Raw genomic sequence first — 47,191 nt, forward strand, 5'->3', positions numbered from 1 at the left:
ACCTGAGTCTTTGCGGGTTAACACAACGTTACTGTAGCTCACGTAGGGCTGGCTGAATGCGACGGTCAACGCCCTTGCTGGTGTAATTGAGGCAGAGGCGATAGATATGTCAATCCGGTTGGAGACCAAGGCAGGAATACGGTCAGGTGATGCTGTCTCTACTATCTCGGCATTGACCCCTAGGGCTTTTGCCATGTCTTTGCAATAAGCGACATCGTAACCATCAATCTCACCGTTGGCAGTCCGATAGCCGGCCGGAGGGAAATCCAGCTGCACCCCGCATTTCAGCGTTTTGGTGGACAAAATCCGATCAAGCGTCGCATCAGCGTAGCTTGCCCCGCTGTACACAGCCGATGCTGTCATCGCGATCAGTAGCGTACGTGCCGAAGCTTTTACGGTTATTTTCTTCATTGTGGCTTTCCTCATAACGCTTGTTGGAAGGTATTCCGCGCAAACCGTCACCGTCTCGTCTGGCGCGGTCGCTCTACCCCATCAACTGCATCAATGATGAAGGGTCAAGCGACAACACACAGGCGGAAAGTGTAAACGATTACGGTCTCAGCAGCATTCATGCCAAACTTTCGATGACCCGCTAATAGGGCGTAATCCCTCCCAACCAAGCAGTAATTTACAGTTTTCTACCACCGTTTATGCCCAATTAACGTGCGTATCGTGAGTGTAAACCCTCATTTCGCACCAAATAGGTGCATGCATTTTTATACTCATCAGAACTCTAGCTCGACCACTGAATTGGACCACTTTACTTCTCATATTGTAATCGTTTACAGTTCTGTCTGTCAGCTCTGCGAGGATTCCACATGGACAAGGCAGCGGCCTCTACGCCGTCATTTAATGAGCTCGTGAAAAAGAACCTTCACTATGTAGCTGAAGGCGAAGGTGAGCTATTAATCCTGATCTCCGGGTTAGGGGGGCAAGGCAATTTTTGGAGAAAGGTTTCATCCGAGTTCGCTGAAACGCACCGCGTTGTGACGTTTGATCATCCAGGTGTCGGGAAATCAACGAGCTTCGGTCCGCAATCCATCGGCAAAATCGTTGATACGGTGCTGGTTGTTGCAGACATGTACGGCGCAGATAGATTTACGTGTTTAGGACACTCCACAGGTGGCTTGGTAGCTCAAGCATTGGCACTGGACCATGCTGACCGTGTCAGAGAATTGATCCTCAGCAGTACCTGGGCGCAGCCTAATCACCGTTTCAGGCAGTTATTTGCGCTGCGTAGGCATTTGCTTGAAGTAAGCGGCGCTGATGCTTATAGGCTAATAGGACAGCTTTTCGCATATTCACCAGAATGGTTTGAGCAACATTTGGCTTCATCGCATAAGCCGGCTTGGTGCCAGGGGAACTTAGCGATTAATTTGCTACAGTCTGAGCGTATAGACATGTTGCTAAACTATCAGAGAGCTAGTGAGTTGCCTGGGCTATCACTACCAACTCTAATCATCGATGCTCCAGATGACTTGATAGTACCTCAATGCCACGCAGACGAACTTCAAAGACTAATACCCCAAGCTATCCGCCGTAGTTTATTGGGAGGCCACTTTACGCCTATTACTAACCCATGTGATTACTCCAAGCTCATCAAGGGATTCATAAATCGACATGATTAAGACCACTCCTAAACGCATAGCATTTATTGGGAACGGTGCTATTGGGCATCGAGTTTTCCATACTATAAAATATGAGCTGTCACCACGTTCAGAATTTGCTTTCTTGGTCCGCAACAATGAAAAGAATATAACCACCCAAGACAATTTAAGCATTTTCTCTAAAGCACAAGATCTACTGGACTGGCGTCCAGATTTGGTTATCGAATGTGCAGGCCATGACGCTGTGCAACTACTAGTGCCAACACTGCTTCGCAGTGGGATTGATGTTGTCATCGTTTCGGTCGGTGCGCTGGGGGACGCTAAACTTCGTTCGACCTTAGAGTCAGCGGCTGAAACAGGTGCTGCACGTATGATCGTCGTATCTGGAGCCATCGGAGGACTCGACGCCCTTCAATCAAGTCGTATGGCAGAATTAACCTCCGTCAAATATATAGGCCGTAAACCACCAGTAGCTTGGAGCGGAACTCCTGCTTCGGAAAAAATCAATTTGAATGCAGTAAAAGAACCTTTGATTATCTTTGAGGGTTCGGCATCAGAGGCCGCTATGCTCTATCCCAAGAACGCAAACGTTACCGCTGCTGTAGCGCTAGCTGGGGTTGGCTTCGACGATACCCAAGTCATCTTGATCGCAGACCCATCCGTAATAAAAAACGTGCATGAACTTCAAGTAGTTGGTGAGTTCGGCAGCTTTACTATCCATCTCGAAAATAACCCACTGCCTAGCAATCCCAAAACTTCTTGGCTCGCCGCTCTCAGCATCGAAGCGACCTTGAAAAAATACCTAAATCCACAGTTGATCTAGCCGAGACTTATTTTATGAGACTGAATGATAAAGTCACACTCATCACAGGTGCGGGTGCCGGCATTGGTGAAAGCACTGCCGAACTGTTCATAAAAGAGGGAGCCAAAGTCGTCGTTGCTGACCGCAACTTCGCAGCTGCAAGGGCTGTAGCCGAACGTCTTGGTAAAAATGCGTTCGCCGTTGGAGGCGATGTGAAGGTGGCGGAAGATGTTAAAGCGATGGTCTCAGCAACCTGTGAGCGCTTTGGCGGTCTGGACGTGCTTGTCAATAACGCTGGCTTTGGTTGCTTAGGTACTGTTGAGACGCTGGATGAAAACGCATGGGATGACGTGATCGATGTTAACCTCAAAGGGGTTTTCCTATGCTCGAAATATGCTATTCCTTACCTGCGTAAGAGCAAGCAGCCTGCGATTGTTAATATTGCGTCAACTATTTCGGTGGTGGGCATCAAAGACCGTGCAGCGTATGTTGCCGCTAAAGGGGGAGTCGCGGCGCTGACTCGGGCTATGGCGCTGGATCATGCTGCTGATGGTATTCGTATCAACAGCGTGGCACCTGGTGTAATCGAGTCTAGCTATTACGACAAAATTTTCGAACAGGTTCCAGATCGTGTAGCGTTTCGCGCTGGACTGGAAGCGCGTTCGCCGGTCAATCGTATGGGACAGCCCAGTGAGATCGCCTCAATGATCCTGTTCCTCGCTTCAGATGAGTCGTCGTTCGCCACAGGTGCAATGTTTACTGTGGATGGTGGTTACACCGCTTGGTAATTCGCGCTTTCGGGAGATAAAGCTATGGTTCACGAATTACGTCAATATACTCTTACTCCCCAAGGTTGGCATCAGTACCGAGAACTGTTTTGGACCATAAGCATGCCAATACGGGGAGATGAACACGGTCGCTTGTTGGGCTGCTGGGTCGAAGAAGCCGAGCAAATCTTCACGTTCTTCCATTTATGGGAATACGATTCACTGGACGAACGAACGAGTCTTCGTTCACAGCTTTCAAAGGATCCCCGATGGACAGATAATTTTTTGCCGCTCTCGAGATTGGTCGTTGATCGTCAGGATCTAAAATTCCTAAACCCACAATTTGATATACACACGGTCATAAGCGGCGATTCTGGTCAACCTGTGTATCTGCATGCATACGATTGTGTTCCCGGGTCAGCTATAGTCGTTACTGGTAAACTGGGGGAAAAATACGTTTGGACAACGGAATGTCCAGATCCCAATTTAGTTCTTTGCCTAAGCCATAAAAGCTTTATAGCGGAGATAGAAACACTGAAGTCAGCAGACGGCGTAAAATGCATCAAGTCTGTCAGCACACGAAAGCTATTCTCCGTCAAAGCTTAGCTATGGCTTGATCCTTAGATCTAAATTGGTCCTCCTAGCTGAGCAGTTATTTTATAGCGGATGGACCAACAGCCGGTAATCAATGGATTGCACTGGGTGAGAGGCCAAGGACGCCTTCTCACCTTCGCGGCCGCGTGATCTCGGGACTGTATTTTTTACGCTTGGACATCAACACCCCTTCGGCTCGATGTGAGCTTACTCGAAAGTGTCCGTGTTAGTGGGGTAGAAGCCTAAGTTCGGGCGTCTGTCCAAAGCCATCCAATAACGATGATATGCAGCGCACTGTTCGCGGCACGATCACCACCTCAATTGAGGCGGTGTCGGGTGACCTTTCCTGAAGAGACCTGGACTGAGGAAAACAATTCTCGTGCAAGATCGTCAACCGAGGCTGCAATCATTAAATCTAAGTCCGCTTTTTCGTCATGCAGTGCTAGATAACGCCGCCCCAGCGACTTTAGAGTAATCCGGTAGACGGACGCGAATTGACGATAACTTGACAGATCTGGACGCCATGCTCCCAGTGTTATGGTCAGTTGCATGCGGGTCAACGTGCCTAGTAAAGCGCCTGGCCTGTATGGCAGTCTTGCGACACACCTTGAGCACACGTAACGATGCGACCATGCCGCCTTGTTTTTTGGGGTAACTGTCCGAATACCAGCGAAGGCCGCGTGTGCGGCATTTCCAGCATCCCAGCCCAACTAAATCCTCACCTCGTAATCAATAAGTAAATCTTACAATCCGCGAGACGACTGGAACGCAAATTATTGTAATGTCGAGATTATCGACTAGCCAGAAACTGGAAGATTTATTTAAGATGACTCTTTCGCTATCATCCATTCGCACGTGTTTTTCAACTGCCTGGATACCTGATGCTGACTGCCCTGTTGTTTGACCTAGACGGCACCCTGACCGATACCGATACCCTGCATTTGCAGGCCTTCCGCCAGTTGCTGCGCGACTATGACGGTCGTGAACTGACCCAGGCCGAGTTCGATGCCCAGGTCAGCGGGCGCGCCAATGGCCAACTGTTTGCCGAGTTGTTCCCGAATGCCAGCCACCAGGAACGCGTGGCGCTGGCCGACCGCAAGGAAGCCTTGTTCCGCGAGCTGGCCCCTGCACTTGAACCCATGCCGGGCTTGCTGCGCCTGCTGGAGCACGCCCAAAGCCGCGGGATTGGCATGTGCGTGGTGACCAACGCGCCCCGGCTCAATGCCGAGCACATGCTGGCCGCCATGGGCCTGAACACGCGCTTCGAACAGGTGGTGGTCGCCGATGAACTGGAGCGACCCAAGCCAGACCCCTTACCCTACCTGACCGGGCTTCAGCGCCTGGGCGCCGTTGCCGGTGAGGCGCTGGCATTCGAAGATTCGTTACCCGGCGTAAAAGCTGCGAGCGCTGCCGGTATCGTTACCGTGGGCATCGCCACTACACAGATACCCGAGCGGTTGCAGGCTGCAGGGGCGAAGCTGGTGGTGGATGATTTCGATGATCCGAGGTTGTGGCGGTTGATCGAAGCGATGCAGGGTTGAATCGCCTATTGGCCATGGCTCCATTCGTCGCCATTGGGTTTCTGCTGTCGAATCCCCGCACGCTGGCTCGACCAACTGTTGAATCCCCAAGCGCGGAGTAACCGCCATGAGCAATTCGACAACAGGCCATGCAGTCGTCTCACGCAGTCAATGGCTAGCCGCCCGCCGCCAACTGTGGCTGCACGAAAAAGCGTTCACCCACCAACGCGACGAACTGGCAGCCGCTCGCCGCGCCCTGCCCTGGGTCAAGGTCGAGCAGCCTTACCGTTTCCACGGAGCGAGCGGCGAGCAGTCACTGAGCGACCTTTTCGCCGGGCGCAGCCAGCTGCTGGTCTACCACTTCATGTTTGCCGAGGGCTGGAGTGAGGGCTGCCCCGGCTGTTCCTTTCTCGCCGACCACTTCGACGGCGCCAACCTGCACCTGGCCCATCACGATGTTTCGCTGGTCGCCGTATCGCGCGCGCCTTACCCCGAGTTTCAGGCGTTCCGCCAACGCATGGGCTGGCGCTTCCCCTGGTACTCGTCACACGGCAGCGGCTTCAATGAGGACTTCGGTGTCAGCGTCGGCACCCAAGGTGAACGGCAGTACAACTACGAACCTTACAGCGGCAGCGAAAGCGAGCTGCCAGGGCTGAGCGCTTTCTACCGTGACCCGGACGGCACGGTCTACCACACCTACTCCACCTATGCCCGCGGGCTGGACATTCTGGTCAACACCTACAACTTCCTCGACATTGCGCCACTGGGGCGCAATGAGGCCGGGACCATGGACTGGGTGCGGCATCACGATCGGTACGAGGGGCATACCGGGAAGCCGCACTGCTGCCACGACGCGTGATGGTCAGCCCCTCACCCCGAGCATCCCCCGCTCGACGATGAAGTCGATCACCGCCTGCAGGCCTTCGCCCTTCTTCAGGTTGCTGAACGTCCATGGGCGCTCCGGGCGCATGCGCTGAGTGTCGCGCGCCATGACCTCCAGCGAGGCACCAACATAGGGCGCCAGGTCAGTCTTGTTGATCACCAGGAAATCCGATTTGGTGATGCCAGGGCCGCCCTTGCGCGGGATCTTCTCACCTTCGGCCACGTCGATCACGTAAATGGTCAGATCGGCCAGCTCGGGGCTGAACGTGGCGCTGAGGTTGTCACCGCCGCTCTCCACGAAGATCACTTCCAGGTTGCCGAACTTGCGCGCCAGGGCTTCGACGGCAGCCAGGTTCATCGAGGCATCCTCACGGATGGCCGTGTGCGGGCAACCGCCGGTTTCGACGCCAACGATGCGCTCGGGCTCCAGGGCGCCGGCCTCCGTCAGGATGCGCTGGTCTTCCTTGGTGTAGATGTCATTGGTGACCACGGCAATCTGGTAGTGATCGCGCATGGCCTTGCACAGGCATTCGAGCAGCGCAGTCTTGCCAGAGCCGACCGGGCCGCCGACACCGACGCGCAGGGGTTGCTGATAGCTTTGCATGTAGGCAGTCCTCAGGAACGGAACAAACGGGTGTATTGGGTTTCGTGACGCGATGAAGCAATGGCCAGCAACGGCAGGCCGCCACCGAGCTGCTCATCACCCAGGGCCAGGGCCTGGTCGAGCACATCGGGCAAGGCCGCGCCCAGGTCGCGCAACAGGGTTTGCGCCGCCTGCTGACCAAACGGCACCAGCTTGACCCCGGCCATCACCGCGCCTTCAAGCCAGGCGAAAGCATGCCCAAGGGCAAGCTGGCGCAGCGGGATCGACCAGTGCACGGCAAGCCATGCCAGGCCACCCAACTGGCTGAGCTCCAGGCTGGCACGCCAGGCCGGCGCCTGGCCCAACTGCCAGCCGTCGAGCAGCCGCGCCAGGGCTGCGCCACGCTGTTGCTCTTCAAGGCGCAACTCGGCGGTTTCCCGGTTGGCCAATAGAAAGCGGCTCCACCGACCAAAGGCGTCGGCATCGTCAGCCTCGCAGGCGTGGTACAGGCGCGCCAGGACCGGCCAGTCCAGATAACAGAGGGTGTCGTGCAGCTGTTCATGCTGCCAGGCACTAAAGCTGGCCGTGTCACGCACCCAGCCAGCCTCCACGGCCCATTCCAGGCCTTGTGAGTAGGTAAAGCCACCCACCGGCAGGCCGGGGCTGGCCAACTGCAGCAGGCGCAGCAGTGCCAGGTCGCTGCTCATCAACCGGCCAGCACCAGCGCGGCGCCGGCCAGCATGCCGCCACCGAAGGCTTTCTGCAGGCCGCTGTGGCGGCGCAGCAGGCAACCGAGGGCAAAGCCTGCTACCAGCAGCAGGCCGCTGACGGTGACGAAGCCAGCGCTGAACACCCAGAACGCACTCGGGGTCGCTTCCACGCCGTGAGCCCAGCCATGGAACAGGGCGAACACTGGCATGGCCAGCGCCAGCAGCAACTGCCGGCTGGGCAGCAGCACCGCGACGGCAGCCACCAGCACGGAGGCGGCGATCATCGTTTCCATACCCAGCACATCACCAAACAGGTGGCCACACACAGCACCTGCGAACATCGACGCCAGGGTCGCCAGTGGCAGGGTCAGGTTGCGCCGGGTCAAGGCCGCCAGCACCCCGGTGCCCAGCAGCATCAGGAGGTGGTCCAGGCCCGTCAACGGGTGCAACAAGCCATCGTGCAGCGGGTTGCTGTCATGGCCAGGGTGGGCGAAGGCTGGCAATGCGATCATCAGCAGCACAAGGGCGAAAGTCTTTTTCATGGTTGGCTCCTTTGGGGCAGGTCAGGCTGGCAGGCGCACGAACGGATGGTCGTGGCCGTGGTTGTGGCTGTGCGGCGCGCTCTGATAGGCGCCGGCTTCCGGTTCGAACGGTGCCTGTTCGGCTTCCACCGTCAGGCCCAGGCCGCGCAGCATGTCGTCGAGGACATGGTCGTGCTGATAGCGCAGCAGGCCGGGTTCGATCTGCAGGGGCACGTGGCGATTACCCAGGTGGTAGGCAGCGCGAGCCAGCAGGTGCGGGTCGCTGCAGCGCACCGTCGACACCGCTTCGGGTGCAGCGAGCACACGCACCACCTGGCTGCCACTGGCATCGGCGAGCAGCTCGCCGCCGCGCAGCAGGTGGCCGCGCTCGAGCATCAGGCCGGCCTCGCGGCCGTCGTCGAGGGCCACGCGCAGGCGGCTCTTGATGCGGCTGTCGACGCTCAGGGTGACAGTGCCGGTGACCGTGTCGGCTTCATCGATTCGCCGAGTCAGAACAATCATCTTCGCTCCTTCAGAACAGGAAATAACGCTGGGCCAGCGGCAGTTCGTGGGCCGGCTCGCACACCAGCAGCTCGCCGTCGGCACGCACCTGGTAAGTTTGCGAGTCGACTTCGATCACCGGTTGCAGCGTGTTGTGGACCATGTCGGCCTTACGCACCTGGCGGCAGCCGTGGGCCACGCCGATCAGGCTCTGTAGCCCCAGTTGCTGTGCCAGCCCTTGGTCCATGGCGGCCTGGGGCAGGAAGGTCATGCGCGTGGCATGGCGGGCCGCCCCGAGGGCGCCGAACATCGGCCGGTAGTGCACCGGCTGCGGGGTCGGGATCGAGCCGTTGATATCGCCCATGGGGGCGGTGGCGATCATCCCGCCCTTGATGACCAGGGCAGGCTTGACCGCGAAGAAGGCCGGCGACCACAGCACCATATCCGCCAGTTTGCCCACTTCGATCGAGCCCACTTCATGGGCAATGCCATGGGTGAGCGCCGGGTTGAGGGTGTACTTGGCGATGTAGCGTTTGACCCGGAAGTTGTCGCTGTAGCTGCTATCTGGCGTCAAAGGGCCGCGGCGCAGCTTCATTTGGTGCGCCACCTGCCAGGTCCGCAACACCACTTCGCCGACCCGGCCCATGGCCTGGGAATCGGACGAGGTCATGGCAAAGGCGCCCATATCGTGCAGGATGTCTTCGGCGGCGATGGTTTCACGGCGAATACGCGACTCGGCAAAGGCCACGTCTTCGGCGATGCTTGGGTCCAGGTGGTGGCAGACCATCAACATGTCGAGGTGCTCATCGACGGTGTTGACCGTGTACGGCAGGGTCGGGTTGGTCGAGGACGGCAGCACATTGGCTTGCCCCGCCGCACGGATGATGTCCGGCGCGTGGCCACCGCCGGCGCCTTCGGTATGGAAGGTATGGATGGTGCGATCGCCGATGGCGGCCAAAGTATCTTCAATGCAGCCGGATTCATTGAGGGTGTCGGTGTGGATGGCCACCTGAATGTCCATTTCCTCGGCAACACCCAGGCAGCAGTCGATGGCGGCCGGCGTCGAACCCCAGTCCTCGTGCAGCTTCAGGCCCACCGCACCGGCGGTGATCTGCTCGCGCAGGGCTTCAGGTTGCGAGGCATTGCCTTTGCCCAGCAGGCCGATATTGATGGGCAGGCAATCGGCGGCCTGGAGCATGCGTGCCAGGTACCAGGGCCCCGGGGTGCAGGTGGTGGCATTGGTGCCGGTGGCCGGCCCGGTGCCACCACCAATGAAGGTCGTCACGCCACTGGTCAGCGCCTCTTCCACCTGTTGCGGGCAGATGAAGTGGATGTGCGAGTCAATGCCGCCTGCGGTAACGATCTTGCCTTCGGCCGCGATCACTTCGGTGCCAGGGCCGACCGGCACGGTCACGCCGGGTTGCACGTCCGGGTTGCCAGCCTTGCCGATTGCCGCGATACGCCCGTGCTTGACGCCGATATCAGCCTTGACGATACCCCAGTGGTCGATGATCAGGGCATTGGTCAACACCAGGTCCATGGCCTGCGCGGCGAGCATCTGGCCTTGCCCCATACCGTCGCGGATGACCTTGCCACCGCCGAACTTGACCTCTTCACCGTAGACCGTGAAGTCTTTCTCCACTTCCACCCACAGCGCCGTATCGGCCAGCCGTACACGGTCACCTACGGTGGGCCCGAACATGTCGGCGTAGGCCTGGCGCGAGAGACGGCTCATGCCCTGCCCTCCAATGCGCCCATCACCTTGCCCTGGAAGCCGTAGACCTCTCGCTTGCCGGCATAGGCCACCAGTTGCACAGTGCGTGATTGGCCCGGTTCGAAGCGCACCGCGGTGCCAGCCGGGATGTCGAGGCGAAAGCCGCGGGTAAGCTCGCGGTCGAACATCAGTGCGTCGTTTACCTCGTAGAAGTGGTAATGCGAGCCGACCTGCACCGGGCGGTCGCCATGGTTGGCCACGCTGACGCTGACTGTTTCGCGGCCGACGTTGAGTTCGATGTCGCCGGCGGCAACCTGAATTTCACCTGGGATCATGCTGGGCTCCTGCGCCAGGTCAGACGATGGGGTCATGCACGGTCACCAACTTGGTGCCGTCGGGAAAGGTTGCCTCGACCTGCACGTCATGGAGCATCTCGGCGACACCGTCCATGACCTGCTCGCGGCTGATGACCTCGCGGCCAAGGCTCATCAACTCGGCCACCGTGCGGCCATCGCGGGCCCCTTCAAGCACCGCGGCGCTGATCAGCGCCACCGCCTCCGGGTAGTTGAGCCGTAGGCCACGGGCCAGGCGCCGTTCCGCCAGCAGCGCAGCGGTAAACAGCAGCAGTTTGTCTTTCTCTCTTGGGGTCAGCTCCATGGCGCTCTCTCAGGTGGCCCAGATGCGCGGCGGGCACGCCGGCAGGCCGAGAACGGCCGGCCGCAGCACGTGCCAGAGGCGCTGCAGGGTGTGTTGCAGGTGTTGGTTGTCGTGGTCGAGCAGGCGGATTACCAGCAGCGAGCCGAGCAAGGTCGCGCCAGCAGGGGTGCCATGTTCCTCAAGCAGGTGCCTGGCTTGTTCCAGTACGGTCTGGTCTGCTGGCGTCGCGCAGAACGTAGCCACCAGCGGATAGCCCCCCAGCTTGTCGAGCTGGCCGCCGCAGATACGCAAACGTTCGTGCAGGCCAGGGTCGTCGGGCAGCTCGATGCACAAGCGGCTGTCCACAGCGCCAAGCTCGAAGCGCTCTGCCATCACCGGCCGCCCCAGGCACAGGGTTTCCCAGGCCAGCAGGCGTGCACCGGGCGCGAGGGTGAAACGGCTGTCGAGGCTGGCACGGGCACCGGAGAAGAAGATACTGTCCTGGGGCAACCACTCCAGCGTACTGCCCGCTTGCAGATGAAAGCGTTGGGTCAGCCATGCCGTGGGGCCGATGCTGCGGTAGAACTTGCTCGCACCGGGCATGGTCAGCAACGCATGGCTACCGGGTTCGAGGTGGATGTCCAGATCCAGCCGGTCACCGGCAACGATGCCGCCTGGCGGGTGCAGCACATAGACGTGGCACGGTGCCCCTTCGGGATAGAACGGGCGCTGCACCAAAAGAGGTCCGTAATGGCGGCGCGCACCAAGGCGGGTCACACCCTGGCGTTCGACGAAGCGCAACTGCAGGTGGGCGCTCCAGCCTTGGTCCGGTTGCGGTGAATCGATCTGCTCCGCGAGCGACATCCTGCGGCCCCTGATATCCGTGGCCTGACGGCCGTTATAAGGGTCGGGGCAACACGCCGGTGCGCGGTTGGCCTGACCACTCGATCAAATTCGAATGCTGGGGATATAGCAGGTAGCGGGCCAACTACGCAGGTGAAGGTAAATGAAATCTCTGATCGTCGGCGCTGGCATAGGGCACGCCATGGCCTGATGCCCGGTAATGGGGTTGGGGCTTGGCCCTGTTTCAGTGCTGCGGTACAGTCCTGCATCGATAACGGCCAAGGATCTGCCATGCCCCTCGCCCCCGCCATCCCGGTCCTGCGTATCTTTTCGGTCGACAAGGCCAAGGCGTTCTACCTCGACTTTCTCGGTTTCACCCTGGACTGGGAGCACCGCTTCAGCCCAGACCTTCCGCTGTATGCGCAAATTCACCGCGACGGCCTGATCCTGCACCTGAGCGAACACCACGGCGACGCCTGCCCCGGCTCGACCGTGTTTGCCCGCACCGATGCGTTGCGGGCGCTGGAGCGCGAGCTACAGGACAAACAGTACGGCTACGCCCGCCCGCAGGCCGAGCGCGTCGACTGGGGACTGCAGATGCAAATCCACGACCCGTTCGGCAACCTGCTGCGCTTCTGCCAGCAGACTGATGGCGAGGCCGCACAATGAAAGCCTTGGGCAAGCGCGAGCTGGCACGCCTTGAGCGGGAATTGATCGCCTGCCTGACCGACGCCTGCGAAACGGCCAAGGCGCAAATCGTCGGTTTCACCTGGCTGACGCACCGCCTGGACCCAGACGAGTTCCCCGCCAGCCTGCGTATCACCTGGGTATTCGAGCGCGAGGCGGACAAGGCTGCCGCTGTGGCGGGAGCAGCGAAAGTGCGCATGCTCAAGTTGACCTGCCAAGCGCTTGACGAGGCGGGTGTGAAGCTGGATCACCCCGCCTGGCATGTGCGCTTCGACAGTGAAGAGGCCTGCGCACGCAGCCATGCTGGCGATTGGAACAGGCGGCTGGAGGCCAGCCGCAACAGCGTTCGATCCCCTGGCCGCTGAAAACCCACCTATAGCCACCTACCGTCCGCACCAATTCGTGACTGGCCGTTCCCGATCTGCGACGGATGTATTATCGTGGCGTGGTGCGCATATAACAGCAGCCCGAGCGATCGGGCACTTGCAAGACAATCGAGGGTGTCATGAGTAACGAAAGCATTAACTGGGACAAGCTGGGTTTCGACTACATCAAGACCGACAAGCGCTACCTGTCCGTATGGCGCAATGGTGAGTGGGACAAAGGCACCCTGACCGAAGACAATGTGCTGCACATCAGTGAAGGCTCAACCGCCCTGCACTATGGCCAGCAGTGCTTCGAAGGCCTCAAGGCCTACCGTTGCAAAGACGGCTCGATCAACCTGTTCCGTCCCGACCAGAATGCCGCGCGCATGCAGCGCAGCTGTGCGCGCCTGCTGATGCCCCACGTGCCGACCGACGTGTTCATCGAGGCCTGCAAGCAAGTGGTCAAGGCCAACGAGAAGTTCGTGCCGCCACACGGTAAAGGTGCCCTGTACCTGCGCCCATTCGTAATCGGTACCGGCGACAACATCGGCGTGCGCACCGCCCCTGAGTTCATCTTCTCGGTGTTCGCCATCCCGGTTGGCTCGTACTTCAAAGGCGGCATGAAGCCGCACAACTTCCAGATTTCCAGCTTCGACCGTGCGGCCCCACAAGGCACTGGCGCGGCCAAGGTCGGTGGCAACTATGCCGCCAGCCTGCAGCCAGGCGCTGAAGCCAAGAAGGCCAACTTCGCCGATGCCATCTACCTCGATCCGCTGACCCACACCAAGATCGAGGAAGTCGGTTCGGCCAACTTCTTCGGCATTACCGCCAACAACGAATTCGTCACCCCTAAATCGGCTTCGGTACTGCCAGGCATCACCCGCCTTTCGCTGATGGAACTGGCGTCCTCGCGCCTGGGCCTGACCGTGATCGAAGGCGATGTCGAAATCAACAAGCTCGACCGCTTCATCGAAGCCGGCGCCTGCGGCACCGCTGCAGTGATCACCCCGATCGGTGGCATCGAGTACAACGGCAAGCTGCACGTGTTCCACGACCTGGAAAAGGTCGGCCCGGTCACCCAGAAGCTCTACAACGAGCTGACCGGCATCCAGAGCGGTGACGTCGAAGCGCCAGCCGGCTGGATCGTCAAGGTCGCCTGAGACACTGCGCTACGTTGAACGACGGGGTGTGCCAGCGCTTGGCATGCCCCGTTTTTTTTGGCCGAATGTGCCGGCGATGGCGCCGCTGCAGGCAAGCGCGGCCAGATGAATTTTTCTTAAATCGCCGTTTGGCTATTCTTTGGCACAATCAAGTCTCCTTTAGACGCCCAGGAACCAGCATGCCACGCGTACTGACCATCGAAGACGACGCCGTTACCGGCCAGGAAATCGTCGCCGAACTCACCAGCCACGGGCTGCAAGTGGATTGGGCCGACAATGGCCGTGAAGGCCTGGCCAAAGCCATCGCCGGCGGCTACGACCTGATCACCCTGGACCGTATGTTGCCTGAGGTCGATGGCCTGACGATCGTCACGACCCTGCGCAACCTGAAGATTGCCACACCTATCCTGATGATCAGCGCGCTATCCGACGTCGATGAGCGCGTACGCGGGCTGCGGGCCGGTGGCGACGACTACCTGACCAAGCCTTTCGCCTCCGACGAGATGGCCGCACGGGTTGAAGTGTTGCTGCGACGCAACAGCGTGCCGATGACCCAGACCCGCCTGCAGGTCGCCGACCTGCAACTGGACCTGATCAGCCACGAAGCGCGCCGCGGCGAGCAGACACTCAACCTGCTGCCCACCGAATACAAGCTGCTCGAGTACCTGATGCGCCACAGCGGCCAGGTGATCACACGGATGATGATCTTCGAGGAAGTGTGGGGCTACCACTTCGACCCCGGCACCAACCTGATCGACGTGCACATCGGCCGCCTGCGCAAGAAGATCGATTCCCCCGGGCAGTCGCCGCTGATCCGTACCGTACGGGGCTCCGGCTATGCCATTGCTGAACCCGTCTAAGGGCTGGAGTTCGTCGACCAGTCGCCTGCTGGCACTGTACAGCTTCCTCTTCGTGGCCTGGAGCAGCATCCTCATGGGGGTGCTGTATTTCGAGGTGACCAGCTACCTCAACAAGCTTACTCGCCACTCCATGTTGCAGCGCCAGCACCTGTTCGCGCACATGAGCGGCAAGCAGCTGGACGATGCCCTGATCGCCAGCCAGGCCTTCGAGGAACGCGCCTTCGATGCCTACGGCCTGTTCGACGCCCAGCTCAACCCACTCGGCGGGCGTATCCGGGCCGTTCCGCCGGAACTGGGCCTGGACGGCAAGGTGCATGAGCTCAAACGCTGCCTGGACGCCGACGACCCGCACATGCCACGTGACAGCTGCGATGCCGTGGCGATCAAGGTGCAGGATGGCCGCTGGCTGGTCCTGTTCCGGGACAATGGGTCGCTGTTCGTGGTCACGCGCATCATTCTGCACGCGCTGTTATGGGGCATCTCGCTGACCCTGATACCGGGTTTCGCCGGCTGGTACTTGTTGCGCCGCCGGCCTTTAAAGCGCATTCGCGCCATCCAGGCACAGGCCGAACTGATCGTTGCCGGCGACCTCACCCACCGCCTGCCGCTATCGGCCCGGCGCGACGAACTGGACATGCTGGCGGCTATCGTCAACGCCATGCTCGACCGTATCGAACGGCTGATGCACGAGGTCAAGGGCGTGTGCGACAACATCGCCCATGACCTGCGTACACCACTGACCCGCTTGCGCGCGCAGCTCTACCGCATTCGCCAACAGAGCGAGTTCGACTCACCACAAGCTGAGGCGCTGGACCAGGCGATTGGTGAGACTGATACCTTGATGGCCCGTTTCCGCGGCCTGTTGCGCATCAGTGAGCTGGAGGACCGCCAACGTCGAGCCGGCTTCGTTGAGCTAGACCCGCACGACCTGCTGGTGGAGCTGCACGACTTCTACCTGCCGCTGGCCGAGGATGGCGGTATTCGCCTGTACCTGCAGCAACCAGGGCAGTTGACCGCCCTGCACGGTGACCGCGAATTGCTGTTCGAGGCGCTGGCCAATTTGGTCGGCAATGCCATCAAGTTCACGCCGGAAGGCGGCCGGGTAGCCATTACGGCCACACAGGATGAACTGGGCGTTCATATCGCCATCGAGGACAGCGGGCCAGGCATTCCGGAAGAAGAGCGCACCGCTGTGTTGAAGCGGTTCTATCGCAGTGAGGAGGGCCACCGCCATCCAGGGTTCGGGCTGGGGCTTTCGATCGTTGCGGCGATCGTTGACCTGCATGGCTTCGGGCTTGAGGTAGGGGAAAGCGAATTAGGCGGCGCCAAATTGGTCTTGCATTGCCACTTGGCGGCACTGGCTAAATAACATTTGGGGCTGCGCTGGCAGCCCCAAATGCTCGATCAGTCGGCCAAACGCCAGGTCGTCCCGCCCTTGCCGTCTTCCAGTACCACACCCATGGCGGTCAGCTGGTCACGGATACGGTCGGATTCGGCCCAGTTCTTGTCAGCCCGCGCCTGCAGGCGCGCCTGGATCAAGGCTTCGACTTCAGCCGCGTCGACTTTGCCTTCGGCGCCGGCGCGCAGGAAGTCATCGGCCTCCAGTTGCAGCACACCCAGCACATCCCCCAGCTCGCGCAGGCGGCCAGCCAGACCGGCAGCGGCCTCGACATCGCCGTCGCGCAGGCGGTTGATCTCGCGCACCAGGTCGAACAACACGGCACAGGCTTCCGGGGTGCCGAAATCGTCGTTCATCGCCACGCTGAAGCGCTCGACAAATTCCTCACCGCCCTTGGCCGCCACCCGCGGCAAGCCGCGCAGTGCGTGGTAGAAGCGCTCCAGAGCACCCTTGGCATCACGCAGGCTGTCTTCGGAGTAGTTGATGGCGCTGCGGTAGTGGCTGGCCACCAGCAGGTAGCGCACCACCTCGGGGTGATACTTGTCGAGCACATCACGGATGGTGAAGAAGTTGTTCAACGACTTCGACATCTTCTCGCCATTGATACGGATCATGCCGCAGTGCATCCAGGCGTTGGCGTACTGCTTGCCTGTGGCGGCCTCGCTCTGGGCGATCTCGTTCTCGTGGTGCGGGAACTCCAGATCGCTGCCGCCCCCGTGGATGTCGAAGCTCTCGCCCAGGCAGCAGGTGGACATGACCGAGCACTCGATGTGCCAGCCCGGACGGCCCGGGCCCCACGGCGAATCCCAGTACGGCTCGCCCGGCTTGACGCCTTTCCACAGGACGAAGTCGAGCGGGTCCTGTTTGGCCTCGTCAACTTCGATGCGGGCACCAATGCGCAGGTCTTCAATCTTCTTGCGCGACAGCTTGCCGTAGCCGACGAACTTGCCAACCCGGTAGTACACGTCACCGTTGCCCGGCGCGTAGGCATAGCCTTTGTCGATCAGGGTCTGGATCATCGCGTGCATGCCGGCGATATGGTCGGTGGCTCGCGGTTCCTGGTCAGGCTTGAGGATGTTCAGGCGGCGTTCGTCCTCGTGCATCGCGTCGATCATGCGGGCTGTCAACGCGTCGAACGACTCACCGTTCTCGTTGGCCCGGTTGATGATCTTGTCGTCGATGTCGGTGATGTTGCGCACGTAGGTCAAGTCGTAGCCGCTCTTGCGCAGCCAACGGGTGACCAGGTCGAACGCCACCATGCTGCGGCCGTGGCCCAGGTGGCAGTAGTCGTACACGGTCATGCCGCACACGTACATGCGCACCTTGTTGCCATCGAGCGGCTTGAAGACTTCCTTGGTTTTGCTCAGCGTGTTGTAGATGGTAAGCACGGCGATTCCTTAGCTGCCCCAGGAGTCACGCAGGGTGACGGTGCGGTTGAACACCGGGCGGCCCGGCTGGCTGTCCTTGAGGTCGGCGCAGAAGTAGCCTTCCCGCTCGAACTGGAAGCGGTCTTCTGGCTGCGCCTGGCCCAGCGACGGCTCGGCGCGGCAACCGGTGAGCACCTGCAGCGAATCGGGGTTGATGTTGTCCAGGAAGCTGCCGCCCTCCTCGGTCTTTTCCGGGTTCGGCGAACGGAACAGGCGGTCGTACAGGCGCACTTCGCACTCGACGCTGCCTTCGGCCGGCACCCAGTGAATCACGCCCTTGACCTTGCGGCCCTCAGGGTTTTTGCCCAGGGTGTCCGGGTCGTACGAGCAGCGCAGTTCGACGATGTTGCCGTCGGCGTCCTTGATGGCCTCGTCGGCGCGGATCACGTAGCTGCCGCGCAAGCGCACTTCACCGGCCGGCTCAAGGCGCTTGTAGCCTTTAGGCGGCACTTCCATGAAGTCGTCACGGTCGATGTACAACTCACGGGCAAACGGCAGGACGCGTACACCCATGTCTTCTTTCGGGTGGCGCGGCAGTTCGAGCTGCTCGACCTGGCCTTGCGGATAGTTGGTAATGACCACTTTCAGCGGGCGCAGCACGCACATGGCGCGCGGTGCGCTGCGGTCCAGGTCGTCACGGATGCTGAACTCGAGCATCGACATGTCGACTACGCCATCGGAACGGTTGGTACCGACCATCTCGCAGAAGTTACGGATCGACGCCGGGGTGTAGCCACGGCGGCGGAAGCCCGACAGGGTCGACATGCGCGGGTCGTCCCAGGCACTGACGTGCTTTTCGTCCACCAGCTGCTTGAGCTTGCGCTTGGAGGTGATGGTGTAGTTCAGGTTCAGACGGCTGAACTCGTACTGGCGCGGGTGCGCCGGCACGGGCAGGTTGTCGAGGAACCAGTCGTACAACGGGCGATGGCCTTCGAACTCCAGGGTGCAGATCGAGTGGGTGATGCCTTCGATGGCATCGGACTGACCGTGGGTAAAATCGTAGTTCGGATAGATGCACCACTTGTCACCGGTCTGGTGGTGATGGGCATGGCGAATACGGTACAGGATCGGGTCGCGCAGGTTCATGTTGGGCGAGGCCATGTCGATTTTGGCGCGCAGTACGCGCTCGCCGTCCTTGAACTCACCCGCCTTCATACGCGCGAACAGGTCCAGGTTCTCTTCGACGCTACGGTCGCGGAACGGGCTGTTCTTGCCAGGCTGGGTCAGGCTGCCGCGGTATTCCTTGGCTTGATCAGGGGTCAGGTCGCAGACATAAGCCTTGCCACGCTTGATCAGTTCAACGGCCCAGTCGTGCAGCTGGTCGAAGTAGTCCGAGGCAAAGCGCACCTCGCCGGCCCAGTCGAAGCCCAGCCATTTGACGTCGGCCTGGATGGCGTCGATGAATTCCTGGTCTTCCTTGGCCGGGTTGGTGTCGTCGAAGCGCAGATGACAGACGCCGCCGAACTCCTTGGCCAGGCCAAAGTTGACGCAGATCGACTTGGCATGGCCGATGTGCAGGTAGCCGTTAGGCTCCGGCGGGAAACGGGTGACGATGCTGCTGTGCTTGCCCGAGTCCAGGTCGGCCTGGATGATCGGCCGCAGGAAGTTCGCAGGGACAGCGGGGGCGCCTTTGGCAGCGGCGTTGGGCGCGTTGTCGGCAGTGGGCTTGCTCATAGGATCCTTGAATGCACGTGTCCGGCCTGGGTAGGCCGATTGAATCAAAGGGCCTATCATAGCCGAAGCAGTCAAGCTGCTGACAGCCGGACACCGACAAACTGGCGCGTTTTATCGCGATCCGTGCAAAATGGCCGCTGCGCGCCATGTGCCGCGGTCGCCCGATCCTGCGTCAGGTGATTACACGCGCCCTGCGCAGCCTATTTCCGAATGCCTTGAAAGAGCGAATTTCAGCATGTCCAAAGTCAAACTGAGCACCAATCACGGCGATATCGTCCTGCAATTGAACGCCGAAAAAGCGCCACAAACTGTTAAGAACTTCGTTGAATACGTCAAAGACGGTCATTTCAATAACACCGTGTTCCACCGCGTGATCAAGGGCTTCATGATCCAGGGCGGCGGCTTCGAGCCGGGCATGAGCCAGAAGAAGACCCGCGCCAGCATCCAGAACGAAGCCGACAACGGCCTGAAGAACACCAAGTACAGCATTGCCATGGCCCGCACCATGGAGCCGCACTCGGCGTCCGCACAGTTCTTCATCAACGCCTCCGACAACGACTTCCTCAACCACAGCGGCAAGAACGTCCAGGGTTGGGGCTACGCGGTATTCGGCGAAGTGACCGAAGGCCGTGAAGTGGTCGACGCCATCGAGAAGGTCGCCACCGGTTCCAAGGCTGGCCACCAGGACGTCCCGAAAGACGACGTGATCATCGAGAAAGCCGAGATCATTGAGTGATACTGCTGATCTCCGATCTGCACCTGCAAGAAGAACGCCCGGACATTACCCGGGCGTTTCTTGATCTGCTCGACGGCCGCGCGCGTCATGCCACGGCACTGTACATCCTGGGCGACTTCTTCGAAGCCTGGATCGGCGACGATGCCATGACACCCTTTCAGCAGTCGATCTGCCAGGCCTTGCGCCAGCTGAGCGACAGCGGCACGGCGGTGTATTTGATGCACGGCAACCGTGATTTCCTGATTGGCCAGGACTTCTGCAAGGCCGCCGGCTGCACCCTGCTGGCCGACCCGAGCGTGGTCACCCTGGGCGGCGAACGAGTGTTGCTGATGCACGGTGACACCCTGTGCACCCGCGATGTCGCCTACCTGAAAATGCGCCGTTACCTGCGTAATCCAGTGAGCCTTTGGATTTTGCGGCACCTGCCGCTTTCCACCCGACAGAAACTGGCGCGCAAGCTGCGCAGCGAGAGCCGCGCCCAGGTGCGCATGAAGGCGACGGAAATTGTCGACGTCACGCCGGAGGAGGTGCCAAAGGTGATGGCGGCGCACGGAGTGAAAACGCTGGTGCATGGCCACACCCATCGGCCGGCGATCCACAAGCTGGTGGTCAATGGCGAACCGGCCCGGCGCATCGTGCTGGGGGACTGGGACCGTCGCGGCTGGACCCTGCAGGTGGATCCGCAAGGCTTCCAGCTTGAGCCGTTCGAGTTTTCCTGAAGGGGATCGCTTGGCCATACCGGCCCTCCAGACTCGCCTTCTGAAAGTTGACGCTGTGGGAGCGGGCTTGCCCCGCGAACACGCGAAGCCGGTGCCAACCACCGCGTCGCCTGTGTTCGCGGGGCAAGCCCGCTCCCACCTCAACCCTGTTCAGGCTTGCGCGTTATCGGCGATAGGGCCGAGACAGGCGCTCAACTCAGGGCCGAATTGCCACGGCCCCCTTGTCCTGCTCGCTGATCACATACTGCCGATACTCAGGGTCCGCCTTGATCTGTGCCTCGGTGAACGGAATCGGCGCCAACTGCTTGGCTGAAAACGCCCGGGTCTGGTCACTCGAATGGGCCGAAGCGGCCTCGCTTGACTGCGAGAATGCCAATAGCCCGCGCGCCTGTGGCCCCTGCTCGGTGAAGCTGACCAGTTGCAAGTAGCTGGTACCGCTGACCACCAGACGTTTGCCCGGCCCGTGCGGCACGCTGAAGATGGCGTTGTATACCCCCAGTTCCTGCGGGCCGCCTGGCACCGGCGTGCCATCGAGCGCCTGTTGCACTTGCCCCCATTGACTGCCCTCGTCAACACCGTCCTGCGCCACTTGCTGCAATGAAGCCAGTGCCGCCTCGTGCAGCAGCTTGCGTACCGCCGCCTGCTCTACCGCCAGCCCGCGGGGGGTGTGCTGCGGGTCAGCCGGGTCAAACGCCACACGCCAACTGTCCGGGTGCTCGGCCAGGGCGTCGACCATGTTCTGGAAATGCACCAGGCCGATGCCACTGTTCAGGTCAGCCTTGCCGTTCCAGGCCGACAGGCTCGCGCACAGGGCCTGCACATCGGTTTGGGCACCTTTGCACCACTGGCGAAGGTCCGGCAGCACCAGGCGGGCCAGGTAGACCTCGTCATCCAGCACCATGTTCTGCAAATCATCGACGCCAACCTTGGCCTTGCCTTGCAGCCGCTCCAGCGCGAAGCGGCCCCGCATGCCCAATGGCTGGTCATTGCGGCTGACCAGGGGCGAATAGCCCGTCAAGGGCTGCGCCGGGTTGACCATCCAGGCTGGGTCGTTGGAGTTTTGCACGAAGTCGCTGCGCTCAAGGCTCGGCAGCAGGTGCGCAGGAAAGATGCCAGGCTGCGCCGCCTGCGCATCGACCTTCCAGTGGCAGGCGCTGCGCGAACCATCCAACACCACCAGGGGCTCTGGCGCGGCCGGGTTGCCGCATTGGTTCAACAGCGGCTGGTCCACGTAGGGCACCACCGACTGGTTCAGGTACAGCGCCCGGCCATCGGCATCGACGGCCAGGGTATTGACCCAGGGTATGCCTTGCAGTTGTCCGATCGAACCCTTGAGGGCATCCAGGCTGTCGGCCTGGTTGATGCGGTACCACTGCTGCAGCACACGGGTATTGTCCAGGTTGGCGTCGCGCAGGCTGTAGGCAACGGTATTGTCCCAGTCCAGCCGGCCTGGCCACTGTACGATGGGCCCGAAATTCGAGCTGTAGACCTGACGCGTTAGCTGGCTCAACGTACCGTCGTCAGCCTTGACCGTAACGCTTACGGTCTGCCGGGCCAGCGGTAACGACTGGCCATCGAGCAGATAGCGGGTTGGGTCCTTGGGGTCCAGTTGCAGGCGGTAGAGGGTGAAGTGCTTGGAGGTATCGACTGTGTGGGTCCAGGCCAGGTGCCGGTTGAAACCGATGTTCACCACCGGCAGGCCGGGCAGCGCCGCGCCCATCACATCCATTTGGCCAGGAATGGTCAACTGCATCTGGTAGAAACGCATCCCGCCCATCCACGGGAAATGCGGGTTGGCCAGCAGCAGACCGCGACCATTGGCCGAGCGTTGCGCGCCAATTGCGACCGCGTTGCTGCCCCGCTGCGATGCGAAGCGTTGCTGCTGGGCCAAGGCGGCGCCAAAGCCGGGCAGCGGGTGCTGGCTCGCCAACTGCGGCGGCTGCGCTGCCGCCAGCGCCTCGGCAAACTGGCCAATACCGCCCTCGGCCAGCAGCCGACGGGTCAGCTTTACCAGATCCAGGCTGGTGATCGGCCGCAGCCATTGGCCATCCCCGCACTCTGCCGGCAGCCCTTGGCTGCGGCGCTCGGCCAGGGCACGGTTGAACCCGCTGGCATAGCCCTCGAGCAAGTCGCGCACGGGGGCTGGCTGGGCCTGAAGGAAGCCGCTCACCGCAGTCGGTGTGTTGAGCCAGGTGAAGAACAGGTCGCTGGCCAGGTTGTCGCGCTGCTCAAGGGTCTGAGCCTGGGCACCAAAATACCGGGAGCGTTCACCGTTGACCGTCAGCACCTCATTGGCGAGCAGGCACAGGTTGTCCTGGGCGTAGGCATAACCGATACCGTAACCCAGACCACGCTCATCCTTGGCCACGATGTGCGGCACCCCGAAGCTGGTGCGACGAATCTGCGCGCTGGCATCAGCAGAGCTTTCCCGCGCTTGCGCGGCAATGCTGGCAGCAACCAGCGCAGCCGCTACCCCAGCGCAGGTCAAAGGACGCGAAATTGAGAACACAGGCACTCCTCGGATTCAGGGTTCATTCCCGATCAGACGAATGGCTGAATGAAAATTTTACGCGCGCTGACAAGTAGAACCGTCTTTATGAGAGCGGTGAACAATCTTTTTTACGCAAAGGCTGCAGATTTGCCGTTCTCATTCGTCCTAGTAAGTGAGGCACCCACGTTTCGGGACAGTCCACGAAAAGGAGCATTCACATGTACAACCCGCAACCCTCGTTGCAGACCGGGCGCGCCCCGGCCAAGGCGGCCAATGGGCAGGACGCCTGCGGGGAAGAACGTGTCGGCAACGAGCAGATTCGTGAGCTGCTGCGCAGCTATGGCCTGCGCACCAGCCTGATCCGCCTGAAGGTGATCGACGCCCTGCACAGCGCCGACCGTACCGGTCGCAGCATTGGCGTGCGTGGCGTCCACGCGCAGCTGGAGCAACTGGACATACCACTGTCGTTTCTCAGTGTGCGCGAGGTACTCAAGCGGCTCTGCGCAGAAGGCGTCATCAGCCTGGGCAGCGACAAATGCTACAGCCTCAACCCGCAAGCGCGCGCTGTGCTGGAGCAGCCCTGCCCGCGCTGAACGCATGGCCGGCCAGCTGGCCGGCCAACAAGGTCAGGGTTTGACCTTGCGTCGCAGAATGCCGTTGATCACTACAACCACCACCGCAATGGCAATGGCCAGCATCTGGAAGGTCTGCTCACTGATCGTGCCCTGCTTCTGCAGATGGGACAGGCCCAGCATAAGGCCCAGCACCACCAGGATGATCAGAAGTGAATATTTGAGGCGCTGCACATGTGTCATCGAAGGTTCCTTGCTACATCAGGGGCAAATGGCTGGCAAAAAGCCGCGGCAATGATACAACGCCCATGGGTTTCGGCGCTGCATTTCCTGCTTAGCGTGGCGCATCAGGCCTGAAAGCATTGGGGGTTCCTACCGCCCATGCTGGAGGCACCATGCTCAAACACGCCCTGCTCTTTCTGTTATGCCTGCCCTTGGGTCCCGTCCACGCCCTGGATACCCGGCAGATACCGTCGGAGCAACTCTTGAACCTGGGCAGCGACCTGGCCACTCATGCCGGCGCCAGCCAGTGGCAACAGTTATGGCAACGAACCCGCGCAGCCGGCCACCTGCACCACAACCCCCGGCACGCGCATTTCACGGTCGCGCAACCGCGACTGCCGAAGCTGGCTTACGAAACCTTGGCCCAGGCTGATCAGGTCGAAGCCCGGGGCAAAACACTCGCACTGTATCGCCGCCGTTTCCCGGGCCTGGTCATCGGTATGTCCGATGAGCGCTCCCTAAGCGCACTGTGCCTGATGGTCGACTGGCGCACCCTCCCCCAAAACATGGCCAACTCAGCCCGCGCCTACCTCGGTAGCGCAAGCTTGATGATCAGCTATCCGTGCGACTAAGGGTACAGGCACCCAGATACCTGATGGAAAAGCGACCTTATGAGAAATCAGGGCCTGCAGGGCATGCCTGAAGCGATGTCCTACATCCGGTGAGCTCGCTGCCTGCAAGCCCTGCTCACCGAAACTACAGGCGCCAGCCCACTTGGCGCCTAGCGACGAGATTCCCCGCTCACTGACAATTCCGGCACGCCAACGGCACATCGCCGCTGGCAACGTATCGCGCCTCATTACCGCGAGGGAGTCTCATATGGAATTGCCAGATCTCAGCACCATCGACATCAGCCAACTGCCGCATTCGCTGCAAGCACTGATCGAATGCATCGGTATTGAAAACGCCTACCAGCTGACCTGTGCCTACGGTGGCAGGCCCAAGTACATCCCCAAGCACCGCGAGCGCACCAAGCTCGCCGACGTACTCCCCGCTGAAGCACTGGACGCATTGATCAAGCGCTTTGCCGGCGTAGCCCTGGAAATCCCCAAGGCAGACCACTTCCTGCGGCAGTTGCGCAACCTGCAAATCCAGAAAGAAAGCGCCGATGGCTTGTCCCGCAGCCTGCTGGCCGACAAGTACGGCCTGAGCCTTCGCCAGATCGGCAATATCCGTCGCCAGGAGCCCTGCGCTCGCTGACGACTTGTAACCGTGTCTGCCCCTGGCAGCCACCTCCCTGACACACCCACATAAAGAGAATCCCGCTATGTCTATCGACAACAGCCTGATCGGATCCGTCATCAATGCCTTGCCCATGGACCGGATGATTGCCGGGCCCCTTCAAGCCATGGTCCAGGCACAGGTCACTGCCAGCAAATCCTATGCAGACTTCCTCATGCAGGTCTGCGTACAGGATGGCAAGGCCGTTGCCATCCAGTTCGACTACGACGAAACCATCGTCAACGAACAGGGCGAATACAAAGGCATCGTCAGCAAAACCATGAAGGTGCCGCTGATGGCGGCCATCACCCACCCGAACATCGTCATCGATGAAGGTAACGTCGAGTTCGAACTGACCATCAGCCAGGCCGCCGAGGACTTCACTGAGTCCGCCAAAAGTGGTGAGGTTTCCGCCTCGTTGGGCTGGGGTCCGTTCAAGCTGGACATGAAAGGCAGTATCAGCCACAAGTCGACGCAGACCCGCAAGACCGATACCCGGGCCCGCTATGCCTTCAAGACCACATTGCGCCGCCAGGAGCCGCCCGAGGCCGTGATGAGGGTGATCGATTTCCTCACCGAGGCAGCCACCAAACCGACGGTTGTCGAAGGCGCCGCGCTGCAGAGCCAGGGGCAGATTTCCCAGGCCGATACCTTGAACGGCATCACCGCAAACACCCCTTCGCGAGAGGCCAGAACGGAGCCTTGAGAGCATGCCTGCGTGTTGAGCTGAATGCTCTTGGCAGTACCTCAATTTCGCCATGACCGCCCCGCTGGCAACAGTGGGGTATCTTCCGCACCGAGGAGCCAAGTGATTGGACAAGCACCCTGCCCCCATGACCGCGATAGACCTGCGAGACATCACCCGCGGCTTGCAAGAGGCCGCTGCGGCGACCAACAGCCTGATTGCCCAGCAGTACATCAACCTTTTCGACCAGTTCTTCGACATCGACCCGCAGATGCTTGGCAGCCCCATGAAAGCCAAGATGGTAGAGGTCGCCATGGACGACAATCACGTGATGCGCGTCCCGTTGTTCGCGCTGGTATCGCCCAAGGGCCTGGCCCTTGAGCGTATGCAGGTCGACCTTTCCGTACGGGTCAATGGCACACAAGCGCTACAAGCGCTGCAGGCCGAAAACGAACAGGCCGGTGCCGCCAGCTTCAAGGTGACGATCGGCGCGCAGGGCCGCCAGGGCGATGCGCGCGATCCCGACGAAGTGCAGATTCGCATGCAGTTTCACGCCAGCGAACCGCCCGAGGCACTGAACCGCCTGATCGAGGAGTACACCAAACTGATCACGCCCCTCCACAGGCCCGCCACGCCGCCTGCCGACGATACCAACGAGTTCGTCGAAGCCGCCACCGTGCGGTGACGGCAACTTCAGAAGTCCCGTTTGTAGAAGATATCCAGCGAGCTCGCCAAGCCGCTGGCTGCCTCCAGGTACACCTTTTTGCTCAGTTTGTAGCGCAATGCGATGGTGTTGGCCGGCTCGAACACCCCTACGCCGTAACGCAGGCTGAGCTTTTCGGTCAGGTTACCGCTGGCGACCACGCTGGTGCTATCGCCAGAGCCTTCGGTGTCGAGCTGGAAATCATCGATCCCCAGGCTCGACGCCAGGCTGCCGGTGATCCCGGCGCTGCCTGCCAGGCCCAACCCCAGCGCTGCCTCGGCCAGCATGTTGTTGTCCTCGCCCGAGGTGCCCAACGGGCGCCCCAACACCAGGTAGGACAGCGCCTGCTCCTGGCTCATGGCCGGCTCCGAGAACACCTGGGTGGTGGGTTGCTCGGCGCTGCCGCTCAGGCGGATGCCGGCGATCACGTCATCGACCTTGCGGATGGCCTCGATATCCAGGTAGGGCTGGTCGAGAGGCCCGGCGAACAGCAGGCGCGCCCGGCGAATGGTCAGGCGCTGGCCATAAGCCCGGTAGCGGCCATCGGCCAGGCTCAGTTCGCCACGGGTATCGAGGTTGTCGCCGATGTGCACATGGCCGAGCAGGTTGGCGCTCAGGCCAAAGCCACTGAACGACAGCTTGTCTTGTCCTACCTCCACATCGATGTCCATGGCCATCGCCATGGGTGCCTTGCCCTCCTCGGTTTGATGGCCAACGATAACGGTGTCGTCCGACACCTTTACCGTCGACGGCGGCAGTTCGCGCACCGTGATCTTGCCTTTGGGCACGCGTACCTTGCCTATCACCGCCAGCTTGTCATCGATCAGACGCAGGTTCAGGTCGGGCGCCACCTCGAGCGTTGCGTAGGGTTCGACGGTGACCGGCAACTGCTGGCCCTGCACGCGCACGTCCATGCCCAAGGCCTGACCCCAGGTTACATGCCCCGCCAACGTAGCGCGCCCCGCTTCACCGCTGCGCCAACTGCCGTCAAGCTGCACCTGTTCGCCCGCGATCAAGGCTTGCAGCGACAGGTCCTGCACGCTCACTGGTAGCTCGGCACCACTGACTTCGCCACCCTTGAGGCTCAGGCTGCCGTTGACCTGCGGGGCCAGCAAGGTGCCGGACAACCGGCCGTCGCCATTCAACTGCCCGGCCAGCCGCTCGACCATGGGCACGAATGGCCGAGCAATCGACAAGTCCAGGCCGGCCAGGCTGAAATCGCCGGACAGCGGCTTATCCTTGCCCAACGGGTCGAGCCGGGTATTGACGCTCAGCGTCCCCAGGCGCTCACCCCGGAACGCCAGGCGAGTATCGATCCGGCGTGGCGCCAGGGTGCTGTCCAGGCGCAAGGCCTGGTAGGGGAAGTCGACCCAACGCCCTTTGTCACGTACCCGCAGGGTGCCGCCACTGGCGTCGACCGCAACGGTGCCTTTGGGGCCGCTGGCTGGAATGTCCAGGTTGATATCAGCGTTGAGCAGCCCTTGCCAGGCAAAATCCTTGGGCAGCCACTGCGCCAGGCTATCGAGGGGGAACTGCTTGAGGTGATAACGCAGGCGCGGCTCTGGCGCCAGGCGCTGGTCATCGCCGCACAGGCTGGCTTGGCCAGAACGCCAGCAGTGGGTTCCGAAATCTATCTGACCGCTGGCCAGGCGTTGCAGGCGGGCAGGCGCTTGCAGTTGCCAATCCTGGCCACCGGCCTGGACCCTGCCGCTGGCCAGACGGCCACGCCAGTCACCTTTGTTCAGTTGGCCATCCAGACCAAGGTCGAGCTTCAACTGCGGGCCGTCGAGTGCCAGCGTCAATGCCTGCTGGCGGATATCGCCCTTGCCGTTGGTGCGCAAGGTGCCCAGTACCGTATCGCCCAGGCGGATGCCAGTGGCCTTGAGGTCGATCACGCCACGCTGGGCGCTGTCCAGGCGGGCATCCAGGTCCAGCCGCTGGATACGGTTCTGCTCCTGCGCCAGTTGCTGCCCCTGCAACGTCAGGGTGCCTTGCGGGGCCTTCAGCGTACCGCTTACATCCAGGCGCCCCTTGGCCTGGCCCTGCAGCCCGGGCCACAGCTGCCCCAGGCGCGGCAGGTCGAGGTCGACACGCCCGGCCAACCGCTGCTGCAGGCTACCGCTGCCATTGATACGGTTATCGCCCAACTGCACCGCCAGCGCGCCGAGGGTCCAGTTCTGCCCGGCACCTTGCGCTTGCACCTTGAACACCGCCGGCTGCCCACGCAGACGGCCCTTGAGGTCCAATTGCGCCTCTAGCGTGAGCTGCTCCCCTTTCATTTCACCCTTGCTGCGCAAGGGGCCTGCCAATGTGCCAGGCAGCCCTGCGAGCCAGTAAGCGGGGTCGAGTGCCGACAACTGCAGATCAACGTCCCAGGCCAGCGTATCGGCGAAGCGTACTTCAACGCTGCCGACCGCCTTTCCTTGCCCAGCGGTCAGGGCCAACTGCGGCAGACGCACCTGGCTCAAGTCGCCTTCGAACGGGCTGGCCAGGGTAAATGCCCCCGCCGGGCCGTCGAGGTCACCATTGAAAGCACCTTGGTAATGACCATCACGGTAATGCACTTGGGCATCGAAGCGTTTGAGCGTAACGTCTGGCGGCGTTTCCAGCGGATACAGGCGCAGCCAGGGGAAGTCCTGCCAGTCGACCCGCGCGTCGGCGGTCAACCCTTGCTGCCAGTCGGCGCTGGCCTGCAGCTTGACGCGCTGGCTGTCGCTGGCAGAAAGGTCCAGGGCATCCAGTTGCGCCCCTTTGGCATCGACCTTGCCCGTGAGGGCCAGGGCGATCGGTGCCTGTTCAGCAGGCAAGCTGGCACTGCCAGACAATCGATAGCCGTTGAGCAGGTCGCCTGTGGCATCGAGCTTGAGCTGATTGAGCTGCAATGTATCGGGCAGCGAGGCCGCTGCTTTGAACGCGTCGGCGCGAATGTGGAGCGTTGCCGGCAGGTGCTCGGCCAGGGCCTGTACCTGGCCGGTCAGCCGGGCGTCGAGGTAACCGCTGCTGGTTGCATCCAGCTCGAGGGCCTTGTGCAATTCTCCTGTGGCGGTCAATGCCAGCTGCCAGGCCTGGCCTTGCACTGCCGGCAACTGTACCTGCCCCTGAAGCTGCAGCGGCCAGTCGCCTTCTGGCTGCACATTGCCCTGCACATCGACCCGCAGGTCATCGCGTTGCAATTGCAGGCTGTCGACCCGCAGCCCCGCGGCAGTCCAGTGGGCAGCCAAATGCAAATCACCCAGCACGTCACTGCCGTCCAGACGCAGTTGGCCGACCTTGAGTTCACCCAGTTCGATGGCCACGGGCAAGCGCAGTACCGGCAGTTGCACTGGGCCGCTGTCGGCGGGCTGATCGCTGGGCGCGAAGGCCATGTCGATGCGCTGGGCATGCAGTTGGTCGATGCACAGCGTGGCCCGCAACAAACAGCCAGGCGACCAGCTCAATAGCGGCGCTTGCACTTGCACGCGGCTGGCACCGTCGCTCCAACTCAGCTGGCTGGCCTGCCAGCGGCCTGCCAGGCGGCCCTGAAAGTCGTTGACCTGCAGCCCCGGTACGCGCGCAAGCGCCCAACGGCTGCCGCCCTCGGTGCCCAGCAGCAAGCCTACAGCCAGCATCACCAGCAGCACGCTGCAGAGCACGCCGACCAGCACGAATTTGAACACACGCATCACAGCTCGGGCCCCATGGAGAAGTGCAGGCGAATACCGCCGTCGTCATCGAGGGCCTTGGCCAGGTCCAGGCGCAATGGCCCGACCGGCGAAACCCAGCGCACGCCAAAACCCACCCCGGTCTTGAGGCTAGGCAGTTCCAGGGTGTTGAACGAATTGCCCTGGTCGACGAAGGTCGCCACCCGCCACTTTTCGGTCAACGAATACTGGTACTCGACGCTGCCTGCCACCAGATAACGGCCACCGATGCGGTCGCCATCGCTGTTTTTGGGCGACAGTGTCTGGTAGTCGTAACCACGCACACTCTGGTCACCACCGGCAAAGAAGCGGAGCGAGGGGGGTATGTTGTTCTTGTAGCCGTTGGTGGCGCTGCCACCGAACTGCACCCGGCCCAGGAAACGGTGGTTGTGGCCGAGGGTGGTCAGGCCCTTGAGGAGCACATTGGCGTGCAGCAAGTTGGTGTCCGACACCACCCCCTCCTTGGCCACCTGGGTGTCGAACTGCAGGCGGTAGCCGTTGTGCGGGTCAATGCGGTTGTCGCTGCGCAGGTAGGAGAAGCTTATGCCCGGCATCAACAGGTTGCTCAGGCCCGAATCGTCACCCAGCCGATATTCTTCGCGCTGGTACTTGAGTGAAATCACCCGCTGCCAGCCGCTGGGCAGCTTGCTGTGCCACTCCGGGCCAACGGTGAGCAGCTTGCTGAGGGTATCGGTGCCGGCGATTTCTTCGTTCTGGTAGCCACCGGCGAACCGCAGCTTGTCGGTCAGCGGCGGATCGAGCGGTATGTCGTACCACAGGCCAACGTTCTGCCGCGGCGCCGACAGTTCGGCTTCCCAGCCATAGCTGTGGCCTTGGGGGTTGACCCAATGGCGTGTCCAGTTGGCTTTGCCGCGCGGGCCGACATCGGTGGAGAAACCCAGGCCAAGGCCCATGGTCCGCGGTTTGCGCGTGTCGAGGCGAACGTCCACAGGGATTTCTTCGGCCACGGCGGCGGTGGGTGCGGCATCGACACGCACGCCTTCGAAATAGCCACTCGATTGCAGGTCGTTGTTGAGTTCGGCGATCAGTTCCGAATCGTAAGGGGTGCCAGGCTTGAACGAAACCATGCGCTGCAAGAGGTCTTCGTCCAACGGCGTGTCGCCACTGAACCTGACCGCGCCAAGGCGATAGCGCTGGCCGCTGTTATAGACCAGCTCGATATCAGCCACCCCGGCCTGCGGGTCGACCGCCAGCCGCTGTCGGCTGAAGCGCCCACTGAAGAACCCGTAGCGCGACGCCTGGTTTTGGATCAGCCGCTTGGCGTCCTCGTACAGCCCATGGTTGAGCGGCTCACCCGGGCGCAGGGCTTTGCTGTCCGGCACGCGAAAGGCCTTCATCTCGCTGGCCGGCCCTTCGATGCGCACGGTCACGTTACGCAAGCGGATGGGCTCCCCTGGGTCGATACGGATGATCAGTTGTGGAGGTTGGTCGGCCTTGGCGGGCGGCTTGACCTCAGTGTCGATCTGCGCCTGATAGTAGCCAAGTGCCTGCGCAGCCTTGCGCGCCTGCTCCTGTGCCCCGCGGCTGAAGCGCAATAGCGCCTCTTCGTCGCGGTCTCCAAGGCTCCCGATATAGCCTTCGACATTGGCCTTGAGCGCCTTGTTGGCCGGTTTTACCTGCACCAGCAACTCGCTCTGGCCCCATGCTGCGAAACTGGCGGCCCAGAAAACCAGGCCCCAGGTTAGTCTTCCTGAATACGTCATGCGGCGCATGCTACCAGAGCGAGACGCTCAAGGGAGCCGTCTGGCGGCCCTTCAAGCGATTGTGGGCATGGAGGACTCCGGGTTGGGATGAAAGAACACCCGCTCTCTGATGGGGCCTACCGCCACCTCGCCTATCTCCTGATAGCCCTGGCGCTCGTAAAACGCCAGGTAATGCTCATTGCCCGAGTCCAGCACCACCCCTTGGGTATTGGGGTCTTGCGCGCACCAGTCGTGCACCGCCTGTAACAACTGTTCGCCGTAGTGGGCCCCACGAAACTGCGGGTGCACCCCCAGCAGCGGCAGCATATGGACCTGGTCCGTCGGCAAGCAACTGGCCAGCGCTGCCTGGTAGTCCATGTAGCGCCGGGTGCAGCGTTGGCCGGTGCCCAGCAGCATACGCAGGCGCCATGCCCAACTGTCAGCCACGCCCAGCCGGCGTTGCGGGGGCACGATCAACGCCAGGGCAATCAGGCGATCGTCCAGCAACAGGCCAATGGCCGGCAGTTGCAGATAGAAATGCTGACGGACCCATTCGCGCACCATCACCCGCAAGCGGCGCTCATAGCCCGGGCGCTGAGCTTCGAAGATATAGGCAAAGGTCGGTTCGTTGCGGTAGGCGTGGTACAGCAGCGAACGTGCCTCGCGGCTGTAGCCGTCATCGAGCGAGCAGATGCGGGCTTGGGCGGCAGTGGCTTCGGGCATTGCGAGAGGTCCTCCTGGAATGGGCATACAGTGCCTTGGAGGGTGCTCCGCTGCGCATCGTTCACCCCAGCCTGCACGTTAGCAGCGCCTTGGCAAAGCTGCCACGCTGGTGATGACGGCCGATGTCGGCTAGCATCCGGCCTTTTATCAGGATTGTCTTTCCATGAAGATCGTCTGTTTCAACATCAACGGCCTGCGAGCCCGCCCGCACCAGCTGGCGGCGCTGATCGAAAAGCACCAGCCGGACGTGATCGGCCTGCAGGAAACCAAGGTCAGCGACGATCAGTTTCCCCTGGCCGACGTCGAAGCGCTGGGTTACCACGTGCATTACCACGGCCAGAAGGGCCATTACGGTGTTGCCCTGCTGTCCCGCCAGGCACCGCTGAGCCTGTTCAAAGGCTTTGCCAGTGATGAAGAAGACGCGCAGCGCCGTTTCATCTGGGGCACTTTCGCCGATGCCAACGGCACGCCGATCACGGTCATGAACGGCTACTTCCCCCAAGGCGAAAGCCGCGACCACCCCACCAAGTTCCCCGCCAAGCAGCGCTTCTACAGCGACCTGCAGGCGCTGCTCGAAGGTCAGTTCAGCAATGACCAGCCCGTGCTGGTCATGGGCGACATGAATATCTCGCCCCAGGACTGCGACATCGGTATCGGCCCGGACAATGCCAAACGCTGGCTCAAGACCGGCAAGTGCAGCTTCCTGCCTGAAGAACGGGAGTGGATGGAGCGCCTCAAGGGCTGGGGCCTGGTGGACAGCTTCCGCCACCTGCACCCGGACGTCGCCGACCGCTTCAGCTGGTTCGACTACCGCAGCCGCGGCTTCGAGGACGAACCCAAGCGCGGCCTGCGCATTGACCTGATCATGGCCTCGCAGGGCCTGGTACCGCGTATCAAGGCGGCAGGTGTGGATTACGAGCTGCGGGCGATGGAAAAGCCTTCGGACCATGCACCGATCTGGCTTGAGCTGAGCTGAGAATGCTCACGGTGTGAAAGTGCATGAGGGCAGCCAGAGGCATGCCTTCATGCCGGTGGTGCCCTTGAGGTCGAACCCTGCGCCTTCGGCGCTCGGCCTCCAGGGCATTGAGCACTGTTCGCCAGCCCCGCACAAAACACTACAGCCCCAGCCGCAATGCCTCCCCCACCCCTGCCCCGCGCACATCGTCCGCTGCACTGACCAAGGCAAAGTTGTACGCCCCATGCGTCCAGTAACGTGCCTCCAGCTGCCCGTCTACCCGCTGCCCCTGTGGCATACGCTCATAGTGTTCACCGGGTGAACGCAGGAACAGGCTAATGCGCTGCCCCCTGCGATCCTGGAACACCAGCAACGCCGCCGGCCCCTGCTCGTTGCTCAGCAGGCGCGCGCCTACCGGCTGGAAGCCGTAGACGCCAAGATCAGGCAGTTGACCTACACGGTTAAAATGCCTGCCCAGCCAATCGCGCAACTGCGCCGGGTCACTGGCCTGGATATCCAGCGCTTGGCTGTCGGCGAACAGCCGATGGGCCTGGACGGCATCAGCCATGGGCAGGTCATTGCCCGCCAAGGTGACCTGCCGCGCCTGCCAGCCGCCGAGCGCGCCCACCCCCATGGCCAGGAGCAGCACCGCCACCGAGGCCAGGCGCCGCTGCCGTCGTTGGCGCAAGCGCCGTTGCACATGCCACACCTCGAGCTGGAGCCTGCCCGGCTGTTCACCGAAACCCGCCAACGCCGCCCGCAGGCGCCGGGCATCGTTGCGCCAGGCTTCAAGGCGCAGCGCCTCCTGCGGATTGGCCGCCAGCCAGGCTTGTACTTCGGCACGACGGCTAGGTTCGAGCCGGTCATCGACATAGGCATGCAGCTCGTGCTCGCTGGGTATCAGATGGGTCATTTGAGTCTCCGCAAGGCAGGGGGCTGTGGGCTGTCCTCGGTCAGTTCACGCAAGGCGGCACGGGCGCGCGAAAGGCGCGACATGACCGTGCCAATGGGAATTCCCATGGCTTGAGCGGCTTCCTTGTAGCTCAACCCCTCGACGCTGACCAGCAACAGCAAGGCACGCTGTTCGGTCGACAGCAGGGCAAACGCTTGCAGATCGGCCTGGGCCAGGACGATGGTCTCGACACTGTCCCCGACCGCCTCCTCCTCACGTTCGGCGCGGCCGAACCAGGAAAGCCAACGAGCATGCAGGCGATCACGGCGCTTGCTGTCGAGAAACAGCCGGTAAAGGATGGTGAACAACCAGGCACGCAGCGCCTCGGCGTCGCGTTGCTGGCTGCTGCGGCTCAATGCACGTTCGACAGTGCCCTGAACCAGGTCATCGGCGCTGCCGGGCTCACGTGTCAGCCACAAGGCAAAGCGGCGCAGGCGCTGCAGCAATTCGCGCCATTGCTGTTCATCCAGATCATGCATGGCAAGGTACCGGGCTCTGGGGTGGTCAGTGTAGGGGGCAGACGCCTGGCAAGAAAATCTATTCCCGCCGGTGGAATAAGTTTTTACCTGCCCCGTCGTACCCGCATCTTCACTGAACCGGACGCACACCATGAATGCACCCTTGCACGGGCCAGCCAAGGCCCTGCGCCTGGCCGGCATCGGCGCCGTGATGCTGGCCCTTGGCGCAGGCTTTGCCTATGCCGCTGGCTGGATCGACGGGCCGCAACTGACCCCGCAGCGCATCATCGACACCTTCGAAGCACAGGCCGGCCACTATCCGGGTTATCGCAAGAACCACGCCAAGGGCCTGTGCGTCAGTGGCTACTTCCAACCCAGCGGCCAAGCCGCTGCACTGTCGACGGCGCGCGCATTCAGCCAGCAGCACGTGCCGGTGATCGGCCGCTTTGCCATTGGCGGTGCCAACCCGTTCGCACCCGATACGGCCGTCCCGGTCCGCAGCCTGGCGATCCAGTTGAGCACTGACGACGGCCAGGTCTGGCGCACCGGGATGAACAACCCGCCGGTGCTGGCAGTGAGCACGCCAGAAGGGTTCTACGACCAGGTACTGGCAGGCGCACCGGACCCGGCCACCGGCAAACCGGACCCGGCAAAAATGCAGGCGTTCTTTGCCGCCCATCCTGAAAGTGCGGCATTTCGCCAATGGGCCGCCAGTTACAAACCCAGCGACAGCTTCGCCAGCACTCAATACCACAGCATCAATGCTTTCCGCCTGATCGATGCCGGCGGCAATGCCCACCCGGTGCGGTGGCAGCTTGAGCCACAGACGCCATTCGCTGCCCTGCCCGGCCAGGTCGACGACAAGCAGTTCCTGCAACATGACCTGCAACAGCGCCTGGCCCAGGGCCCACTGCGCTGGACCCTACGCCTGGTCCTCGCTGACCCCGGTGACGCGCAGGATGACCCGGCGCGCCCCTGGCCCGCCGAGCGCCGCAGCGTCGATGCTGGCACCTTGGTCATCGAACAAGTGGATGCCCCCGAGCAAGGCGCCTGCCGTGACCTGAACTTCGACCCGCTGATCCTGCCCCGTGGCATTCAAGCGTCCGATGACCCGATCCTCGCCGCCCGTTCGGCGGCCTATTCGGAATCCTTCAACCGCCGCAGCCGCGAATCCCTCGGCGCAGGAGCCCACCCATGAAACCTGAAGCCTTCCACCCATTGGCGCGCTTGCTGCACTGGCTGATGGCAATACTGATCGTGGCCATGCTGTTCATTGGCGTGAGCATGGTGGGCGACCTGTCGTTGCGTCACCCCACCCTGGTCGAGCTGCACAAGGCCACCGGCCTGGCGCTGCTGGTATTGGTGATCGTGCGCATCGGCATGCGACTGACGTTGCCCCACCCTGCGCTCCCCCACGACCTGCCAGCGTTGCAGCGCATCGCTGCGGGCGCCTCGCACCTGTTGCTCTATGGGCTGATGCTGGCCATGCCGCTGCTGGGCTGGGCAATGCTTTCGGCCGGCGGGTATCCGCGGCCGCTGCAGTTGCCGGCGATCGCACCCCACGATCTGCAGCTCTACGCCGTGCTGCGCCAAGCCCATGGCTGGGCCGGCTACCTGCTGTTCGCAACCGTTGTGGTGCATCTGGGTGCGGCACTGATGCATGCGCTGGTGCGCCGTGATGGCGTGTTGCGTAGCATGTGGCCAGGCCCCCTGCGCGGCAGCGACTGATGGCGATGGCCCAGGGCAGGCTCGACAAACGATAAGAGTTCTCATTAATCTGAATGACTTCCGCTTACCTGCCCTGGACTGCCCCATGAATGTCGCAAAGGACCCTGCCACCCTCACCCCTGCCAGCACCCTGGACCTGCGCCCTTTGCTGCTCGCCAACATGGCTTGCACCATGTCGATGATGGCCTTCGTTGCCTTGATCGGGCCCATCGCACGCCTGCTGGGCATGGCCACCTGGCAAGCCGGCGCGGCGGTGACCGTGGCCGGTGTGGTCTGGGTGCTGCTGGCCCGCCCATGGGGCCGGGCGGCCGATCGCCTGGGGCGTCGGCGCGTCCTGCTGCTGGGCAGTGCCGGCTTCACCCTGGCCTACTGGTTGCTGTGCCTGTTCGTCGAGGGTGCCCTGCGCTGGTTGCCGGGAGCGACCCTTGCCTTTGTCGGGCTGATGCTCGCGCGCGGCTGCATCGGTGCCTTCTACGCCGCAATACCGGTGGGTTGCAATGCCTTGATCGCCGACCATGTCGGGCCACAACACAGGGCCCGGGCCATGGCCTCGCTGGGTGCGGCCAATGCCGTCGGCCTGGTACTGGGGCCGGCGCTGGCGGCGCTGCTGGCACGGCACAGCCTGAGCCTGCCGTTCCATGTGATGTCCCTGTTACCGGCCAGCGCGTTTCTGGTCCTGCTGTTCAAGCTCAAGCCACACCCCCTGGCCATCAGCCACGCGCCCAGCCCGGTGCGCCTGAGCGACCCTCGCTTGCGCCGCCCTCTGCTGGTGGCCTTCAGCGCGATGCTGAGCGTGACCGTGTCGCAGATCATCGTCGGCTTCTTTGCCCTCGATCGCCTGCATCTGCAGCCGGCCGAGGCTGCTCAGGCTGCAGGCATCGCCCTGACCACGGTGGGGGTAGCACTGATTCTGTCCCAGGTGATCCTGCGCCAACTGGAATGGCCGCCGCTGAAAATGATCCGCGTCGGCGCCAGTATTTCCGCCCTGGGCTTCGCCGCTGGCGCGCTGTCCACCAGCGCCCCGGGGCTTTGGAGTTGCTATTTTGTCGCCGCCGCCGGCATGGGCTTCGTGTTCCCAGCGTTCTCGGCACTGGCTGCCAATGCCATGCAGGCGAGTGAACAAGGTGCCACCGCAGGCTCCATCGGTGCCGCACAAGGCATGGGCGCAGTCATCGGGCCGCTGGCCGGCACGCTGGTCTACGCCCTCGACCCGCGCCTGCCGTTCCTGGCGGTGGCACTGCTGTTGCTGCTGGTCGGGCTGTGGCCGATGCCGCGTGAACCACGCGCCTGACAAGCACAGCGCGCAAGCGTGCAGAGTGTGTTTTAATGCGTCGCCCATTATTTTTAACACCTCTAATTACAAGGCGGCTATGGACACCGGGACACGACTCAAACTGGTGCGTGAACGCAACAACCTCTCCCAACGGGAACTGGCCCGCCGCAGCGGGCTGACCAACTCGACGATCTCGCAAATCGAGCAGAACCGCGTCAGCCCTTCGGTCAGTTCCCTTAAAAAATTGCTCGAAGGGATACCCATGACCCTGGCGGAGTTCTTCAGCTTCGACGAGCCAGTGCGGGAAGAGCGTTTCGTGTTTCGCGCCAGCGAACAGCCAGACCTAGGCCGCAACGGCCTGCGCATGCTGCTGGTCGGAGCCAGTGTCGAGGCGCGGCAAATGCGCATGTTGCGCGAGCTGTATGCACCCGGTGCCGACTCTGGTGAGCCTATCGTGCATGCCGAAGGCGAGGAATGCGGCCTGGTTACCCGTGGCACCGTGGAGCTGTGGGTCGATGGCCAGGTGAGCATCCTCAACTCGGGTGACGGTTACTACATACCCACCACCCTGCCCCACAGCTTCAAGAACATTGGCCAGGACGAGGCCGAGATCATCAGCGCCAATACCCCGGCGAATTTCTGAACCGGCGTTGAGCCTGACGGCCTCTTGAACCCGCAAAGAGGCCATTGCTGTTAGTGCCTGAGCGCCTCTTCGACGAAATCCAGGCGGTCCTGGCCGAAGTACATCTGCCCCTCGACGAAACAGGTCGGCGCGCCAAACACGCCGCGCTCCACAGCCTCTTCTGTCACCTGCTTGAGCGCCGCCTTCACGTCAGGATCAGCCGCCAAGGCGTGTAACTGCACCGGGTCAAACCCCGCCTCGCCCAACACTTGCGCCAGCACTGCAGCATCCGCCAGGTTACGGCGTTGCGCCCAAAGCCCGTTGAACAATGCCGCCAACAAAGCTTCGAAACGTTCCGGCGAACGCAACTGCATGCCGATCACACCCCGCATCAAGGCCAGGGTATTGATCGGAAAACCCGGCGGCAGGCCGAATGGCACGCCATAACGTATGGCGAAGCGCCCCAGGTCGGTGAACATGTAACGCCCCTTGGCTGGGATCATCGCCGGCGAAGCATTGCCCGTGGCCTGAAACACCCCACCCAGCAACAGTGGCCGGTAGCGCAACGTGGCACCATGACGGGCGCACAGGGCGGGAAGTTGGGTCCAGGCCAGGTAGCTGGCCGGGCTGCCCAGATCGAAGAAAAATTCGACAGTCTTGCTCATGCATCACACTCCTTTGATGAGTCAGCGCTTACCAACGCTCCATCCACGGGCGCAGGTCCAGTTCGAATGTCCAGGCGTCACGCGGCTGCGCGTGCAGGAACCAGTAACTGTCAGCAATGTGCGCAGGGTCGAGAATGCCGTCCTGGTCCTTGAGGGCATAGCGCTCGGGGAACGTGTCGCGGATGAAAGCCGTGTCGATGGCGCCGTCCACCACGACGTGGGCAACATGCACATTCCTTGCCCCCAGCTCCCGCGCCATGCTCTGGGCCAAGGCGCGCAAGCCATGCTTGGCCCCGGCGAAGGCCGCGAAGCCGGCCGCACCGCGGGTGCCGGCAGTGGCGCCGGTGAACAGAATCGTGCCGCGCTCGCGGGCAACCATGCGCCGCGCTACTGCCTGTGCCGTGAGGAAGCCGGCAAAGCAGGCCATTTCCCAGATCTTGAAGTATTTGCGCGGGGTTTCTTCAAGAATGCTGCAGGGCACATTGGCACCGATATTAAACACAAACGCTTCGATCGGGCCGATCTCACGTTCGATGGTATCGACCAGTTCGGCGACTTCGTTCTCCTTGCGCGCATCCGAGCCAAAGCCATGGGCCTGGCCACCTGCCGCCCGGATCTCATCGACCAGCGGCTGCAGCTTGTCGGCCTGGCGGCGGGTAACACAGGCGATGTACCCCTCACGGGCAAACCGCTTGGCGATCTCGCCGCCGGTAGCGTCCCCTGCACCGATCACCAGCACCACTTTTTGTTGTTCTGCCATGCGCGCCTCCATTGATGAATGATCGTTTAGTAAACGAACGCTATGTTATGATCGTCGCCATCGTCAAGCCAGTGCGTAGAGGTTTTTGCATGCGCTATCCCAGCGAACACAAGCAGCAGACCCGTGACAAGTTGCTGGCCAGCAGCGGCGCGCTGGCCAAACGCGGCGGCTTTGCCAGCACCGGCGTCGCCGGGCTGATGAAGGCCATTGGCCTGACCGGCGGCGCTTTCTACAACCACTTTCCGTCCAAGGACGACCTGTTTACTGAAGTGGTCCGTCAGGAGTTGAGCAACAGCCCTCTGGCCCGCCTGGCTAACCAGGGTGCCAGCCGCGAGCGTCTGGGCCGCTGCTTGCAGCAGTACCTGAGCCTGGCCCACCTGCACAATGCTGAAGGCGGCTGCCCGCTGCCACCTTTGGGCGTGGAAATTGCCCGAGGCGGCCGGCCGGTGCGCGAGGAAGCCGAGCACTGGCTGGTCAGCCTGCACGCCGCCTGGAGCAGGACCCTGGAAGATGACGCACTGGCCTGGGTGTTGATCAGCCAGTGCGTCGGGGCCTTGCTGGTCGGGCGCATGCTGGCCAGCGAGGGTGTGCAATCCCAACTGCTGGAGGCCAACCGCAGGTTTGCCGAGAGGGCGCTGAATGAGGGGTGCTAGCCTGCTGCTGGCACTGGTGTCGAGCGCGGCGGTGTCCGCCGAGCCGGCCTGCCCACCTGGGCAATATCAGGTCTGCCTGATGGCCTGTTTCTGTGCACCGGTCGACCCTGGCCAGGCAGGGCGGGTGCTCGAGGATGTTCAGGTAATGGCCTCCAGTAGCCTGGCCTATGCCCTTCGCCAGGCCCGCGACGAAGCGACAGCCAGCGGCAGCGCGCCGATGCCCCTGCATATTCGTGCGCAGCTCGAGCCCTGGTACGACTTTGCCGTGCTGGATGCCGCACGCTACCGAGTCGGCGACGAACAGCAGCTCAGTGCCGCCAACGCCATGCTGCAAAACCCGGATGTGAACGCAGTGACGCTGATCGACACGATCATTTTCCGCCACGCAAGCGACGCTGAGGACAACGTGGCACTGTGGGCGCACGAGCTCAAGCACGTAGAGCAGTATCAAGCGTTGGGGGTGGATGGGTTCGCCAGCCGTTACACGCGCAACTACGATGAGCTGGAAGGGCCGGCATACCAGGTCGAAGCAGAGGTGCGCAAGGCACTGCGCGAACGCCGCTCCGGGCAGGCCCGCTAGCCTGTACAGGCCTTTTCACGGATAACTTCGCCGCCGCGCAAGGCCTGCACAAGCGATTCAAGGAACTCAGGAGGACGCAGCAGCCTCCTCACCCGCCTCTTCCCTGCTGGCATAGCGCTGCGCCAGCACCGCGCACACCATCAACTGGATCTGGTGGAACAGCATCAGCGGCAGGATCATCGCCCCTATTCCACTACCCACGAACAACACCTGCGCCATCGGCACCCCCGTAGCCAGGCTCTTCTTGGAGCCCGCGAACAGGATGGTGATGCGGTCTTCCAGGCTGAAGCCGAGCACGTTGCCCAGCAGGCGCGTCCCGTACAACACCACGGCCAGCAGAATGCCGCATACCACGAACAACCCCGCCAGATGCTGCGGCGATACTGTGTGCCACAGGCCGGTGACCACCGCTTCGCTGAACGCGGTGTATACCACCAACAAGATCGAGCCCTGGTCCACCAGCTTCAGCCAGCGTGCATTGTTCTTGACCCAGGTACCAATCCAGCGCCGCGCAATCTGCCCGGCGACGAAAGGCACCAGCAGTTGCAGGGTGATCTTCAGTACCGCATCCAGGCCCGAACCAGTATCACCGTTGGCACCGAGCAGCATCAACACCAGCAGCGGGGTCAGGAAGATGCCGATCAGGCTCGAGGCGGCTGCACTGCAGATGGCTGCTGGCACATTGCCCCGTGCCAGCGAAGTAAAGGCGATGGCCGACTGCACGGTGGCTGGCAAGGCACACAGGTACAGCACGCCCAGGTACAGCTCGTTGCCCACCAGCGGCACGAACAGCGGTTTGAAGGCCATGCCCAGCAACGGGAACAGCACAAAGGTGCAGGAAAACACCAGCAAGTGCAGGCGCCAGTGCCCGGCACCTGCGATGATCGCTTCGCGCGACAGCTTCGCGCCATGCAGGAAGAACAACAGGCCAATGGCCAGGTTGGTCAGCCAACCGAAATACACCGCGCCGTCGCCCGAGCAGGGCAGCACGGTCGCAATGAACACCACCCCGAGCAAGGCCAAGGTGAAGTTGTCGAACAACATGCGCACATACTTCATAGCAGATTCCATCTTGTCGTTATGCAAGGCCAGACGATAAGGTCTGTGGCCTTTTCCTGCTAACGCCGGAACCCCCACCGGTGTCGCTCAACGGACACCTCCTGATAAGGACCCCTGCATGCCGCACACCCGCCTTGCCTCGTTCGCCTTCACCACTGCACTGCTTTCATGCGCCACCACCGCGCACGCGGCCGATCCATTGCAGGGCCGGGTAGACGAGATCATCCCCCCGCTGATGCAGGAGCAAGGTATCGCCGGCATGGCCGTGGCCGTGTACGCGAATGGGCAAGCGCACTACTTCACCTATGGCGTGGCCAGCAAGGACGACCACACGGCCGTCACCGCCGATACCCTGTTTGAAATCGGTTCGCTGAGCAAGACCTACACGGCCACACTCGCCGCGCTGGCCAGCGCCGAGGGCAAGCTCGATCTGGAGGCCCCGGCCAGGCGCTATCAACCCGCCCTCGCAGGCACGCCCTTGGGCGAGGCCAGCGTGCTCGAGCTGGGGGTCTACAGCGCCGACTGCCTGCCGTTGCAGTTCCCCGATGCGGTGCAGACCGCCGAGCAGACCTTGAACTTCTTCCGTACCTGGAAGCCCCGTGCCGAGCGCGGCACCCAGCGTTGCTACTCCAACCCCAGCCTGGGGTTGTTCGGTGATCTGGCAGCGCGGGCGCAGCACCGGCCATTCGCGGAACTCATGGCCCAGCGCCTGTTGCCGCAGATGGGCCTGAAGCACACGTACCTGCAAGTACCGGCAAGCGCACAGGGCCTGTACGCGCAAGGCTACGACGCGCAGAACCGCCCGGTGCGGGTGAGCCCTGGGCCCTATGCCGACGAAGCCTATGGCATCAAGACCAGCGCGACCGACCTGCTGCGCTATGTGCGCCTGCACATGCAGCCGGCCGAGCTCTCACCGGCTTTGCGCAACGCGACCGCCATCACCCAGTCCGGCTACTTCCAGGTGGGGGCCATGACCCAAGGCCTGGGCTGGGAGCGCTACCCCTACCCCGCAGCGCTCGCCACCCTGGTAGATGGCAACAGCCCCCGGCTCATCCAAGAGCCGCAAGCCACCCAGCGCTTGACCCCGGCACTGCCTGCACTGCCCGAAGCCTGGTACAACAAGACCGGTTCAACCAGCGGTTTCGGCGTCTACGCCGCGTTCATTCCGTCTGAAAACCGGGCGATCGTCCTGCTGGCCAACCGCAACTATCCCAATGAAGCGCGGGTGCGTGCCGCGTACCAGATTCTCTCCAGCCTTGACCATTGAAAGGCGGTCTCGGCAGGATTGTCCGACAAGATGTAGTGGTTGAAAATATTCACTACAAAACGGTTGACGCCATTCCTCGCCCTTGGGCATGATGAAGCCGTCTCCCCGATCGGGAGCGGTGGCAAGGGTATTCCAGACGGCCTGCGCGGTAACGCAGGCCGTTCGTGGAGAGGGAACTGTCCAAAAGGCAGCGTGAGAAAGCCCCTGTTGCGATGCTGCTGTAGCAGCCTTGGTAGAGCGCTACAAACTGTGGCGCCAACTGTGAAAATCACCAACGAATGGGTAATGGGGGCTTTATGATGAACTTGAACAACAATCCCACAATCGATCAATTGGCCGAACTGTTCGCCGCACGCAAGGACAGCCTCGACGACCACCTGCTGTGGGTAAACCAGACCGGCGATGTGCGTCTCGACCGCCTGCCGCCGAACACTGTCGAAGATGAATTCGAAGCGCACCTGCCCAGCATGCGCGCCCGCTTCAAGGTCTACCGTCGCGGCCAGGGCTACGTCGGCAAGAAGGCTGCCGCCGACACCGAGTTCGTCGGCCGTGTGCTGCAGACCCTGCAACAAGAATGGCCGGCCGCCCGTGAGCGGCAGGCAATCAAGGTGATCGATCCGCTCAACTGAGCGATTGCACCACTTCCTGAGCCCGGCCCCCTGTAGGCCGGGCTTTTTCATGCCTGCCGGCGCTGCCTTTGCGGCAATGCCAGTGCCCCGGTCGCCAGCGCCCTGGCCCGGTCGACGCCCCACACCAGCGCACGGGTCATGGTTTCGCCTGGCCGTGACGGGTAATACTCCTCCACCAGCGCCTTGCCGTCCTTCCCGTACAGCCCAAGGAACAGTTGCGTGGCACCCAGCCGCGACAGGCGGACCTGCACGTCGAAGGTAGTGCCGTCACTCAGTGCTTCATCGTGGCTGCGGCTATGCAAATGCGCATCGGCCCAACGCCAATAGGTTTCTTCCCTGACTCGCATGGAAATCAATCCTCCTTTTCTGAGATGCGCGCAGAAAACCACAACGGCGTTGATTCGGCGAGCGCGACCCACCGTTACCATGAGCAGGATCAAGCAAGGCCAACAAAAACCCCGCCGTTCGGCGGGGTTGTGTGAGCGGGTTCACTTTTTCGGTGGAACCCGAGGGGTGAATCGGCCCTTCTTGGCGCGCTGCAGGTGTGCCGGCTGCAGTTGTTCCGAATCGTCCAGCGTCATGTGGGCAAAACCCAGGCGAAATGCCGCCTGACCGCAACGCACCTGGCTGTTGATCGGAAACGCCTCATTCATGTCTTCGAAAAAGGACTCGCTCATGCCCTGTCTCCCTCCAGTGGCGACGCGTCGGCAAGAACTCGCTTGCCTGGAAAACGCGGCCTGTGAAAATGAGACTAGCCGGTCATTTGCGGACTGCTCGGCCGAAACTTCCAGAGCCGACCAGTGGCAACATGGCATCACTTCAAGCGCACGGCCGTACCGGTGGCAAACACCACGACCATGCCGCCCTGCACCGAAGGCATGCTGATTTCAAAATCGACGCCCACTACCGCATCGGCTTGCAACTGCCGTGCCCGCGCCTTGAGTTCTTCGGTGGCCTGCTCCCGGGCCTCGCGCAGCGCGCTCTCCAGGGTCTGGGAACGCCCGCCGAAGAAATCGCGAAACCGTGTGAAAAAGTCACGCACGAAGTTGATGCCCTGCACCGATTCTGAGCTGACGACGCCAAGATATTCCGCAATCGGGCGGCCTTCGAGCTGGCTGGTGGTGGAGATGATCATCGGATGCTCCGTTGGCTTGGCAAAAGAGCCCAAGTCTAACAAAGCACCGGCTTCTTCGCGGGTAATCCCGCCCGCGCAGGGCCCCTACTGCGCACTCGCCGCGCGCAAGCGCTGCCCCAGCTTCGGCCCGAACACATTGACCAGCAACCCGAGCATCACCAGCAACGCCCCCCACCCTTGAACAGCGGTCAGCCGTTCACCCAGCAGCCAGGCCGACGAGCTCAGGCCAATGACGGGTACCAGCAACGAGAACGGCGCGACCTTGCCCGCAGGATGGCGCGACAGCAGCTTGCTCCACAGGCTGTAGCCCAGCATGGTGGCCACAAACGCCAGGTAGATCAGCGCCAGTACCGAGCTCCAACCAATGTTGGCCAGCGCATGGCCGATACGCTCCGGGCCCTCAAGCCACCACGACAACGCCAGGAACGGCAGCGGCGGGATCAGCCCGCCCCAGATCACCAGCGCCACCAGGTCCACGGAGCCAAAGCGCCGGGTGATGATGTTGCCCATGCCCCACATGGCCCCGGCGCACAAGGTCAGCAGCAGCGCCACGATCGGCACATGGCCGCTGTCCTCACTGCCGATCAGTGCCAGACCGCTGGCCGCCACCAGCAAACCAAGCACGCTGGCAAGGCGCAACCGCTCACCCAGAAACAGCGCAGCAAACCCTAGGGTGAAGAAGGCCTGGGATTGCAGCACGAGCGACGCCAGCCCAGGCGGCATGCCGCTGTACATGGCCTGGAACAGGAAGGCGAACTGGCCCAGGGAGATGGTTGCACCATAGGCAATCAGCCAGCGCCAGGGCAACTTGGGCCGCTTGACCAGCAGCACCGCCGGAAACGCGACCAGCGTAAAGCGCAACGCCCCCAGCAGCATCGGTGGCAGGCCATCCAGGCCGACCTTGATGACCACGAAATTGACTCCCCAGGCGACAATCACCACCAGGGCGATCAGCAGATCCTTGAGCGGCATTGCGACTTCCTTCTTCCGGCGTTCTAGACATATTTCGTTACAGCATAAGGCCAATTCTTGACACAGGACCGGCACAGTTGCGGGCCAGCCTTGCGCAACAGTCGCCCTCAGCCTTCACTTGACCCTGCTTGTATAGACATGCTCATATCGCCGTGCAGCCATGCGTGGCACGCCTCGCCAATGGCCATCACCCTTACACAAAAACAATGAAGCGGAGCCCTCTGGCCGGGCGTCGGTGTCTATACCGTGGGCGTGCTGGTACAGATGCCATTGATCGATACCAAGCTGTACACCGGGCCGATGGCTGCGCACCTGGGCGGTGTGGACGTGTCGTGGCTGATCGGTCTGATGCTGCCGAGCGTGCTGTATTACTGGGTAGCGCGGCGGCGTGCCGACGAGGCCCCGACTCGCATGATCGTGCCTGAGCCACGCTAACCCCCTTTGAGCGCGGCTGGCCGTTGCCGAACGATCTGAGCCCGCCGGTCCAGTCGTTGCAAAAAACGCAACGACATTGATCGCCCCTGTCATTGAGCCCCTCCCCCCTGCCCTTTAGCGTTGCTCACATAAGAAATCATCCTGCATAGGTGACCCCCGTGAGCAACCTGATCCCCGCCGTCAACCTGGCGATCGACCCGGCCGAGCTGGTACAGCCCGACCGCGTCCACACCTCCCTCTACACCGACCCGGCGCTGTTCGACGCCGAGCTGGAAAAGATT

The 47,191-nt window shown here is 62.0% G+C and carries 52 protein-coding genes and 2 pseudogenes; 28 read left to right on the forward strand and 26 right to left on the reverse strand.

Translation table 11 applies throughout. The annotated features are described in order from the left end of the window. Positions 1–411: transporter substrate-binding domain-containing protein (locus APH34_RS24295; protein WP_156358122.1), on the reverse strand; the 411-nt coding region annotated here is incomplete at its 3' end. A 407-nt stretch (positions 412–818) separates the two neighbouring features. Between APH34_RS24295 and APH34_RS28945 the strand changes: the two genes are divergently transcribed. From APH34_RS28945 to APH34_RS30440, 4 genes are read left to right on the forward strand one after another with little or no spacing between them, the layout of a single operon-like run. Beyond that, positions 819–1,628, forward strand: coding sequence for an alpha/beta fold hydrolase (locus tag APH34_RS28945; protein WP_082422877.1), 810 nt, complete (start codon positions 819–821; stop codon positions 1,626–1,628). Further along, positions 1,621–2,430, forward strand: a complete 810-nt coding sequence (locus tag APH34_RS28950) for an aspartate dehydrogenase (protein WP_082422878.1) — start codon at positions 1,621–1,623, stop codon at positions 2,428–2,430. The genes APH34_RS28945 and APH34_RS28950 overlap by 8 nt, the downstream gene beginning before the upstream one ends. Positions 2,431–2,444: 14 nt before the next feature. Further along, complete coding sequence (locus tag APH34_RS24300) at positions 2,445–3,197, forward strand: SDR family oxidoreductase (RefSeq protein WP_054903291.1); 753 nt, start codon at positions 2,445–2,447, stop codon at positions 3,195–3,197. 24 nt (positions 3,198–3,221) lie between these two features. Then, positions 3,222–3,782, forward strand: coding sequence for an NIPSNAP family protein (locus APH34_RS30440; protein ID WP_082422879.1), 561 nt, complete (start codon positions 3,222–3,224; stop codon positions 3,780–3,782). Positions 3,783–4,015: 233 nt separating this feature from the next. Here APH34_RS30440 and APH34_RS28960 read toward each other — a convergent pair. Then, positions 4,016–4,471 (reverse strand): annotated as a pseudogene (locus APH34_RS28960) (IS110 family transposase); the annotation flags it as partial. Between the two features lie 180 nt (positions 4,472–4,651). Here APH34_RS28960 and APH34_RS24305 point away from each other — a divergent pair. Both APH34_RS24305 and APH34_RS24310 read left to right on the forward strand, forming a co-directional pair. Next, on the forward strand, positions 4,652–5,311 hold the full coding sequence (locus APH34_RS24305) for an HAD family phosphatase (RefSeq protein ID WP_054903292.1): 660 nt from the start codon (positions 4,652–4,654) through the stop codon (positions 5,309–5,311). A gap of 106 nt (positions 5,312–5,417) precedes the next feature. After that, positions 5,418–6,149 (forward strand): thioredoxin family protein, encoded by a 732-nt coding sequence (locus APH34_RS24310; protein WP_054903293.1) that lies wholly within the window; start codon positions 5,418–5,420, stop codon positions 6,147–6,149. A gap of 3 nt (positions 6,150–6,152) precedes the next feature. On the opposite strand, the gene ureG is transcribed toward APH34_RS24310, so the two are convergent. Genes ureG through APH34_RS24350 form a run of 8 tightly spaced genes read right to left on the reverse strand, consistent with a single transcriptional unit; the run spans position 6,153 to position 11,701 of the window. Continuing rightward, positions 6,153–6,776, reverse strand: a complete 624-nt coding sequence (ureG, locus tag APH34_RS24315; RefSeq protein ID WP_054903294.1) for an urease accessory protein UreG — start codon at positions 6,774–6,776, stop codon at positions 6,153–6,155. Between the two features lie 11 nt (positions 6,777–6,787). Next, positions 6,788–7,462, reverse strand: coding sequence for an urease accessory protein UreF (locus tag APH34_RS24320; RefSeq protein ID WP_054903295.1), 675 nt, complete (start codon positions 7,460–7,462; stop codon positions 6,788–6,790). Then, a complete protein-coding gene (locus APH34_RS24325) occupies positions 7,462–8,007 on the reverse strand; it encodes a HupE/UreJ family protein (protein ID WP_054903296.1) in 546 nt (181 codons plus the stop codon). Before APH34_RS24325 ends, APH34_RS24320 begins: the two co-directional genes overlap by 1 nt. A gap of 21 nt (positions 8,008–8,028) precedes the next feature. Then, a complete protein-coding gene (gene ureE / locus APH34_RS24330) occupies positions 8,029–8,508 on the reverse strand; it encodes an urease accessory protein UreE (RefSeq protein WP_054903297.1) in 480 nt (159 codons plus the stop codon). Positions 8,509–8,518: 10 nt separating this feature from the next. Further along, positions 8,519–10,222, reverse strand: coding sequence for an urease subunit alpha (gene ureC / locus APH34_RS24335; RefSeq protein WP_054903298.1), 1,704 nt, complete (start codon positions 10,220–10,222; stop codon positions 8,519–8,521). Continuing rightward, complete coding sequence (locus tag APH34_RS24340; RefSeq protein ID WP_054903299.1) at positions 10,219–10,536, reverse strand: urease subunit beta; 318 nt, start codon at positions 10,534–10,536, stop codon at positions 10,219–10,221. The genes ureC and APH34_RS24340 overlap by 4 nt, the downstream gene beginning before the upstream one ends. Positions 10,537–10,555: 19 nt before the next feature. Then, positions 10,556–10,858: an urease subunit gamma gene (locus tag APH34_RS24345; protein ID WP_054903300.1), complete on the reverse strand. Its 303-nt coding sequence runs from the start codon at positions 10,856–10,858 to the stop codon at positions 10,556–10,558. Between the two features lie 9 nt (positions 10,859–10,867). Beyond that, the gene (locus APH34_RS24350) at positions 10,868–11,701 is read right to left on the reverse strand and encodes an urease accessory protein UreD (protein WP_054903301.1); all 834 of its coding nucleotides are present in this window, start codon (positions 11,699–11,701) and stop codon (positions 10,868–10,870) included. A gap of 270 nt (positions 11,702–11,971) precedes the next feature. Between APH34_RS24350 and APH34_RS24355 the strand changes: the two genes are divergently transcribed. From APH34_RS24355 to APH34_RS24375, 5 genes are all read left to right on the forward strand, one after another. Continuing rightward, positions 11,972–12,349 carry a glyoxalase superfamily protein gene (locus APH34_RS24355; RefSeq protein ID WP_054903302.1) on the forward strand — a complete coding sequence of 126 codons (378 nt, stop codon included), beginning with the start codon at positions 11,972–11,974 and terminating at the stop codon, positions 12,347–12,349. Then, entirely contained in the window at positions 12,346–12,732 is a 387-nt protein-coding gene (locus tag APH34_RS24360; RefSeq protein ID WP_054903303.1) for a hypothetical protein, read from the forward strand. Before APH34_RS24355 ends, APH34_RS24360 begins: the two co-directional genes overlap by 4 nt. Before the next feature lie 140 nt (positions 12,733–12,872). Beyond that, positions 12,873–13,892 carry a branched-chain amino acid aminotransferase gene (locus APH34_RS24365; protein ID WP_054903304.1) on the forward strand — a complete coding sequence of 340 codons (1,020 nt, stop codon included), beginning with the start codon at positions 12,873–12,875 and terminating at the stop codon, positions 13,890–13,892. A 179-nt stretch (positions 13,893–14,071) separates the two neighbouring features. Beyond that, positions 14,072–14,752, forward strand: coding sequence for a response regulator transcription factor (locus APH34_RS24370; protein WP_054903334.1), 681 nt, complete (start codon positions 14,072–14,074; stop codon positions 14,750–14,752). Further along, on the forward strand, positions 14,730–16,121 hold the full coding sequence (locus APH34_RS24375) for a HAMP domain-containing sensor histidine kinase (RefSeq protein ID WP_054903305.1): 1,392 nt from the start codon (positions 14,730–14,732) through the stop codon (positions 16,119–16,121). Before APH34_RS24370 ends, APH34_RS24375 begins: the two co-directional genes overlap by 23 nt. 35 nt (positions 16,122–16,156) lie before the next feature. On the opposite strand, the gene cysS is transcribed toward APH34_RS24375, so the two are convergent. Further along, positions 16,157–17,539, reverse strand: a complete 1,383-nt coding sequence (gene cysS / locus APH34_RS24380) for a cysteine--tRNA ligase (RefSeq protein ID WP_054903306.1) — start codon at positions 17,537–17,539, stop codon at positions 16,157–16,159. A 9-nt stretch (positions 17,540–17,548) separates the two neighbouring features. Then, positions 17,549–19,252 carry a glutamine--tRNA ligase/YqeY domain fusion protein gene (locus tag APH34_RS24385; RefSeq protein WP_054903307.1) on the reverse strand — a complete coding sequence of 568 codons (1,704 nt, stop codon included), beginning with the start codon at positions 19,250–19,252 and terminating at the stop codon, positions 17,549–17,551. Positions 19,253–19,487: 235 nt separating this feature from the next. On the opposite strand from APH34_RS24385, the gene APH34_RS24390 reads away from it, so the two are divergent. Together APH34_RS24390 and APH34_RS24395 are read left to right on the forward strand one after the other, a co-directional pair. Then, positions 19,488–19,988, forward strand: coding sequence for a peptidylprolyl isomerase (locus APH34_RS24390; protein ID WP_054903308.1), 501 nt, complete (start codon positions 19,488–19,490; stop codon positions 19,986–19,988). Next, positions 19,985–20,707, forward strand: a complete 723-nt coding sequence (locus tag APH34_RS24395; protein ID WP_054903309.1) for a UDP-2,3-diacylglucosamine diphosphatase — start codon at positions 19,985–19,987, stop codon at positions 20,705–20,707. The genes APH34_RS24390 and APH34_RS24395 overlap by 4 nt, the downstream gene beginning before the upstream one ends. A gap of 196 nt (positions 20,708–20,903) precedes the next feature. On the opposite strand, the gene APH34_RS24400 is transcribed toward APH34_RS24395, so the two are convergent. After that, positions 20,904–23,216, reverse strand: coding sequence for an acylase (locus tag APH34_RS24400; protein ID WP_054903310.1), 2,313 nt, complete (start codon positions 23,214–23,216; stop codon positions 20,904–20,906). 200 nt (positions 23,217–23,416) lie between these two features. Between APH34_RS24400 and APH34_RS24405 the strand changes: the two genes are divergently transcribed. Next, positions 23,417–23,791, forward strand: a complete 375-nt coding sequence (locus APH34_RS24405) for a hypothetical protein (protein ID WP_054903311.1) — start codon at positions 23,417–23,419, stop codon at positions 23,789–23,791. A 33-nt stretch (positions 23,792–23,824) separates the two neighbouring features. Here APH34_RS24405 and APH34_RS24410 read toward each other — a convergent pair whose 3' ends face one another. Then, positions 23,825–24,013, reverse strand: a complete 189-nt coding sequence (locus APH34_RS24410; protein ID WP_003248064.1) for a hypothetical protein — start codon at positions 24,011–24,013, stop codon at positions 23,825–23,827. Between the two features lie 152 nt (positions 24,014–24,165). Here APH34_RS24410 and APH34_RS24415 point away from each other — a divergent pair, with 152 nt between their 5' ends. The 4 genes from APH34_RS24415 (at position 24,166) to APH34_RS24430 (ending at position 26,643) form a co-directional block, all read left to right on the forward strand. Then, positions 24,166–24,624: a hypothetical protein gene (locus APH34_RS24415; RefSeq protein ID WP_054903312.1), complete on the forward strand. Its 459-nt coding sequence runs from the start codon at positions 24,166–24,168 to the stop codon at positions 24,622–24,624. A 247-nt stretch (positions 24,625–24,871) separates the two neighbouring features. Further along, the gene (locus tag APH34_RS24420) at positions 24,872–25,252 is read left to right on the forward strand and encodes a Mor transcription activator family protein (protein WP_054903313.1); all 381 of its coding nucleotides are present in this window, start codon (positions 24,872–24,874) and stop codon (positions 25,250–25,252) included. A gap of 67 nt (positions 25,253–25,319) precedes the next feature. Then, on the forward strand, positions 25,320–25,979 hold the full coding sequence (locus tag APH34_RS24425) for a DUF2589 domain-containing protein (protein ID WP_054903314.1): 660 nt from the start codon (positions 25,320–25,322) through the stop codon (positions 25,977–25,979). A gap of 106 nt (positions 25,980–26,085) precedes the next feature. Beyond that, positions 26,086–26,643 carry a DUF2589 domain-containing protein gene (locus APH34_RS24430; protein WP_054903315.1) on the forward strand — a complete coding sequence of 186 codons (558 nt, stop codon included), beginning with the start codon at positions 26,086–26,088 and terminating at the stop codon, positions 26,641–26,643. 8 nt (positions 26,644–26,651) lie between these two features. On the opposite strand, the gene APH34_RS24435 is transcribed toward APH34_RS24430, so the two are convergent. The 3 genes from APH34_RS24435 to APH34_RS24445 are packed head-to-tail and all read right to left on the reverse strand — an operon-like array spanning position 26,652 to position 32,767. Further along, on the reverse strand, positions 26,652–30,326 hold the full coding sequence (locus APH34_RS24435) for a translocation/assembly module TamB domain-containing protein (protein ID WP_082422880.1): 3,675 nt from the start codon (positions 30,324–30,326) through the stop codon (positions 26,652–26,654). Then, complete coding sequence (locus APH34_RS24440; protein WP_054903335.1) at positions 30,323–32,065, reverse strand: autotransporter assembly complex family protein; 1,743 nt, start codon at positions 32,063–32,065, stop codon at positions 30,323–30,325. Before APH34_RS24440 ends, APH34_RS24435 begins: the two co-directional genes overlap by 4 nt. A 51-nt stretch (positions 32,066–32,116) precedes the next feature. Beyond that, positions 32,117–32,767: an N-acetyltransferase gene (locus APH34_RS24445; protein ID WP_054903317.1), complete on the reverse strand. Its 651-nt coding sequence runs from the start codon at positions 32,765–32,767 to the stop codon at positions 32,117–32,119. Between the two features lie 163 nt (positions 32,768–32,930). Here APH34_RS24445 and xthA point away from each other — a divergent pair, with 163 nt between their 5' ends. Beyond that, entirely contained in the window at positions 32,931–33,743 is an 813-nt protein-coding gene (xthA, locus tag APH34_RS24450; protein WP_054903318.1) for an exodeoxyribonuclease III, read from the forward strand. Positions 33,744–33,882: 139 nt separating this feature from the next. Here xthA and APH34_RS24455 read toward each other — a convergent pair whose 3' ends face one another. Both APH34_RS24455 and APH34_RS24460 read right to left on the reverse strand, forming a co-directional pair. Continuing rightward, positions 33,883–34,635, reverse strand: coding sequence for an anti-sigma factor (locus APH34_RS24455; protein WP_054903319.1), 753 nt, complete (start codon positions 34,633–34,635; stop codon positions 33,883–33,885). Further along, the gene (locus APH34_RS24460) at positions 34,632–35,153 is read right to left on the reverse strand and encodes a sigma-70 family RNA polymerase sigma factor (RefSeq protein WP_054903320.1); all 522 of its coding nucleotides are present in this window, start codon (positions 35,151–35,153) and stop codon (positions 34,632–34,634) included. The genes APH34_RS24455 and APH34_RS24460 overlap by 4 nt, the downstream gene beginning before the upstream one ends. A gap of 130 nt (positions 35,154–35,283) precedes the next feature. Here APH34_RS24460 and APH34_RS24465 point away from each other — a divergent pair, with 130 nt between their 5' ends. The 4 genes from APH34_RS24465 to APH34_RS24480 all read left to right on the forward strand — a co-directional run bounded on the left by APH34_RS24465 (position 35,284) and on the right by APH34_RS24480 (position 38,776). After that, on the forward strand, positions 35,284–36,330 hold the full coding sequence (locus tag APH34_RS24465) for a catalase family peroxidase (protein WP_054903321.1): 1,047 nt from the start codon (positions 35,284–35,286) through the stop codon (positions 36,328–36,330). Beyond that, entirely contained in the window at positions 36,327–36,860 is a 534-nt protein-coding gene (locus tag APH34_RS24470) for a cytochrome b (RefSeq protein WP_054903322.1), read from the forward strand. The genes APH34_RS24465 and APH34_RS24470 overlap by 4 nt, the downstream gene beginning before the upstream one ends. A gap of 85 nt (positions 36,861–36,945) precedes the next feature. Beyond that, positions 36,946–38,151: an MFS transporter gene (locus APH34_RS24475; protein WP_054903323.1), complete on the forward strand. Its 1,206-nt coding sequence runs from the start codon at positions 36,946–36,948 to the stop codon at positions 38,149–38,151. A 79-nt stretch (positions 38,152–38,230) separates the two neighbouring features. After that, complete coding sequence (locus APH34_RS24480) at positions 38,231–38,776, forward strand: cupin domain-containing protein (RefSeq protein WP_027916793.1); 546 nt, start codon at positions 38,231–38,233, stop codon at positions 38,774–38,776. A 50-nt stretch (positions 38,777–38,826) separates the two neighbouring features. Here APH34_RS24480 and APH34_RS24485 read toward each other — a convergent pair whose 3' ends face one another. After that, a complete protein-coding gene (locus tag APH34_RS24485) occupies positions 38,827–39,420 on the reverse strand; it encodes a 2-hydroxychromene-2-carboxylate isomerase (protein ID WP_054903324.1) in 594 nt (197 codons plus the stop codon). A 28-nt stretch (positions 39,421–39,448) separates the two neighbouring features. After that, complete coding sequence (locus APH34_RS24490) at positions 39,449–40,180, reverse strand: SDR family oxidoreductase (protein WP_054903325.1); 732 nt, start codon at positions 40,178–40,180, stop codon at positions 39,449–39,451. Between the two features lie 89 nt (positions 40,181–40,269). Here APH34_RS24490 and APH34_RS24495 point away from each other — a divergent pair, with 89 nt between their 5' ends. Then, complete coding sequence (locus APH34_RS24495) at positions 40,270–40,833, forward strand: TetR/AcrR family transcriptional regulator (RefSeq protein ID WP_054903336.1); 564 nt, start codon at positions 40,270–40,272, stop codon at positions 40,831–40,833. Then, a complete protein-coding gene (locus tag APH34_RS24500) occupies positions 40,820–41,413 on the forward strand; it encodes a DUF4157 domain-containing protein (RefSeq protein ID WP_054903326.1) in 594 nt (197 codons plus the stop codon). The genes APH34_RS24495 and APH34_RS24500 overlap by 14 nt, the downstream gene beginning before the upstream one ends. 66 nt (positions 41,414–41,479) lie before the next feature. Here APH34_RS24500 and APH34_RS24505 read toward each other — a convergent pair whose 3' ends face one another. Then, the gene (locus tag APH34_RS24505; RefSeq protein ID WP_054903327.1) at positions 41,480–42,472 is read right to left on the reverse strand and encodes a bile acid:sodium symporter family protein; all 993 of its coding nucleotides are present in this window, start codon (positions 42,470–42,472) and stop codon (positions 41,480–41,482) included. 118 nt (positions 42,473–42,590) lie between these two features. Here APH34_RS24505 and ampC point away from each other — a divergent pair, with 118 nt between their 5' ends. Further along, positions 42,591–43,739, forward strand: a complete 1,149-nt coding sequence (gene ampC / locus APH34_RS24510; RefSeq protein WP_054903328.1) for a class C beta-lactamase — start codon at positions 42,591–42,593, stop codon at positions 43,737–43,739. A gap of 296 nt (positions 43,740–44,035) precedes the next feature. Further along, a complete protein-coding gene (locus APH34_RS24515) occupies positions 44,036–44,368 on the forward strand; it encodes a hypothetical protein (protein WP_054903329.1) in 333 nt (110 codons plus the stop codon). Between the two features lie 47 nt (positions 44,369–44,415). Here APH34_RS24515 and APH34_RS24520 read toward each other — a convergent pair whose 3' ends face one another. The 4 genes from APH34_RS24520 to APH34_RS24535 all read right to left on the reverse strand — a co-directional run bounded on the left by APH34_RS24520 (position 44,416) and on the right by APH34_RS24535 (position 46,475). Beyond that, positions 44,416–44,715 carry a hypothetical protein gene (locus tag APH34_RS24520; RefSeq protein ID WP_054903330.1) on the reverse strand — a complete coding sequence of 100 codons (300 nt, stop codon included), beginning with the start codon at positions 44,713–44,715 and terminating at the stop codon, positions 44,416–44,418. Between the two features lie 141 nt (positions 44,716–44,856). Further along, positions 44,857–45,045, reverse strand: coding sequence for a hypothetical protein (locus tag APH34_RS24525; protein ID WP_054903331.1), 189 nt, complete (start codon positions 45,043–45,045; stop codon positions 44,857–44,859). A gap of 137 nt (positions 45,046–45,182) precedes the next feature. Further along, positions 45,183–45,503 (reverse strand): YbjQ family protein, encoded by a 321-nt coding sequence (locus APH34_RS24530; protein ID WP_003253898.1) that lies wholly within the window; start codon positions 45,501–45,503, stop codon positions 45,183–45,185. An 84-nt stretch (positions 45,504–45,587) separates the two neighbouring features. Further along, a complete protein-coding gene (locus tag APH34_RS24535) occupies positions 45,588–46,475 on the reverse strand; it encodes an EamA family transporter (RefSeq protein ID WP_054903332.1) in 888 nt (295 codons plus the stop codon). A gap of 225 nt (positions 46,476–46,700) precedes the next feature. Here APH34_RS24535 and APH34_RS24540 point away from each other — a divergent pair. Then, positions 46,701–46,910: pseudogene (locus APH34_RS24540) on the forward strand (cytosine permease); the annotation flags it as partial. Positions 46,911–47,191: the final 281 nt, after the last annotated feature.

The sequence above is a fragment of the Pseudomonas sp. NBRC 111131 genome, from assembly GCF_001320525.1.
Lineage (GTDB): Bacteria > Pseudomonadota > Gammaproteobacteria > Pseudomonadales > Pseudomonadaceae > Aquipseudomonas > Aquipseudomonas ceruminis.

Excerpts from the sequence above, each read along its gene's own strand:
- APH34_RS28945 (WP_082422877.1), top strand. The coding sequence starts at position 819 with ATGGACAAGGCAGCGGCCTCTACGCCGTCATTTAATGAGCTCGTGAAA.
- APH34_RS28950 (WP_082422878.1), top strand. The coding sequence starts at position 1,621 with ATGATTAAGACCACTCCTAAACGCATAGCATTTATTGGGAACGGTGCT.
- APH34_RS24300 (WP_054903291.1), top strand. The coding sequence starts at position 2,445 with ATGAGACTGAATGATAAAGTCACACTCATCACAGGTGCGGGTGCCGGC.
- APH34_RS30440 (WP_082422879.1), top strand. The coding sequence starts at position 3,222 with ATGGTTCACGAATTACGTCAATATACTCTTACTCCCCAAGGTTGGCAT.
- APH34_RS24305 (WP_054903292.1), top strand. The coding sequence starts at position 4,652 with ATGCTGACTGCCCTGTTGTTTGACCTAGACGGCACCCTGACCGATACC.
- APH34_RS24310 (WP_054903293.1), top strand. The coding sequence starts at position 5,418 with ATGAGCAATTCGACAACAGGCCATGCAGTCGTCTCACGCAGTCAATGG.
- ureG (WP_054903294.1), bottom strand. The coding sequence starts at position 6,776 with ATGCAAAGCTATCAGCAACCCCTGCGCGTCGGTGTCGGCGGCCCGGTC.
- APH34_RS24320 (WP_054903295.1), bottom strand. The coding sequence starts at position 7,462 with ATGAGCAGCGACCTGGCACTGCTGCGCCTGCTGCAGTTGGCCAGCCCC.
- APH34_RS24325 (WP_054903296.1), bottom strand. The coding sequence starts at position 8,007 with ATGAAAAAGACTTTCGCCCTTGTGCTGCTGATGATCGCATTGCCAGCC.
- ureE (WP_054903297.1), bottom strand. The coding sequence starts at position 8,508 with ATGATTGTTCTGACTCGGCGAATCGATGAAGCCGACACGGTCACCGGC.
- ureC (WP_054903298.1), bottom strand. The coding sequence starts at position 10,222 with ATGAGCCGTCTCTCGCGCCAGGCCTACGCCGACATGTTCGGGCCCACC.
- APH34_RS24340 (WP_054903299.1), bottom strand. The coding sequence starts at position 10,536 with ATGATCCCAGGTGAAATTCAGGTTGCCGCCGGCGACATCGAACTCAAC.
- APH34_RS24345 (WP_054903300.1), bottom strand. The coding sequence starts at position 10,858 with ATGGAGCTGACCCCAAGAGAGAAAGACAAACTGCTGCTGTTTACCGCT.
- APH34_RS24350 (WP_054903301.1), bottom strand. The coding sequence starts at position 11,701 with ATGTCGCTCGCGGAGCAGATCGATTCACCGCAACCGGACCAAGGCTGG.
- APH34_RS24355 (WP_054903302.1), top strand. The coding sequence starts at position 11,972 with ATGCCCCTCGCCCCCGCCATCCCGGTCCTGCGTATCTTTTCGGTCGAC.
- APH34_RS24360 (WP_054903303.1), top strand. The coding sequence starts at position 12,346 with ATGAAAGCCTTGGGCAAGCGCGAGCTGGCACGCCTTGAGCGGGAATTG.
- APH34_RS24365 (WP_054903304.1), top strand. The coding sequence starts at position 12,873 with ATGAGTAACGAAAGCATTAACTGGGACAAGCTGGGTTTCGACTACATC.
- APH34_RS24370 (WP_054903334.1), top strand. The coding sequence starts at position 14,072 with ATGCCACGCGTACTGACCATCGAAGACGACGCCGTTACCGGCCAGGAA.
- APH34_RS24375 (WP_054903305.1), top strand. The coding sequence starts at position 14,730 with ATGCCATTGCTGAACCCGTCTAAGGGCTGGAGTTCGTCGACCAGTCGC.
- APH34_RS24385 (WP_054903307.1), bottom strand. The coding sequence starts at position 19,252 with ATGAGCAAGCCCACTGCCGACAACGCGCCCAACGCCGCTGCCAAAGGC.
- APH34_RS24390 (WP_054903308.1), top strand. The coding sequence starts at position 19,488 with ATGTCCAAAGTCAAACTGAGCACCAATCACGGCGATATCGTCCTGCAA.
- APH34_RS24405 (WP_054903311.1), top strand. The coding sequence starts at position 23,417 with ATGTACAACCCGCAACCCTCGTTGCAGACCGGGCGCGCCCCGGCCAAG.
- APH34_RS24410 (WP_003248064.1), bottom strand. The coding sequence starts at position 24,013 with ATGACACATGTGCAGCGCCTCAAATATTCACTTCTGATCATCCTGGTG.
- APH34_RS24415 (WP_054903312.1), top strand. The coding sequence starts at position 24,166 with ATGCTCAAACACGCCCTGCTCTTTCTGTTATGCCTGCCCTTGGGTCCC.
- APH34_RS24420 (WP_054903313.1), top strand. The coding sequence starts at position 24,872 with ATGGAATTGCCAGATCTCAGCACCATCGACATCAGCCAACTGCCGCAT.
- APH34_RS24425 (WP_054903314.1), top strand. The coding sequence starts at position 25,320 with ATGTCTATCGACAACAGCCTGATCGGATCCGTCATCAATGCCTTGCCC.
- APH34_RS24440 (WP_054903335.1), bottom strand. The coding sequence starts at position 32,065 with ATGACGTATTCAGGAAGACTAACCTGGGGCCTGGTTTTCTGGGCCGCC.
- APH34_RS24445 (WP_054903317.1), bottom strand. The coding sequence starts at position 32,767 with ATGCCCGAAGCCACTGCCGCCCAAGCCCGCATCTGCTCGCTCGATGAC.
- xthA (WP_054903318.1), top strand. The coding sequence starts at position 32,931 with ATGAAGATCGTCTGTTTCAACATCAACGGCCTGCGAGCCCGCCCGCAC.
- APH34_RS24455 (WP_054903319.1), bottom strand. The coding sequence starts at position 34,635 with ATGACCCATCTGATACCCAGCGAGCACGAGCTGCATGCCTATGTCGAT.
- APH34_RS24460 (WP_054903320.1), bottom strand. The coding sequence starts at position 35,153 with ATGCATGATCTGGATGAACAGCAATGGCGCGAATTGCTGCAGCGCCTG.
- APH34_RS24465 (WP_054903321.1), top strand. The coding sequence starts at position 35,284 with ATGAATGCACCCTTGCACGGGCCAGCCAAGGCCCTGCGCCTGGCCGGC.
- APH34_RS24470 (WP_054903322.1), top strand. The coding sequence starts at position 36,327 with ATGAAACCTGAAGCCTTCCACCCATTGGCGCGCTTGCTGCACTGGCTG.
- APH34_RS24475 (WP_054903323.1), top strand. The coding sequence starts at position 36,946 with ATGAATGTCGCAAAGGACCCTGCCACCCTCACCCCTGCCAGCACCCTG.
- APH34_RS24480 (WP_027916793.1), top strand. The coding sequence starts at position 38,231 with ATGGACACCGGGACACGACTCAAACTGGTGCGTGAACGCAACAACCTC.
- APH34_RS24485 (WP_054903324.1), bottom strand. The coding sequence starts at position 39,420 with ATGAGCAAGACTGTCGAATTTTTCTTCGATCTGGGCAGCCCGGCCAGC.
- APH34_RS24490 (WP_054903325.1), bottom strand. The coding sequence starts at position 40,180 with ATGGCAGAACAACAAAAAGTGGTGCTGGTGATCGGTGCAGGGGACGCT.
- APH34_RS24495 (WP_054903336.1), top strand. The coding sequence starts at position 40,270 with ATGCGCTATCCCAGCGAACACAAGCAGCAGACCCGTGACAAGTTGCTG.
- APH34_RS24500 (WP_054903326.1), top strand. The coding sequence starts at position 40,820 with ATGAGGGGTGCTAGCCTGCTGCTGGCACTGGTGTCGAGCGCGGCGGTG.
- APH34_RS24505 (WP_054903327.1), bottom strand. The coding sequence starts at position 42,472 with ATGAAGTATGTGCGCATGTTGTTCGACAACTTCACCTTGGCCTTGCTC.
- ampC (WP_054903328.1), top strand. The coding sequence starts at position 42,591 with ATGCCGCACACCCGCCTTGCCTCGTTCGCCTTCACCACTGCACTGCTT.
- APH34_RS24515 (WP_054903329.1), top strand. The coding sequence starts at position 44,036 with ATGATGAACTTGAACAACAATCCCACAATCGATCAATTGGCCGAACTG.
- APH34_RS24520 (WP_054903330.1), bottom strand. The coding sequence starts at position 44,715 with ATGCGAGTCAGGGAAGAAACCTATTGGCGTTGGGCCGATGCGCATTTG.
- APH34_RS24525 (WP_054903331.1), bottom strand. The coding sequence starts at position 45,045 with ATGAGCGAGTCCTTTTTCGAAGACATGAATGAGGCGTTTCCGATCAAC.
- APH34_RS24530 (WP_003253898.1), bottom strand. The coding sequence starts at position 45,503 with ATGATCATCTCCACCACCAGCCAGCTCGAAGGCCGCCCGATTGCGGAA.
- APH34_RS24535 (WP_054903332.1), bottom strand. The coding sequence starts at position 46,475 with ATGCCGCTCAAGGATCTGCTGATCGCCCTGGTGGTGATTGTCGCCTGG.